Origin of the sequence: Vibrio sp. Isolate32, assembly GCF_022397955.1 — a bacterium.
Classification (GTDB): domain Bacteria; phylum Pseudomonadota; class Gammaproteobacteria; order Enterobacterales; family Vibrionaceae; genus Vibrio.
Map to the genome: position 1 here is coordinate 1 of NZ_JAKEUQ010000030.1, position 40,811 is coordinate 40,811.

The window sequence follows — 40,811 nt, forward strand, 5'->3', positions numbered from 1 at the left end:
TCTGGGAGGTGTGGTGGGCACAAGTACAGGAGAGTGGAATTAAGCCATTGCAAGAGTTCGCACGAAAACTGAGTCCTTATCTTCACGGCATTATCGCATCGGCAAGTTATCCGCTTAACACCTGCACATTGGAAGGGATAAACAACAAGATAAAACTAATCAAGCGAATGGGATATGGGTATCGAGATACAGACTACTTCTTCTTGAAGATAAAAGCGGCTTTCCCCGGAAAGCCGCGATGAACCTTTTATTTACCCAAAATATGGGAAAATTATAAATTCAAGCCAATTTATGTTTAAAAATGGCATATCATTTAAGTTCATATCTTTTCTCTAAGCTCCCTCCTCTATATAGAAAACAAAGTGCATAAAGGTAAAATTAATACATTTTTAATTTCACCTTAAAGTCCGAAACTTCTAATTCGTCAACTCATTGAAGCAATTACTAAAAGTAACAAATATGTGATTTAGTAAATTTTGCATTGTTTAGGTTGTTGTATTTTTGTGGTCTATTTTGTGAAATTACATTCAAGTAAATTTCCATCTTGTCGATATATATAAATACAAACACACGATTAACTTTAGTCTTCGCAAAGCCTGTGAGAAGGGGGAAACTCAATGAAATTTAGCCATAAGGTGGTTGCTGCATCATCAACTTTGCTGCTAGTGACAGTATCATTGCTTTCAATACAACAACTTTACACTGTGAGAAGTGCTGTACAAAACAACGTTAATGCGAGCCTAGAAGAAATGGTATCAGGTGTTAAAAACACCGTGGTATCAGAAATGAACGCTAAAAAAGCATTGGCGCAATCGACGACTGAAGTCATCGAGATAAATCCTCAAGATCGTACTTACGTTAAAACTATTCTAGAAAAACCAAAACTGAAAAACAGCTTTCTAGCGGTTGGTTTTGGCTATGAAGCGAACGGTTTCGTCATTGAGAATGATGATGGTTGGGAAGCGGGTCCTGATTACGACCCACGCATTCGCCCTTGGTATATTGATGCTAAATCCAAAAACAGTTTAGTTGTTACCGCTCCTTATGTGGACGCATCAAGCAAGAAGGTGATCATCTCGGTTGGTACTCCAGTTAAAGACAAAGGCCGCTTCACTGCAGGTATGTTCTACGATTTGGAATTAACCAAGCTGGCAACATTGGTCAACCAAGTAAACCTGTTTGATGCAGGCTACCTATTCCTTGTGACTGCTGATGGTACAACGATCGCTCACCCGAACGCGAAAAACAACGGTGAAATCCTTTCAAGCTACATGCCACAAGCAACCATTCGTGAAGGTTCTCAAGAGATCGAAGTCGACGGTAAGATGTTCCTAGTGAACTTCACTCATATCCCAACTGAAGATTGGTACATCGGTGCCATCCTTGATGAAGAGATCGCTTACCAAACGGTCGAAGACTTGAAAAACAACTCAATGATCTACTCTTTGATCGCTGTGATTCTTAGTATCGTTGCACTAACGGTTCTGATCCGTGTGCTAATCCGCCCACTGGATGCTCTTAACCAAGCTATTCAAGACGTGGCCAGTGGACAAGGAGACCTGACTAAGCGTCTAGATACCAACACAGACACAGAGTTCTCTGACTTAGCAAAGGGCTTCAATGCCTTTATGGAAAACCTACAAAATCAAATCATTCAATCGAAGGCGATTGGTGTGGAGATTAAACGCGGCACTGAAATCACAGTAAGAGGTGCTGGTAAATCAGCAAGCGCGATGAACACGCAACTGCAAGAGCTAGAGCAACTAGCAACCGCAATGAATGAGATGGCAGTAACCGCAACAGAAGTTGCCAACAATGCTCAAGTTGCAGCGGCTGCGGCTCGTGAAGCGGACGAGGCTACATTAGACGGCACATCGGTCGTAAGTGAAACGACTCAAGCGATTGATAACCTATCTGAGCGTATCGACCGAGCCGTTGCTGAAGTACAAGTTCTAGAATCAGCAACAGCTAACATCGAAATGATTCTTAAGGTCATTAACGATATCGCGGACCAAACCAACCTATTGGCACTAAACGCAGCGATCGAGGCAGCACGTGCGGGTGAATCTGGTCGTGGTTTTGCTGTCGTAGCAGATGAAGTTCGTACTCTGGCGCAGCGCACTCAAGAGTCGACCACTGAAATCCGCAACATGATTGAGCAACTTCAAGCCGGTGCAAGTTCAGTATCGAACGCGATGAACCAAAGTAAAGACACAGCTACTGACGCCGTTGAACGAGCTCAACAAGCCAACTCTTCGCTAGATCGTATCCGTGACGCCATTCAACGCATTTCTGATATGAACATTCAGATTTCATCAGCAGCAGAAGAGCAGAGCTTAGTGGCAGAAGAGATCAACAACAACACAGTTAAGATCAAGGACCTTTCAACACAAGTGTCTACTGCAGCTCAAGAAGCAAATGCCGCGATGCAAGTCCAAACCGACAACGTTCGCCAACAAGACGAACTACTGAACAAGTTCACGGTGTAATAGCTTTTAGCAACTAGATTCTTAGCTTCACATTAAAAAGGCCCGCTTACTCAAACGAGTAGGCGGGCCTTTCTTTTAATCTTTTTCTTAAAGTGGGTCGATTAACTGTTCGCAGGCTCGGGGTCATTGGTTGTCAGCATCATGCATTGGTTGGATTCAACCTTGATAGTTACTTTGTTATCAATGCAATCAATCACATTACCAGACAGCAAGTCCGTTACTGCCCCAGGCCAAGAGAGTGATGCCGTTTTACTTCTCTTAGACTTATTGATCACTACAATACCTTTGTCTCCACGAACAAACACCATCAAGTCATCATTTGCTTCAACCACACGCATCGCTTCACCATGAACATGGTTATGGAATTGAATCATGCTTTTCATGTAATGCGCTTGCCAATCATTGAGCCAACGAGGTTGGCCATGTTGATCCAGAATACCACTGGTGCCCAGCTCACTGTAAATAAGAGGCACACCACCATCACGACCAAGAATGAAAGCGTGAGCAAGGCGTTCATCAACTTCATCCATGATATGTTCCAAGAACACATCATTGTTTGGGATATCATGGGTCACAGCAAAGGTAATGGCTCTCATGTTCGATAGAGCTTGGCCAAAACAGTAAGGGTTGATCAAAGACTTAAAACTGCCCTGCTCTTCAAACGCCCTATAGATAGTATTAAACAGTGGAAAGTCATAAGCGCCTAAACGAGTATGCTTTAGGTAGGGCTCAAGGAATAGTTGGTACTCTTCCTCTGTCGCGCCACCATCAGTGATAATTTCACCAAAGATATGCATTTCTTCACAGATATCATCCGTCCACACTTTTCTCAGGTGTGACAGTGTCATGTGTTTTGCTGCATCGATACGAAAACCTTTCACACCAATCGCTTTTAGAGCCTTTAAATACGTTCGCTGCAGGGCGACCACATTGTCGTTGTCGAGCAGTGTTGGTAGGCCCGGATCACTGGCTCCCCCTGTGATGCGTCCGTTTTGAACTTCCCACGTGTCTTTCCAATTTTTGATGCCGAACGCTTCTACAAAGTCATTTTCATCAAAAAGTGGCTTAGACAGATCACCAAACAAACGTATTGATTCATAGTATTCAGGATCATTTTGATATGACGTCAGATCTTGTGCGTTTGGATACGTTAAATCGCTGCGGATACTAGATTCATTCGCCATATGGTTGAATACCACATCGACATAAGTTCGAAGGCCGTGCTGCTTTAGCGTCTTCACCATAGCGATAAAATCGAGCGTATCACCGAGCTGGTTATCAATCATACGATAGTCTTGTGGCTGATAACGTTGCCACCACTGAGTTCGAGATGCTCGACCGCTACCTTTAGGGGCGCGTAGTGATTTCATCGCTGGTGAAACTAAAACCGATTTATATCCCAACTCCCGAATCAGTGGGGCGTTCTTCATTACGTCAGCATAGCACCAGTCAAAAGCGTGCAAGATAACATCTGTCGCTGGGTTGCTTAACATAACTGAACTCTCCATGTTGTTCTCCTACCAAACTCGTTTACAGCTTTCTAGATAAGGCAAAGCTGTTTAAATGTCCTCAAGAATGGCATTTATTATATGAGTTACTCATTAAAACCCCTCCTCCTCCTACCAATTACTCGCGGTGGATGATGAAGGGCGTAGCATTAATTATCGCATAGCGTCTGGGATGAACACTCAGCCATAATCCAATTGAATTTATCAAAAAGTCACAAAAAAGGAGCGACTATACGCTCCTTTTATTCCATCTAATACATATCTTACACTAGGTTCTGTAAAGAACCTTAACCACGTGCCAACCAAATTTCGTTTTAACAAGATGCGGTACCAGCGTCTCGCCAGAGAAACAAACCTTATCAAACTGAGGCACCATCTGCCCTTTACGAAACTCACCTAAATCGCCGCCCTTTTTACCAGATGGACACGTTGAGTACTTCTTCGCTAGTGTCTGAAACTTAGCGCCTTTTTTAAGCTGCTTGATGATCTCTTCTGCTTGTTCTTTATGCTTCACCAAAATATGAAGCGCTGCTGCTGTTCTTGCCATGATAACTCTCAGTTTGTTGCAGTCTGCTTGCCGACTTACTTTCATCGACAGCGAGTATTTAGCGTGATTTTAACCCAAGCGCTACCATTCTTCACTCTATAACCGAAAACAGCCACCTTAAACCCCCTAAAAACCGTATAGTTACTTGCCGCGGCTTTTATTTACCTTTAAATTATTCTTTATAAATTAAGAGTGTAGTAAATAGGAGCCAATTATGGCCAAACCGATCAGTAAAGCGAGTCAGTCACAGGGAATGTTGATGTTCAAATTGTCCCTCACTCAAAGTTTTGCGATTGGCACGCTTAAAGTCAGGGAAATCGTTCCTTTTCAACCGATGACCCAAATCCCCTACTCTCACCACCATGTGATTGGCACCGTGACTATTCGCGAGCTTACGGTTCCAGTGATTGATATGTCTGCTGCGATTGGCTTTCGCCCGATCACTCCCGCTGAGTACAATGACTGTTTGCTCATCGTGACTGATTGTTTAAGAACGGTCGTGGCATTCTTGGTTCGCTCTATAGATAAAATCATTGAATGTGATTGGAAGAGTATTGAATCGCCGCCAGCGAGTGTAGGCCGCAATGTATTTGTGACAGGCATTACGCGCTTTGAAGATCGTATCGTGCAAATGCTCGATGTCGAACTACTGCTCTCTAAGATCTACCCTGATTACGAGAACGCGCATATTCCGATGCTGACCGATGTAGAAAGGGAACGCCTCAAAGCGCTGAACATCTTATTGGTGGATGACTCTTTGATTGCGCGTAAGCAGCTATCTGATGCTCTAGACAGCATCAACATTCCTTACAGTATTTGTAACAACGGATTGGATGCAATCGATCTGATGAGACGCCAAGCTAGCGCCGGCAATGCAGTCGACCTGTTAGTGAGCGATATTGAGATGCCAGGACTCGATGGCTACGAGCTTGCGTTTGAGGTTCAAAATGACAGCGCACTAAGCCATGCTTACTGTATTTTGCATACCTCACTATCAAGTGAGATATGTGTTGACCGTGCGAATCAGGTAGGTGCCCACGAAGCGCTTGAGAAATTCAATGCCGGTGAATTAATCGAAGCCATGCAGCGTGGCGCAAAAGTCTTAAACGACGCCTCGACGACCGCTTAAACTCTATCTTAGATAGCTAAACCACATGCTTAATGGTTTAGCTTGGAAACTTCTTAGACTTTCATCGATTAATCAGAACAGGACTAAACGTTAGTCTTTCTTTTTAGGCATCGAGCTTTTTGGCATAGAATAGCTCTTACTCACAAACTCCACTTCCTCAACCTCATTGATATGATTGGTATAAGACGCCAAGGCATACAGAGTGTTCGCGACTAAGTTAGCGTATTTAAAAAGAATCGGATCCGGTGACTTTTTGCTTTCATGGTGCTCAATGCTCACCAAAGCTCGCACCACTTTCTTAGCCTGACAACGACACATGTGAAGCTCGCTTGACACTCGATTCCCACCAGGTAATACGAAACCTTTAAAACCACCTTGTAGCTGCTCACGGATACGGTGGTAATCTTGCTTGAGCTCGATCAATTCAGATTCGGTGATGGCGAGCTTACCGCGCACAGAACCATTCAGGTGATAGATGTTTGGCTGCAAACGTTGCAGGATCTCACGCACCTGAGGCTCCAAATCTAAAGACAACACCAACCCAACTCGGCAACATAGTTCATCCGACAAAATCTCAAAATCACAAATAGGACTGTCTTCATAGATGAATGGGTAACAGAACTCGTCCCAATCTCGACTTACTGGTTTCACGCAACAACCCTTAAACTTGAAATAATCTGACATCAATATACCAAACTCTTTGGTTTAGTCTGTTTTTTCGCATATCAAACTCCCGTGTATCGACAAGGCTCTCCAACGTCACAACGACAATGTCTTGATACAAAAAAGTACATCTTAAAAACCGAACATGTAAAACATCAAAACCATCAATAACTTTTCTCTTAAATAAAATCGAAATGAATCTTTCACATCACTGAAACGGTTTAGCCACGTAAGTGAAATACGCACTATTCAAGATAGCTTCAAACGATACCCCTACCGTCTCGTTAACACTCTAATTCAAGACCTCGATATCGATTTCATCCAAAAGGAAACGAAGATGAATAAGCTAATTTTGGCAGGCGTTCTGTCAGCGACAGCGGCAATGCCCGCGTTCGCAACAACTCAAGTCACTTGGTGGCACGCAATGGGCGGTCAGCTTGGAGAAACAGTAAACAAAATTGCGACCGACTTTAATGCGTCACAAGATGATTACGAGATCACGCCAATCTACAAAGGTTCATACACCGAGACCTTAACAGCGGGTATCGCGGCATACCGCGCAGGTGAAGCACCCAATATTCTGCAAGTATTCGATGCTGGCGCGGCAACCATCATGAACGCGAAGGGCGTCGCGAAACCGGTACAGGATATTCTGGTGGAGTCGGGCTACAGCTTTAATTCGAACGACTACCTCGCGGGCGTTCGTAACTTCTATGCCGACAACCAAGGCAAGATGGTCGGTATGCCTTTCAACAGCTCGACACCGGTTCTTTACTACAACAAAGACCTTCTGGCGGAAGTGGGGGCAGAAGCACCTAAAACTTATGAAGAATTAGAAGTGGTGGCTAAGAAACTGAAGGCAGAAGACCACATCGCGTTTTCTCAATCTCTGACGCCGTGGATCATGTTCGAGAACTTTAAATCTCGCCACAACCTACCGGTCGCTGACCAAAACAACGGCTACGATGGCCTATCCACTAAGCTAATGTTCAACACCAAAGACATGATGATGCACGTTAGCAAGATGAAAGAGTGGTCCGATCTAGGTTACTACAAGTATTACGGCAGCGATTGGGATGCAAACCAAACACCGTTCGAGCGCCAAGAAGTGGCGATGTGGATGGGTTCTTCAGGTTCATTCGGTGGCTTACGTAACCGCGTACCTTTCGAACTCGGCACCACATACCTCCCATACTGGAAATCAGTTAACCCGGACGCAGGCTTAACCTTCATTGGTGGTGCAGCTCTGTTTGCACTCAATGGCCATGACCAACAACAAGACAAAGGTGTGGCAGCGTTCTTTGATTACCTGACTAAGCCTGAAACTCAAGTCTACTGGCATAAAACAACAGGTTATGTACCTGTAACGAACGCTGCATATGAACTAGCCAAAGAGTCTGGCTACTACAAAGAACAGCCAGACGCAGAAGTGGGCGTAAAGCAGCTAAGCCTCAAATCAGGCACGTGGACTAAAGGCTACCGCTTGGGTTACTACCCACAAATTCGTGAAGTGATGCATCGTGAGTTTGACAATATCTTCGCCGACCGCTCTAGCGTCGAGAACAGCCTAGACAAGGTTGAAGATGAAAGCAGCAAACTACTAAAACGTTTCGCTCGCACCATGAACTAATTCTGCTTTTTAGCTAAAGCATATAATTGAACTAAAGGCTTAACAAACCAAAGCAGTTCATCGCTCCTCACAACTTGTCAAAACCTCGATCAAAGAGCGTGATGGCAAAGTGTGAGGAGATTCTTCATTAGCGCCATTTCTTGCTCCAACAACGATAACTCAACGGGATGCATACCTTGATACCGCGCTAGGATTTAGGTCGCTAATAGTGGCCACTGTAACTATTTTTAGGGATTACCCTGTGGAACGACGTCAGCAATTCTTTCACTCTCCGCTGCCTTACCTATTTTTGGCGCCTCAGATACTCATCATTGCCGTTTTCTTTATCTACCCAGCGACAAAGGCAGTATACCTGTCTTTTATGTTAGAAGACCCTTGGGGCACCTCTTCCATCTTCGTGTGGTTTGAGAACTATCAAATGCTATTCGAATCGAGCGAGTATCTGAACTCGATTGGCTTCACCTTAATGTTCGCCATCGTAGTCTCTTTCTTATCGCTTGCCTTAGCGCTGCTGCTCGCAGTGAAAGCCGACAACATCATTCACGGACAAGGCGCTTACAAGGTTACTCTCACTTGGGTTTATGCGGTTGCACCCGCGATAGCAGGCGTTATCGGCGCTTTCTTGTTTAACCCGAACATTGGTGTATTTACCGAGTTGTTTGCCGTTGTGGGTTGGGACTTCAGCTTCCAAACCGATCCTGTAGATGCCACGTTTGCTCTGATTTTGGTTTCAGTGTGGAAACAAGTTTCGGTGAATTTCATCTACTTTCTGGCAGGGCTTCAATCTATCTCTTACGCGGTAAAAGAAGCGGCAATACTCGACTGTATCAGCGACTCGAAACGTTTTTGGACTATCACCTTCCCGTTACTCGCGCCCACTGGATTTTTCCTACTGGTCATCAACCTTACCTACTCGTTCTTTGAAACCTTTGGCGTGATAGACACCATGACTAATGGCGGCCCAGGTGGCGGCACGACTTCGTTAGTGTACAAGGTCTATCGAGATGGGTTTGTTGGCGCAGATTTAGGCGGCAGTTCTGCACAATCTGTTGTGTTGTTACTACTGGTACTCACTCTCACATTTATTCAGTTTCGCGTTGTAGAAAAGCGTGTTCACTACTAGCCCATCACTGTTAGAACTGAACGCGACAGGAGTTATTTATGAAAAGTAATAAGGTATCAGACCATCTAATTTTAATTGCTGGGATGCTGTTTATGTTGGTCCCTATCTGGCTGATCTTCGCCAGCTCGACGCATAACCCAAACACCATTGTCAGCGATGGCTTGCAATGGTTACCGGGCGATAACTTTACAGCCATTTATAGCGAAGCTTGGAACAAAAGCATGGGCTTCAGTGGTGAAGTCACCGCTAGCAAAATGATCGCCAATTCGATGATCATGGGACTAGGTTTTGCGATCGGTAAGATCATCATTTCGATGATGGCCGCGTTTGCTTTGGTCTACTTCAGGCTACCTTACGCCACAGCTTGGTTTTGGCTGATTTTCGTAACCCTGCTGTTGCCACTAGAGGTTCGTATTATCCCATCTTATGAAGTGGTTGCAGGGCTTGGCCTGCTTAATAGCTACACAGGTTTAATTCTCCCTCTGATCGCCTCAGCCACCGCAACCTTCTTTTTTAGACAGTTCTTCAAAACCATCCCCGATGAATTATTAGAAGCTGCACAGTTAGATAACGCAGGTCCGTTTCGATTCTTTGTCGACATCTTACTGCCACTGTCTAAAGCCATGATCGCCGCGATCTTCATCATCATGTTTGTGGTGGGTTGGAACCAATATCTGTGGCCAATCATGATGACCACGGACGAAGGCTACAACACCATCGTGATGGGCATCAAACACGTACTCAACAACATCAATGAAACAAGTTTACCTCGCTACGACTATGTTTTTGCCATGGTGATTTTAGCGATGTTACCGCCTGTTTTAGTAGTGGTGGTATTTCAGCGTTGGTTTGTAAAAGGGCTAGTAGAAAGTGAAAAATAATAACGACACAACTCAAATGAACAATAACCGCATTCAATCACTCAATGAGTGCAAGACATCTCACCTGCCTTCTCACCAAGCTACCCACGAAAATACAGAGGACACCCCGATGCCAAACCTAAAGCAGACGCTAGCGCACAACCAAGCCACTCACAATAATACGCGTAAAGCTCCCACCATGTTGGGTATCAAAAACTTGGTCAAGACGTATGAAAACGGCCATCAAGCCGTCAAAGGAGTCTCTCTTGATATCGATAAGGGTGAATTCTTAGTGTTAGTGGGCCCTTCTGGTTGTGGCAAGTCTTCTATTTTGCGTTCCATTGCGGGCTTAGAAAGCATCTCTGGTGGCGAAATACACTTAGGTGGTCGCCGTGTTGATAACGAAAAGCCAGCTCTACGTGATATCGCCATGGTCTTTCAAAATTACGCACTCTACCCTCACATGACGGCGTACAACAACCTGGCTTATGGGTTAAAAAACCGAGGTATCAGTCAGCACGTGATTGAAGAGAAAATAGAGAAAGTCGCCAAGACACTGAAAATCGAAGAATACCTAGACCGTAAGCCAGCCAAGCTTTCAGGTGGCCAGCGTCAGCGTGTTGCAATGGGTCGAGCGATCGTTCGCGACCCTCAACTTTTCCTGTTTGATGAGCCTTTATCTAACCTAGATGCCTCACTGCGTGCTCATATGAGATTGGAAATCAAAAAGCTGCAACGCGAACTCGGTGTAACCAGTGTTTACGTCACTCATGACCAAGTCGAAGCCATGACACTGGCAGATAGAATTGTGGTTCTCAACAAAGGCCAGATAGAACAGGTCGGGACGCCAAGAGAGGTTTACCACCAGCCTGCCAGTACCTTTGTGGCAAGCTTCATTGGCAGCCCAGCGATGAACTTCTTATCTGCCACGCTCGATGATGGCTACCTTGAAATCGGCGATCAACAAATGTACCTACCAGAATACGCGCACGTTAAGGACGCGACCATCACGCTTGGTATTCGCCCTGAGCACTCAGAAATTGGTTCGGAACTAATGATGAACATCTTGCCGCTGGAATTACGTATCAGCGTGGTTGAGCCGTTAGGCCCGAATCAATTAGTTCATGGCTTTGTGAACGAACAACCCTTTATTGCAGTCACACCCGAAACAACTTTGTGCCAAGCTGTCCCCCTCGGTCTAAGCATCGATAAATCCAACCTGCATATTTTTGACAGTCGTGGGAAGCGTATTCACCCAAATAACTTTACTTCACAAGAGTCACGCGAAGAGGTAACAAGCTTAACGACGGCTCTCGCTTAATCGAGTACACTGATATTTAATGCGTTTTTACGGTGCGTTTAAGAAGGATTAAGTTATGTCGTCTATCATCGTAGGTCACCGTGGTGTTGCAGGTACTCACCCAGAAAACACCAAAGCAAGTATTGAACAAGCGGCGAAACTCGGCTTGAAATGGATTGAAGTAGATATTCAGCCTACTCAGGATGATCAACTTGTGGTTTGCCACGACCATACGCTTGAGCGCTGCAGCGATGGCAAAGGTCGTGTCGACGAACATACCCTTGCAGAACTGCGTCAGCTTGATTTTGGCCGTTGGAAGTCTCAGCAGTTCGCTGGTGAAAGAATATTGACGTTAGAAGAGTTGCTCGCGCTTGTTGAGCAGCATGATCTCAGCGTCAACTTAGAGGTCAAAGTCGACAGTCGACATCAAGCGCCTCATGTCGTTGATTTGCTGCATACCGAGTTGATTCGCTCAAATCTAGACACCGATAAGGTCTTACTTTCGAGCTTCAGCCATAAGGTGGTTGCTGAAATGGCTCGTCATTTACCGAGATATCGAGTGGGAGTAATCACGGATCAACTGACTCAAGATGATCTTATGCTCATCAATGAAGTCAAAGCGTTCAGCTGTCACATGAACTATGAACACCTTGATCAGAGCGATCTTGACACACTCAACGAAGCGAACATTCAAACATGGTGCTACACCGTAAACGATCCGTCTCGCTTCGAATTTCTCTCAAATGTGGACGCGGTATTCACTGACTTCCCAAATAAATTCAGCTCGATAAATTGACTTAACAAATACTATAAAAGTCACCCTGAGAGACTTTAAAATTAACCTCTAGAAACCTCAAAATTAGGTAGCAAACACAAGTGAGTAGGAGTACATTCCGCTGCTCACTTGGTTTCATCAGCTCGCTCTATTTAGACAGCTTCATTGGTCACTTAATTTATGGATCTCATTTTTAGTCCAACTTTCCCAATTTTGGGTGCAATCTTCATTTTCGCCGCTATTGTTCGTGGCTTCTCAGGTTTCGGTTTCACTTTAGTGGCATTGCCATTAAGTGCTTTATTCGTGCCTGTTATCGAACTGGTACCCGTGTTTATGCTTATCGACCTACTCGGTAATGTTCAGTTGCTGCCCAAGGTAAGAAAACACGTTAATTGGCGCTGGGTTTCAAAGATATTGATCCCTTGCCTTACCTTCACTCCGGTCGGCTTACTTCTGCTCAAGTCTGTTAGCCAAGACACAATAATTTTGATCATCAGTGCCTTCATTTTTACGTCTGCACTTGTGATCTACAAAGGGTTCCAGTACAAAAGCGAACCTAGAGTTGCTCCTTATATTCTGGGCAGTCTTGCAGGGATAATGAACGGCGCGGCTTCAATGTCAGGGCCTCCAATTGGCACTCATGCATTGGCAAGCCCTGTCGCTCCGCACATTGCCAGAGCAGGCCTGATAGCATTCTTTGTATTGGCGGATTCCACTGCGTTTGTTTCGGCATCTATCGCTGGGTTAGTCGACCGTGATGTAGTGTGGCTGACTCTCGCGCTCCTACCAAGTAGCATGTTTGGCGGTTATGTCGGTTCTAAACTGTTCGAAAACTTTGGCGGGGCGAAGTTTAAGCCAGTCACCATTGCACTGCTCATCGTAATTGCGATATTCAGTGCAGGTCGAGTCTTACTGTAACTGGCTTTAGTGGTTGACTTTGGAAGTTGCTTTTACGCATTAACTGCGTGAATTGATTCCGGAAAGTGATTAAGAAAATTGGGTGCCCATCACTACCATTCAATATGGATAGGGGTACCCATTTTTACGAGTTGAATGAACTCATCCATATCTTGATTGGTTAATGCAATACAACCATCCGTCCAATCAAAGCTTTGAATAAAGCTCGGTGAACGGCGCTCACCATTTTTAATACCGTGGATCTTTATGTTCCCTCCAGGGTCGACACCATTTTCTTCAGCCCACTGCATATCCGAAAGTTGCGGGTAGCTGATATGCACCGAACGGTGAAAATCCGATTGTTCCATCACATAATCGAGTTGGTATTTCCCTTCAGGTGTTCGGTTGTCTCCTTCAAAACGTTTATGCCCTTTCGGTTGTTTGCCTAACGCAATACGAAACTCCTGAATCACCTCATCCCCTTTAAGTAGATACATTCTGCGTTTCGATTTATCGACTTTCACTAAAGTGACCACTTGAAGCTGAGGACCAATTTCAGAAAAGGAATCTGGCGCCATATAAGGTTCTAATAATGAGGTTTGAACAGAAGCTTTAGGTAAACGTTGCGATGAGCCTTGCGCCATCTGAGTCATTTGAATGGATATATCCTCACCCAGAGCGTCAGAGCCTATTTTATCAACGACGACCATCTCTGCGTGTGCGAGCGTAACCATCAAAAATAAACACAGTGATAAAGGTAAAAACGGACGCACCCTTACATCTCCATAAAACGCATCGACATGATTCGAGACTGAGTTTCCATTCCTAGAGACTCATAAAAGCTCTGAGCTTGTTGATTGAACTCCATCACTTCTAATCTTAATTCAATCGCGCCCTGAGCTTGCGCCCATTGATTAAATGACTTCATCAGTGCTCGGCCAACACCCTTACACTGAATTTGGTCACTCACCACAATCGTATTCACTCTTGCCACCTTGTGAGACTGGATAAAGCTCACACCTTTGTTCTGCGTTACCTTACCCGCAAGAAAGCCAATCACTTCATCCTGTTCAACAACGACAAAGAAGGCCCCTGCCGGGTCAATCATTAAGCCCAACCAGTACTCCTCACTGTCTGCATTGCTCTGTGATGGAGGCGCGAAAACCATAGGCGCACCAAGATGATGTTGACGATTTATCTGATCAGAGAGCGCTAAAATCGCGTTAATGTCAGTTACCTTCGCAGTCCGAATTTGCATATCATCACCTAGTTTGAATTCAATAACACCTTAGCAAAAATGCCTTAAATATGCACCGTCCCTCGGGGCGACTCAGCCCTTCGATGGAAGATTACCTTTAATATTAGGCACTAAGTTTAAGGAAATTGTTTCGCAAATCTCGAACACAACACCCACCTTAGAGTGCTACTATCTTCGCAGACCCTAAGTATCGGATGCCACTATGATTAAGTTCGCTGTAATTGGAACCAATTGGATTACACAAAAGTTTGTTCAAGCTGCTCACGAATCTCAATCGATGCAACTTGCTGCGGTTTACTCTCGAAACCTAGACAGCGCGGTACAGTTCGCTCAAGAATTTGACGTTGAAACAACTTATGATTCACTCGACGCATTGGCAAATGACAAAACTGTTGAAGCCGTGTACATCGCTTCACCAAACTCGCTGCATTGCGAGCAATCTATCTTCATGATGGAAAACGGCAAGCATGTCATCTGTGAGAAGCCTGTCGCATCGAATATTGATGAAGCAACCCGAATGTTTGAGGTTGCTCAGCAAAACGGTGTAGTGTTGTTTGAGGCGTATAAATCTCAATTCCTACCGAACTTTAAGCAAGTTCAACTTGGGTTAGAAAAGATTGGCAAGGTACATAAGGCACACATCAATTACTGCCAATATTCATCGCGCTACCAAAAATACCTAAACGGTGAGAACCCAAACACCTTCAATCCTGCTTTTTCTAACGGCTCATTAGTCGATATTGGCTTCTACTGTGTTGCCGCGACAGTCGCGCTATTTGGCAAACCCAAAAATGCACAGGCTTCTGCAAAGCTACTTGATTCCGGTGTGGATGCGCATGGTTGTGCGATCTTCCAGTATCCTGAGTTTGACGTGACGCTTGCTCACTCCAAAGTCAGCGACTCTTACGCACCAAGCGAGATCCAAGGCGAGCAAGGAGCAATCATCATCGATCACATCGCTGAATGTACTGATGTTAAGATCCGCTACCGTGATGGCAGCATTGAAAACCTCACTCAAGCACAAAGCGAGAACTCAATGAGTTATGAGGCACAAGGCTTTGTAAGCTGCATTGAGGGTGATAAAGAAACTCAAGCTCACGCCCAACAACGCGCTTTAACTGTTGCCAAGTTAATTACAGAGATGCGTCAGCAAGTCGGTGTCGTTTATCCAGCCGATAAATAACATCACTGCTAGGGTAACCAGCTGATTTTTAATAAATACCGATTTATGCATAACTAAATTTAATCTTTACGACAAACAACCGGATTAGTCGATTGGGGTACCATCTGTTTAAATCCGCGTTCGATATCTATCGTATTAATTTAATTTATTGAAGGTGTGTAAAGTGTTTTCAGTTGATGATCGCGTTGTAGCAACAAAAGGTGTTGAGCTAGGTGAAATGGTAGTAATTGGCCTAAGTGCTGGTGGCGGCTACGTTCACGTTACAACAGTAGAAGGCGCAATAATGACGCTTACTTACCCTGCAAAAGACCTTAAAAAAGCATAGTCTAACCGCTCCGCTCTTTTAGTAGTCACTCTGCTAAAGGTAACAAAATTGAGGCCTTGGCTGATTTCACTCTTCTGCATTAGAGTGAACAGCCAGAGCCTTTTTTATACCTACAATCCCTTACCAGCCTCCCATTAGTTTACTCATTGCAGTAAAACTAGCTCCAACAGACAATTGAATGAATCAAAGACTATTTGCATCAAGTACTTGTTGTTAATGCCTACAGTTTATTGGTGCTTAACGTTTATTGAGACTTAGCGTCTATTGAAGCTTAGTATTTGCAAGACTTTCTGGTACATTAGCATCATCTTATATTTGTAATTACCTGAACTAAAGGAAGCTATGAAGCTTTATATTTACGACCACTGCCCTTTCTGCGCACGAGTAGCCTACATCGCTCAATCTCTAGGCTTAAACATCGAACTTGTTTCTGTGGATTATGATGATGCCCAAACCCTTATCGATTTGATCGGCAAAAAGATGGTGCCTGTGTTACAAAAAGACGACGGTTCTATCATGGCAGAAAGCTTAGATATCATCGCGTACTTCTTGGATTTGAAATCAAGCGATGAGCAGCGTGTGCCATCAGAGCAAGTCACTCTGTTCCAAGCTCGCGCATTCCCGCTAACTCAACAGATTGGACGCCCACGCTGGTGTAACCTCGACTTGGCTGAATATCGCTCTCCAGGAGCCAAAGAAGCTTGGCGTGCCAGTAAAGAGACTGAAGGTTTTAACTTTCAAGAGCTCTTAGAAAAGACACCTCAGTTCGTTCAACTGATTAACCCATTACTGAAAGATGCCGAGCTCTTACTGGATCTAGAGAATGGTGAGTCATCACAGCCTCTTATCGACCAAGCAGTGTATTTCTCGATGCTTCGTGGCTTCTACGCAGAGGCGACAATAGAGTGGCCACATGACTTGAACCGCTGGATGGAGAACAAAAGCAAAGTGCTCGATATCAGCTTACTGCGTTAGTCGTCTCAGCTAAAGTGACATAGTAGCTTAGAGACTAAAGTACACGCTAGAAACAAGGCAGCCTCGATACAAACATGCATCAAGGCTGCTTTTTCCTTTCTGAAAGTGAGTGAAGTGAAGTCACCTCATATCATTGAGTAAATGCTGGATATTTCACTTCTTGTGCTGGTTTAAACACTCTAGCTCCTTCACGGTTTTCTCAGCTGACATTCTTCACTTTAAATTGACCAACAATGTTCTGAAGTTGTTCCGATAAGTTCACTAGTTCGTGGCTCGACTCTACCGTTTGTTCAGCACCCACAACGCTCTCTTTAGTAATACGGCTAACATTCACTACATTCTGATTAATCTGTTCTACCGTGACACTCTGCTCTTCTGAGGCACTGGCACTCTGCGTACTCATATCAGAGATACTATTAATGGAACGAGTAATAACATCAAAAGCTTGCCCTGATTTCTCAGCATTCTCTACACTCTTCTTGGCAATATCACTGCTTTTCTGCATGCTGTTCACTACATCTTTCGTCCCAAGCTGTAAGCGCTCAATTAAGCCTTGTATCTCAGAGGTCGAATCTTGTGTTCGTTGAGCAAGACTTCGCACTTCATCAGCGACAACAGCAAAGCCTTTTCCTTGCTCTCCCGCTCTCGCAGCCTCAATAGCTGCATTTAATGCAAGCAAGTTAGTTTGAGCGGCAATATCTAATATCACATCAAGAATACCGCCAATATTGGTGGCTTCACGGGAAAGATCTTCAAGACGATCCATCGTGCTTTCGATCTCAGACTCCAAAGAATTAATGCTCATCGTTGTCTCTTGCACTACGGTCAAACCTTGCATCGCTTCCTCACTCGCTTCACTTGCTGATTGAGCAGTATCAACAGCATTTCTTGCGACTTCTTGAACGGATATAGACATCTGGTTCATCGCAACAGCAACTTGATCTGTCATCAACATTTGCTCATTTGCACCGCTATTCGTAGTCACCGTAATATTGGTGAGCTGAGTTGATGAACTACTCAATCGTTCACTTGCAACCATCATGTTGCCAATGATTGTTTTTAAGCTTTCTGCGGTTGCTTTCAACGCGTTGGTTAACTCTCCAATTTCATTCTTCGCACCTTTTTCAATATTTACGGTGAGATCCCCTTTCGCTAGTTGCTTAGCGACACCGATAACGTAGTTTATCTGTGAGGTGATATTTCGAGAGATCAAAGCACCGAAACCGAAACAGAATACGACTGAAGATACACCACCAACAACGAGTACCATCAGAGCTAAATCGGAGGCTGAGCTTGCTGCCTCTTTTCTTTCAACCATGAGTACTTGCTCGACGTTAATGATTTCAGACACTTTATTACGCAAGCCATCCATATATTGCTTGCCCTGCTTTTTGGCAAGCTTAACGTAAAGTTCATCAATGGAACTAAATCGGTTGGATTCACGCACCAATGTAATCGCCCTCGATGCATAATCGTCAATCCATGATTGAATATCACGCGATAGTTGGCTATTCCCCATAGACGCTAGCTGCTTATCAACTTTCGATTTGCCTTGATGGTAAGGTTCTAAAAAAGCTTCTTCACGATTTAGCATAAATCCACGTAAACCTGTTTCCATGTTTACCATGTGATTAATAAGAGCCTCGCCATTTAGGTAACGCCCTGTAGCAATCTCAGCTCGCAGGTTATCCATTTTCTCTTTACCGACACCACTCGCGATCAATGCTTGGAGTTGGTTAACGTAAGCCTGTCCATCATGGATACTCTTACGTAAAACAATAACTTCTTGAGCATACTTCTGCCACTCCATAGCTGCTCGATTTACTTCATCAAATCGTTGTTGTTGAGCAGGATTGTCACTAGTGAGCATTTTTACTGTCGATAAGCTCTCTTCAAAAGCCTGCTTACCTGCATGGTAAGGTTCTAGATACTCTTCCTGGCCACCGATCGCATAACCTCGCAAGCCTGTCTCTTGGTCGACCATCGAATTAACTAAGCGATTGGATTGATCAATCACCTGGTAGGTATGCGTAACCATTGCATCGGTACTATTCAACGTTTTAATCGAATTCCACACGACGACGCACAGCGTAACTAAAATGCTGACCGTGATGACATTACCGAAAAGTAACCTACTGCGAATAGTAAGCTCTGATATATTCATAAACTGTTTTCCCTAACCTGTTGATGAACTGACGTATGTATTTGTAATAATTATCGGTTATTTAGTTAACCGTTCTCTAAACAATAGGTACACATCCGGTAAATAGGCAAAGAAATAAGCTATTTTTTCATAAGTATTTTAGGGGAAAGAGCTAACAACGAGAGAGGGAAGGTTGGATATAGCAGATATGAATAACAGAAAAAGCGACTTCACTGCTCCTTGTAACAGGCGCAATGAAATCACAATTTAGGTATCGTCGATAACACGCTAAAGCAGCCGGCGTCTCAAGCCAGTTCGCTCTAAGATTCGCGTTGAAATTTCTTCAACCGATAATGAAGACGTGTTGATGTAAGGTATCGCTTCTCGGCGGAACATCGCCTCTACTGTTTGTAGCTCATACAAACATTGCGAATCACTCGCGTATTCACTGCCCGCTAAACGGTTCTCACGGATCTCAGTCAGCCTTTCGGCATCAATGGTTAAACCGAACAGCTTGTGTCGGTAAATCTCAAACTCAGGCAGTAGCTTCAAGCGCGCTAAATCATCATGGATGAATGGGTAGTTCGCTACACGTAGACCAAACTGCATCGCCATATACAAGCTTGTCGGCGTCTTACCGCTTCGAGAAACACCCAACAAGATGATGTCGGCTTCTTCCAACCCTTTCAGCGTGATGCCATCATCGTGGGCAAGTGTGTACTCAATCGCAGCAATACGGTCGAAATACTTCACCGAGTCCTTATTTACACTGCGTGAGCGTTGCAGTTTAGGCACCGGAGCCATCTGAATGTCATCCTGTACTTTCTGCACGATGCTTTCCAACACGTCATAACAGTGCGCTGGCGCTTGAAGCAATTTCGCTTTGATGTCAGGTATCACAATCGAAAAGAACACTAACGGTTCTAACCCGGTATCACGATACGAAATTTCAATCTCTTTTAATAAATCAGAAAGTTTGTCCTCACTTTCCACAAACGGGAAGGTTTTTTCATTGGCTTTGAAAGGGAATTGACCTAGAACAACATGCCCTAAAGTCTCACATGTTATGGCCGTTCCATCAGAAACATAGAATACATCACGACTTTGAATATCAATTTGCATTTTTTATTTAATGTTTAAAATTATTTTGAGTAGGATGGGAACCATAATATATATAACGAAACCCTGCTGACTATTACGTCCCCCACAGCTTTTAAAAATAATTTACATTTTTTTAAACTGACACGTAATCGTTTGCCTTTAAATCCCTACAATGCTTGCTATGTTTCTGGAGAAATAAATGCAAAATAATACCCTATGGTTCAATGGCCTATCCATGGAAGATGTCGACAAAGTCGGCGGTAAGAACGCCTCACTGGGCGAGATGGTTTCTAACCTGTCCAATGCTGGTGTTTCTGTACCTAATGGTTTTGCTACCACTTCGTATGCGTTTAACGACTTTCTTGATTACAAAGGTCTAGATGAGCGCATCCACCAACTACTTGATGAACTTGATGTTGAAGACGTTGACGCACTGCGTAAGACAGGTGCAACGATTCGACAATGGGTTCTAGATGCCCCCTTCCCAGAATCACTAGAGCAAGACATCCGTGATAACTACCGCGAGCTGATTGAAGACAACGAAGAATTGTCTGTAGCTGTGCGTTCATCTGCAACCGCAGAAGACCTTCCAGACGCTTCTTTCGCAGGCCAGCAAGAGACCTTCCTTAACGTGAAAGGCATCGACGCTGTACTAGAAGCAACCAAGCACGTTTATGCGTCGCTATTTAACGACCGCGCTATCTCTTACCGCGTACACCAAGGCTTTGATCACCGCGGCATTTCATTGTCTGCAGGTATCCAACGCATGGTTCGCTCAGACAAAGCCTCTTCTGGTGTGATGTTTACGCTTGATACTGAGTCTGGCTTCGACCAAGTAGTGTTCATCACTTCTTCTTGGGGTCTAGGTGAAATGGTTGTACAGGGCGCTGTGAACCCAGATGAGTTCTACGTTCATAAGCCAATGCTAGAAGCGGGTCACTACCCTATCGTTAAGAAGACGTTTGGTTCTAAGTTGATCAAGATGATCTACTCAACCAACCAAGAGATCGGCAAGCAAGTTGATATTATCGACACCGATACTCAAGAGCGTAACGAGTTCTCGCTGAACGATGAAGAGATCAAAGAACTAGCAAAACAAGCGATGATCATCGAGAAGCACTACCAACGTCCGATGGATATTGAGTGGGCAAAAGATGGTATCGACGGCAAGCTTTACATCGTTCAAGCTCGCCCAGAGACGGTATGTTCTCAAAGCGACCAAAACGTTATCGAGCGTTACGAGCTAAACAACAAGGCCGATGTCTTAGTTGAAGGCCGTGCTATCGGTCAACGTATCGGTTCTGGCCCTGTTCGTTTGGTTGACTCACTGGACCAAATGTCACTGGTTCAAGAAGGCGATGTGCTGGTAACAGACATGACAGACCCAGACTGGGAACCTGTAATGAAGAAAGCCTCTGCGATTGTCACTAACCGTGGCGGCCGTACTTGTCACGCAGCAATCATCGCGCGTGAGCTCGGTATTCCTGCAATCGTTGGCTGTGGTACAGCGACAAGCAACCTAAACGATGGTGACACCGTGACAGTGTCATGTTCTGAAGGTGAAACTGGCTACGTTTACCAAGGTGAACTCGACTTTGAAATCAAGCGTTCTGAGGTTGATGAGCTACCAATGCTGCCAACCAAAGTAATGATGAACGTGGGTAACCCAGATCGCGCCTTCGACTTCGCACAGATTCCAAACGAAGGTGTTGGCCTTGCTCGATTAGAGTTCATCATCAACAAGATGATCGGTATTCACCCGAAAGCCCTATTAAACTTCGATGCACAAACTGACGAGCTAAAAGCGGAAATCAGCGAACGTATTCGTGGGTACAAAGATCCTATCGACTTCTACGTAAGCAAACTGACCGAAGGCATCGCGACTATCGCTTCTGCATTCTGGCCTAAACGTGTGATCGTACGTATGTCTGACTTTAAGTCGAACGAGTACAGCAACCTAGTCGGTGGCAAAACGTTTGAACCGCATGAAGAGAACCCAATGCTGGGCTTCCGTGGCGCATCTCGTTACATCTCACCAGTATTCGAAGACTGTTTCGAGCTAGAGACTCAAGCGATCAAACGTGTTCGCAACGAAATGGGTCTTAAGAACGTTGAAATCATGATTCCATTCGTGCGCACACCAAGTGAAGCAGCTTCGGTTATCGACATTCTGGCTAAGTTCGATCTTCGCCGTGGTGACCAAGGTCTGAAAGTCATCATGATGTGCGAGCTGCCATCAAATGCGATTTTGGCTGAAGAGTTCTTGAAGTACTTCGATGGATTCTCTATCGGCTCGAACGATATGACTCAGCTAACGCTTGGTCTAGACCGTGACTCTGGTGATGTTGCTCACCTATTCGATGAGCGTAACCCAGCTGTGAAAGCGATGCTGAAAATGGCGATCGATGCTGCAACCAAAGCAGGTAAGTACGTGGGCATTTGTGGTCAAGGCCCATCTGACCATGATGACCTAGCAGAGTGGTTAATGGAACAAGGCATCAGCTCTGTATCCCTAAACCCAGACACGGTTATCGATACATGGTTGAAGCTAGGTAACGTTGCGAATAAGTAACGCTTAGTGCTCAAAATCTATTTAACGAAAAATAGAATCAACAAAGCCAGTCATTGCGACTGGCTTTTTGTTAACCGAAAGCCAACAAAGATAATCTACCTATCACATCAAACATTGGTATCGAGCTAACCTTACGCTATGCTTTACGCAATTCTTCATTGAGATAATTGTCACCACGACAAACCTACCTTCAAGAACAATATGAGTGTTATGAATTCTACGACCGCAACTCCCTCGCCTTCGCTTGGCCGACAACTCTATACCATGACGTGGCCAATGCTGTTTGGGGTGCTTTCTCTCATGAGCTTCCAACTTGTAGACAGTGCCTTCATTGGTCAGCTAGGTGTACTACCGCTCGCTGTTCAAGGTTTCACGCTACCTATTCAGATGATAATCATCGGAATTCAGGTCGGGTTAGGCATCGCGACCACAGCAGTCATTGCGCGTGCAATTGGTGCTAACGAAATACGCTACGCTAAGCAGCTAGGTGGGCTTGTGATCGCAATGGGAAGTGTAAGTGTCGCACTTTTTTCGGTCATCATTTATCTGCTTCGCGGCCCAATTTTAGAACTACTCGATGCTCCAGCAAGCGTATTGCCGATCATCGACTCTTACTGGATCTATTGGTTGGTGAGCTCTTGGACCGGAGCTCTGCTCTACTTTTTCTACAGTGTGTGCCGCGCCAATGGCAATACCATGCTGCCCGGTTCGATGATGATCGCCACCAGCATCATCAACTTGATATTGGACCCGATTTTCATCTTCACGCTAGACATGGGCATCAACGGAGCCGCTATTGCGACCATCTTGGCGTTCGGTGCGGGTACCTTTATCGTTGCTCCTAAGGTGACTAAGAAGCATTGGATGACGTTCGATTGGCACGATCTTGATATCGGCAAGAGCGTTTGCTCCATCGGTAACATCATGGGGCCAGCAATGATCAGTCAACTGCTACCGCCAGTCTCTTCGATGCTCGCCACCAAACTGCTTGCTGGCTACGGCACAGCAGCCGTTGCGGCTTGGGCGCTAGGTTCACGTTTTGAATTCTTCTCTATTGTGGCTGTACTAGCACTGACGATGTCGATGCCACCTATGATTGGTCGAATGTTAGGAGAGAAAAACCTAGAAAACATGCGCAAGCTCGTCAAGATTGCCGTGATGTTCGTATTAGGGTTCCAATTAGTGATCGCACTAGTAACTTGGGTATTCTCTGGCGGGTTGGCAAATCTCATGACTAGCGAAGACGAAGTCTCAACCATATTGAACTATCACTTGCTTATCGTTCCTATTAGCTTAGGGCCTTTGGGTATCTGTATGTTGATGGTTTCTATATCTAATGCTCTTGGCAAGTCTTATACTGCCTTGACGATATCAGCACTGCGCCTTTTTGCTTTCTTCTTACCATGTTTATGGGTTGGTTCGCAGCTTGCTGGCATTGAAGGCCTATTCTGGGGTGCCATGGTAGGCAATATACTTGCCGGCACCTGTGCATGGTTTATGTACCAGCGAGCACTTGGACAAGTCGAGGCTAAGCTAGCCAAATAGGTAATTTAACAGCTAAAGCGTTACGAACGAAAAAGCAGCCAATTTTTAAGTGCCCTCTAAAACTTATCCTAGATCATAAAAACATTCAATAACGCAACCTTTGGTTTTAAATATGTAAACCTTGATGAAGTTTGGGAAATTAAACCTGATTTACCTATTTTGAGTGATCATGTTCAAATGTCATTCGTGATTTACATCTAAAACTTACGATTTGTGGATATTTTGATCGCCAACCTCAGGTTTACAGAAGTTTACCGCACATTGCAAATATACCACCAAAGGAGTAGATTCCAGTCGTAAAGTTTAAAAATGTAAACCAAAATCATGAATGTAAAACAAGTTCGATTCACCGATGAAGACAGAGAATGTTTAAGCAATTACTTCCGCTTGGCGGATACGATTGCCGACTTGATTGGCCCTTACTGTGAGGTGGTCATCCATTCCTTTGAAAGCTTAGACAACTCTGTAGTGAAGATCGTCAATGGTCATCATACCGGTCGTGAAATCGGCTCACCTATCACAGATTTAGGTTTACGTATGTGGAGCACATTCGAGAAAACTGGCGAAGTTTCTCCAAAAAGCTACTTCACCAATGCAGCAGACGGTTCCCTACTGAAATCGACCACCTGTGTACTAGCTGGTCCACAAAAAAAGCCGATCGGCATGCTGTGTATCAACATGAACTTGTCTTTCCCATTCCCAGAAATCGTCAAAACACTGATGCCGCAGTGCAATGTACCTCAGACCATTGTCAGCGAGACATTCAGCAACAATGCGAATGACGTCATTCAACAAGCATTGAGCTCAGCCATTAACGAGGTTGACCAAGATGAGTCGGTTTCCTGCAAAGGTCGCAATAAAGCCATCACCCGTTACTTATTTGATAACGGAGTCTTTGAGCTAAAAGAGACGACGACACAAGTATCAGAACAACTTGGGATCAGCCGTCAGGCGGTTTACAAGTTTATCCGTGAATTTAAATCAGAATAAAACCAATAATTTAGGAGTTACATCGTGAAAAAAATCATTGTTACTAAACAAGCACCAGCAGCTATCGGGCCCTACTCACAAGGTACGTCTTACGGCGAAATGGTTTATACCTCAGGTCAACTACCTCTTATTCCAGAAACCATGCAGTTTGTTGAGGGCGGTATTAAAGAGCAAGCTCGCCAGTCTCTTGAAAATTTGAGAGCTGTTTTAGAAGCAAGCGGAGCTGGGCTAGACACTGTATTGAAGACAACCTGCTTCCTTTCAGACATGGAGAACTTCATTGCGTTTAACGAAGTGTACACGGAAGTATTTCGCACGGAGAACGCACCTGCTCGTTCGTGTGTAGAAGCAGCAAGACTACCAAAAGACGCACTGGTTGAAGTTGAAGCCATCGCATACAAAAAATAACCGACTTAGGTATTAATGGGTATCATAGGAGATTCTCATGAGCGTTTCATTTATTGGATTAAGCATACTGTTCTTTGTGTTCTACGCACTGTTGTCGAACTTCAAAAAACAAAAGAAAAGTTTTAACTTCCGCGTACTAAGTGCGCTTGCAGCCGGCTTGCTGTTCGGTGGTGCAATTCAACTGGTTTTCGGTGTCGGCAACGCGGCAACAGCAGGCTTCGCTGAGCTAATTTCAGTGTTCGGTAAAGGTTACATCAAACTTCTACAAATGATCGTTATCCCGCTAGTATTCGTGGCGATGATCTCTTCGATCATGAACGTTGAAGGGGGCGGCGCACTATCTCGTATCGCACCAAAAATCATCGGTATTCTACTTTTCACTTGTGCAATCTCAGCAGCCGTTGGTATCGCGAGTATTTACCTATTTGGTATCGATGCAAACGCGCTAGTCAGCACAATCGGCACAAACAGTGCAATTGAAGCACGCGGTGATTCATTGGTAGCAACACAAGATGCAATGGCGAGTAGTGGTCTGTCTGGTATGGCACTGTCTATCATCCCAACCAACATCTTTGACATGCTAACAGGCTCTCAACGTACCTCGACACTATCGACAGTATTGTTCGGTATGTTCCTTGGTTACTGCATCCTACAAGTGAAAAACCGTAAGCCTGAGAAAGTTCAAAACTTCGTTGATTTCATCAACTCTGCAAAAGAAGTTGTACTGTCAATGGTACGTGAAATCTTGAAGCTAACGCCTTATGGTGTATTTGCTCTGATGACAACGTTCATGATGACCAACGACCTTTTCGCACTCGCTGAAATGGGCCGCTTCTTGCTAGCGAGCTACGTGGCAATCGGCGTTATGTTTGGCATCCACTTCGTGATGGTGTCAATGTTTGGCCTGTCTCCTGCTAAGTTCATGAAGAAAATCTGGCCTGTATTGGTATTCGGCTTTGGCTCTCGCTCAAGTATGGCGGCTATCCCACTAAACGTTGAAACACAAACTCAACGCCTAGGTGTAGACGAAGAAACAGCAAACATGTCAGCGACATTCGGTACCAGTATTGGTCAGAACGGTTGTGCGGGCATCTACCCAGCAATGTTAGCCATCATGGCGGCACAAGTAATGGGTATGCCAGTTGACCTAGGCTTCATCCTACAACTGATTGCTGTTATCGCGATTGCTTCATTCGGTATCGCTGGTGTTGGTGGCGGTGCAACATTCGCAGCGGTAGCTGTACTAACCATCATGGGTCTAGACATCACAGTAGTAGCAATTCTAGTGTCTATCGAAGCTCTGATTGACATGGCGCGTACCGCGCTCAACATCTCAGGCTCAATGTTGTCTGGTGTTCTAACAGCTAAGAAGAACGGCTCACTGAACACAGAACAATACAATGCTGATGTAGCTGAGACAGTTTCAAAAGAAGCAGCAGTATAATCCCCACGTTTAATTAAGAGCACTCCCATGGGTGCTCTTCTGTTTTTCCTGAGTTCAGGTTATTTAGGTAATAAATATGAAAGTTGTTGTTATAGGCGGTAGCGCCGCTGGTATGAGTTTCGCAGCCAAGTACAAACGTAATCAGCCATCAGACGAAGTCATTGTTCTAGATAAGCGCAGTTACATCTCATTTGGAGCATGTGGTTTACCCTACTTTGCGGGTGGCATGTTTGACGACACGGAACGCATGATTTCTCGTACGCCAGAACAAGCGATTAAATCTGGCTTAGACGTTCGTGTTGAAACAGAGATGGTCGCACTAGACCGCATTCAAAAGCAGATTAAAGTCCGTCATAAAGGCAAAGAGAGCATCATCGATTACGATATGATGGTTATTGCTACAGGCGCGCGTCCAATCGTTCCTTCGTTCGGTGAATACAACTTAGAACACGTATATACACTGACAAGCATGGAAGATGGCTTAGCAGTAAAAGAAGCTTTGAAAGACAGTGACAAACAACGAGTGTGCGTAATTGGCGCTGGTTTTATAGGTCTAGAAGTATTTGACGCAGCACATGGCCTTGGTAAACACGTAACCATCATAGAACGTGAACAGCACATAATGAGCCGCCAGTTCAGCCCAGAGATCATTGAAGTAGTTGAAGGGGCAATTAGAGAGTCAGGTGCAGACCTTAATACAGGGTGCAGCGTTTCTACAATTCGCGATGCAGAGCAAGGCGGTTACATCGTAGAAACCGATAACGGCAACGTAGAAGCTGATGTCGTGATCCTGTCACTCGGCTTCAAACCAAACACAGAAGTATTCGAACTACCAAAAGCTTCAAATGGTGCATTGCTAGTGAATGAATATGGCGCAACTGAAGATGCTTACATCCATGCAGTAGGTGACTGTTCCGTTGTCCATCATATGGCACTAGGCAAATCCGTTTATGTTCCTCTTGCAACCACAGCCAACAAGCAAGCGCGTATGATGGCGGACAAGCTAGCAGGTAAAGATACTTACATGTCAGGCTTCTTAGGTTCATCTTGCTTGAAAGTGCTCGATTACGAACTGGCATGTACTGGCGTGAATGAACTTCTGGCGAAAGAACATAACTTAGATGTGAAAGTATCAACAATTTCAGACAAGAACCAAACCGACTACTATCCAGGTCAAGAAGACATAAAAGTGAAGCTGGTTTACCACCCAGAAACCAATGTACTGCTTGGTGGAGAAATCGTTGGTAAGAAAGGAGCTGTGGGCAGAATCAACGCATTAGCTGTTGCCATCACGGCGAAAATGACCACTCAGCAGTTAGGCTATATGGACTTCTGCTACGCCCCACCATTCGCTCGTACGTGGGATGCTTTAAACGTAGCCGGCAACGTAGCAAAATAAGCAATGTCTAATTAGCTACATTCAAAAATACTAAAGCAGAACCTAAACACTCTGCTTTTGAATACCTAAACTCTATGGAAGCAAAAGTAGAATCAGATAACGACGTATCTAATGTATTTGAGCTTTCTTTTACCAAATTCAAAACGAAAAAAAGCCCGCTGATTTCTCAGCGGGGCTTTCTAATGGTGGTGGAGGGATAGGGATTTGAACCCTAGAAACTCCGATATTCATTCGTTAAATAACCTGATATCAATAACTTAATCATAACGCAGACTAAACTTGCTAATGATTGACTAACTAAATTGACTATAGTTAGCGATTCGTAAATCCGTCAAGTAACGCTTCTAAAATATCCTATATACGTTCACTTTAGACTAAAATCACTCCCCCTCACAGGCTGCGTTTTCACTAACCAAAACCTGAGAAAATTCCCCCAAAATTCTCAACTATTCCATCAAGTTAATCAAAGCAATTCTCGATATTTTGTTTCTAGTCAGCAGTCTTCCCCATAGCTACTCCTGTACGTCATACAATCACATATAACCGCACATATAACCGCAAGCCAGCGTAACAAATTTTTGTCGGATAGGCGGCACCTGTTGCCAGGTGCCTCCCTCCTCAGAACCGTACGTGCAACTTTCACTGCATACGGCTCAAGCCTCCACAAAGGCACCGTTAAGCACCCAGTAAATAAATTACCTTTGCGATACACACTTAAAGCTTTAAAACTACCCAATGGTCACTCAGTGAATAAGAAACCACGGTTCGTTGTCAGAAGACGCACTAATTTCATTCGAAATCATCATTTGCTTTTCTTCTTTAATAAAGTTCTTCAAGCTATCTCGCAACGGGAGACCAGCTAGAAGTCAGCTCGCTTTCGCGCCAGATATAAACCTGTATCCCCTTCATTAAAAAGGGACATTCGCTTTCTCTAGCCTCCTTTACCTGCATACCTATCGGCAACCCTCACAGGTCGCTTTCCCATAGGGAGGTATACAGGCTTACCCTGTTCCGTATGTTGCGTAAAAATGTCAACTTAGATGCCCACTATAGTGCGAAGAGTACGCTGATCACGAAAGAGTAATGTCCAATCTCTTTCCGACTCTCATTGCCATTTTGGCTACAGCGTATTAACCACTTCCGCTGCTTCATCGTATAACGCACCTTACATGGATTCACATTACATTCATCATATTGACTCCCTAGCACTCACTCGAGCTGTGGTTTTCAGGAGGAACATCTTCTCACGATTCCGTTCCCACTCAGCTAACGACTGAGTTTCGTTACATTGTCGGTTCCGCTGCTTTATTCAGGAACCTAGGGTCATCTGGTGATACAGATGGTTCACTCTTGTCGTGGTGAACAACGCTTCATACGACTTCAGGTCGCACGGACATTTCCAAGTTAGCGAACCTGCTAATTTAGCAAATTATGAATTACTTCATGTACGGCAAAGTTGGCTCTTAGATATTCAATATTAATAGTGAATCTTACTTAGACTGTTGAGCTTTACTTTTACGGTATTCACTTGGGGTCATTCCCACGACTCTTGAAAACTCACGATTAAAGTTAGACTTGGTCTGAAAACCAGAATTCATGAATATTTGCGTAATAGTATCTTGTGACAAATCCAAGGAGTGCTTGGCATGTTCTATGCGATACCCATTTATGATCTTAGAAATATTCTTTTCGTGTACCTGATTAACTGCAATTGAAATTTGTTTTGCTGGTATGCCTAACTTTCGTGTCAGTTTTGAAAGGGTTAGCTCAGGGTCTAAGTAAAGTCTGTCTTGTCGGATTTTGGAGTCTAACAGAGAAGTGATCTCGTGAGCCCTCTCACTGGTCATTACCTGGGAACTGCTTGTCTCGTCATTGTGACTGATTTGTTTAGATTTTAACTCATCTGAAACAGGCGTATTAATACCCACGACAACTACAGCTATCGATAACACGGGTAGAAGAGTCAAATGTGCCGCAGTAATGATGTACAGTGAAAATCCACCTTGATTAAAAGTAAAATCTAACGACATGAGCGTGTCTACACACGCTGAAAATATCAGCATCCATCCCGCAATATTCTCCGCTTTCTTTACTCCTTCCCAATTCCCTAACGAGACATTAATCAGTGCTGTTTCTCTTGACGAAAAGCGAATTAGTGCCACTCCATAGCAAGCGTAAATTAAAGTAAGTAGTACATCTAATGGAAGTGCCAACCAAGGTTGAGATACAGCGCTAATTACGACGAATAATGGCGCAACAAAATGCTTAATAGGCAAGGTGCCTAAATCACGATTGGCATGTGCAAACGCATACCACGCAGCAACAGGAATTATGGAGGCCAGAATAGGTTGCGCGATGCTGAAAATGCTAAATCCAAATGTCCAGCGTAAACCAACCATTGCGGTCGTCATAGCACATAATCCTAAAAACATGCTAGCGACTTTACCCTGCTGGGAAAGCTTGGCATAAAGTGATATCGCTAGTAGTCCAAGTAACATGGAAACAACGAACGGGACGGGTATCGCAAGCATAGCAAGTCCTAGATGGATAAATGAGTTCTCACTTTCAGTGAATATCAAGGATAACTCTATGAAATACAATTGAAAACGCAATATAGACCAAAACAGGTTTAAGAACGACCTAAAACCTGTTTTGAGACGTACACACCACTTGTTCCGAGGCAAAATATCACCATCAGTCAAATATTGAGGTGGCATTTATGAAATACTATTTTTTAGCTTGGAAGCGAAGTTTAGACTTTTCTGGTTGTTCGTCCCGTAAAGAATGTTGGATGTTTCTTTTAGTACACACATTAGTAGCGATGGGATGCATTGCGGCAGATATTGCTATGAATATGACAACATGGTTCGACACGATTTATAGCGTTGTAAGTTTCATCCCTATGCTTTCAGTAATTGTTCGTAGACTGCACGATATCAACAAATCAAGTTATTGGGTACTGGTCTTTTTCATACCGATAGTAGGACCGTTTTGGTTAATATCTTTGTTAGCTCAATCGACCAATACTAACTTCGACGTGGAGGCTTCAGCATGAAAAAAGTAGCCATTCTACATCTGTTTTTATCGGTCTTTGTTTCAACATCTAGCTGGGCCGAAACTATATCTCCCACAGGTGGTTTTGGAACTCTGTCTGTCGACAACATGACTCAAGGACAACTCCTTTGGCTTAACGGTCGAATAGGAGATGCAATCTACTCATTTACTCTTCAAGATGGAAAGGAGTGCACTTTAAAGGTACCAGTTGCTGTCGGTCGTATCTCTGAGCCAGATTTTGGTATCAGTGAAACTGAAGGTCTAGCCATCGTCGTTATGAGCCAACGCCTCAATGACGCTCTTCTTCAAGGAAAGCGAATAAATAGTGAAGAATGGCGTTTCACCACTAAAGCGTATGATGAAAATATCGACGGGTTGATTATCAATGGAATTAGCTTTGAGGAGGGCTTCGTTTTAAACTCGAAGCGAAAATGGATTTCTTGGTTTCTAAGAGATGAGCAAAACGTTGTTTGTCATTCATCTAAATCGAGTGACTTAATAGGAGAGCCTTTCGCGAGTCAATGAAGGAAATGGGGTCATTGCCACACATTATTTTTTGTAAATCAAAACTAGCTAATTATCTGTGACGTGTTTGGAAGCGTAACAAACTTCGTGGCATTTTCGAGCTAGAAAATGCCACGGGTAAAAACTCAACCAGTGAAGGTTTTGGACATAAATAACTTAGATTAATAGCTCTAATTCATTCCCTTTTGATTACTATTTTGACCGAAAAGAGCAACTAGTTGATCTTTAATCAAATAAAAATGCATAGCAATTCAAAAGGCAGGTATAAACCTTGCCTTTGTTATTTACTTATAACAGCCGTCAGCTAGAACCTCTGCTTGTTCTAACACAAGCTTGATGGCTTCCTCTGTAACTCCAAGTTATGAAAAGTACAGGTCGCATTTACGATAAAACTGAACATCGAATGACATTTGAAGGAATACTTTATCGAATGAGAACAGGTATTCCTTGGCGAGATCTACCCTCTGAGTTCGGATCACCGTTTACAGACGATTTAATCTTTGGTCAAAGAAAGGGGTTTTAGGTAATATTTTCAGTAGGTTATCTAGAGTGGCTGATTTTGAATGGGTCTTTCTTGATGGCTCTATAGTTCGAGCGCATCAGCATAGTATAGGTGCAGCCACTGAAAGCTAAGAGCAAATAGGAAAAAGTCGCGGGGGCAACTCAACCAAAATTCACTTAGCTGTTGATAGTGGTGGCCTACCGATTTGCTTTGATTTATCAGAAGGCCAACGCCACGATATAGTGCATGCCAAAAGCTTAGTTGAACAACTCGATGAAGTTAATACCATCGTTTGTGATAAAGGATATGACAGCGAACCTTTCCGTACTTTTGTTAAGGAACGCGGGGGAGAAACGGTAATTGCTAAACGCAATTACGTGCAAGATATAGACAAAATCAGTATGGATTGGTGCCTATACAAGTATCGTCACCTGGTTGAAAATGCCTTTGCGAGAATTAATAGTTATCGAGCTATTTCAAGTAGATATGACAAGCTAGAAAGAAATTATGCCAGCATGTTAGCGCTGGCATTCATGTTAATGTGGCTACCGATGTATTGTTGAATATGAAATGTACAGCAAAGATCAACACGCCCTAGCAACTAAGCAAACGCAACTATCAAGACCTGACCCTCGGGCATTGCTTTATTTTGGCATTAGAAATTTGGCTTATACTCGAAGCTCTCTTCTGCCGCACTATCTTTGAAGCTTGCAACAATGGCCTTGTTAGCGGTACAGCCATTAACCACGTTGGTTGGGAAGCTTTCGATCGTAGTGTTGAAGATGCTTACGTTTTGGTTAAATACGCGTAGCGCGGCACCTACGTGCTCTTCTTGGTTGACGATTTCATCCATCATCTTTGAGAAGCTCTCAGAAGAACGCATTTCAGGGTAGCTCTCTGAAACCACTTGTAGGTTTTTAATCAGCGCGCTTGATGCCTTAGAAAGCTCTTCACATTGACTTGGGTCGATGTTGTCGCTGCTGATCTTGGCAACGGATGATCTTAGCTCGGTGATCTTGCTCAGTAGGCTAGACTCATGGATTTTGTGTTCCTCCAGCATTTTTTGTAGCTCTGGCAGGATCTTAAGCTTCTGGCGCTCGGTTACTGTGACATCATCCCAAGACTGGATCACAGTGCGGTGATGGCTGATGATTTTATTATACGAAGAGACAATAAAAGCAATGATAAAAATAACAGCGAAAATGATAAAAAACTGTTCCATGATGGTTCCTTATTTATACAGTGGGGTAATTTGGTCAAGCAAAGTAAAGAATGATGAAAACTCAGTCTTTTCAATCAGCTCTTTTTTAAATTTGTTAGTGTCTCTTAGGTTTGATCCCATTTCATCGATCATCTTGTGTCGCGATTGATGGATGAGCAACATATTCTTTTTGTTTATTTCAAAGGTTAGGTTACCTAAGTCGTCAGCCAGCTCTTCAATAAACAGCATTAGCTTCGGAGTCAGTACCCGAGCGATGGCAATTTTATCTACCCCTTCGGTATAGAAGCATTTTTCAAAGTTAATGGACGATGTTTTATATTCGATATATTCATTGCGTGCAGATTGGTCAGCATTCGAGCTGCGGCTTTGACTGATGATCATTGGGCTGGCATCAGTAAAGCAAGGCACGATAATCCCCCAGCGGTAACCAGTTGAGTAGGTTCGCTCGATGGTTTGTTTTTTACCGTGGCCTTTTTTACGCACCGTCTCTTTGGTGTGGGCTGTTCGAATGATTTTGCAATCGCTAAGGTTGGTGTCTTTGTACTTTTCGAGCGAGAAACAATCATCCACATAGTTGCGATAATTACAGCGCTTAAAATCTAAGAAGCCCTGGTTCGCACTGGTTTTTTGCATGCCATGGCGAAGCTCAATGGTGCGAACGTAGACCTTGCGGCTCAGCTTAGCTTGCAGCTGGTTAATGTTTTTGATTAACCCTTCGAAAATTTCCCTGCGCTTAGATTGGTACAGCTTACCAATGGCAAACAGCACAATCGACGCGATCATAACTACAGTATTAAGGGTTTCGGTGTCTTGGTACCGACGGAACACCTCAATCTTGGCGTAAAAGTAGCTGGCTAAGATCACGACTAATAAGCCCCAAGAAACCAGCATCACCTTTTTAAGGATATTGACCGAGGCCGACATATCGCTCGACCAAAATAGGTTGGTGTGATTGTCGTTAATGCAGTCAACTTCAGCGTAGACCTCATCCGTACTTTGCGCGTTGTCGAGTTTTTCCATGGACTCTTCCATAAAACTCACCTTGCTGTGGTAAAGGTCATCCTTTAGCTTTGCTTTGGCTTCTTCTGTTCTTACGAAGGGATACAGCAATATTGTCTCTAACTTTATTTGAGACGCGTCTTTTTCGCTCATTATTATTCTCGGGCGTGGTTATTGTGCCTTCCCAATAGGAAGGTGGCAGATTATAGCGCACACTAGCATAATTGTAAGTGTTTGTTAAGGCTCTGGATTTTTTAATCCGAACCAGCAGTTTTGGACACTGAGTTAAGTGAGTACAGTCATTAATGAGGTGAACCATGACAAGCAAGAAGAAACGTATTATCCATTCTCCTGAATTTAAAGCAGTGTAGTGGTCAACTAAAATTGGCCACGGTTTTAGAGTTTTCCCAATATAATCGTTCTGATTCATTGGGAGTAGACCTCCGTTATACTGATGTGGCCTGAGTTGGCAGTAATATCCAATGATGTAGCGAGTGATCTCTTGTTGAGCCTCAGCAAAGCTACGATAACCCACCGTTGGCACCCATTCCGTTTTCAGACTTCTAAAGAAGCTCTCCATTGGCGCATTATCCCAGCAGTTTCCTCGACGAGATAAACTCTGTTTGATTTGAAAGCGCCACAGTAGTTGGCGGTATTTAAGACTGGTATAGTGACTACCTTGATCGCTATGGAACATGACACCTTTTGGCTTGCCGCGAGACTCATAAGCCATCGACAAAGCTTTGCCTGTTAACCGACTATCAGGTGATAAAGACATCGACCAACCAATCGCTTTACGAGCAAAAATATCGATAACAACCGCTAAATACATCCACCGATTACCCGTCCAAATATACGTCACATCGCCAACCCATACTTCATTTGGGGCGGTAACAGCAAACTGACGACCTAAGTGATTTGGAACTTCAATATGCTCTTGTGAAGCTTTTCGGTAACGATGTTTGGGCTCTTGGCAACTCACTAAACCAAGCGTTCTCATCAGTTTTTTCGCTCGGTAACGACTCAGTTTTACGCCCTGATTTGTGACTATATCTGCAATGGTTCTCGCTCCCGCAGAGCCATTACTTGCAGCGTGAGCCTCACTGACCAAGCTGCGCAATTTTACTATTTCAGCATTAATTACCGTTGTGCGTTTAAGCCAATAGTGATAACTACTTCGATGAACATTGAAGACTTCGCATAATGTTTTTACGCTGTAGCTCTGCTTGAGTTTCTTGATTATCAAGAATTGTTCAGTGAGTCCGACATCAACAGAGCCGTGGCTTTTTTTAATATTTCATTATGCTCTTCAAGGCGAGCCAGCTTCTTTTTTAATTCCCGAATTTCTCTTTGCTCAGGAGTCATAGGTGAAGCTTTCGGTGCTTTCCCTTAGCGTTCTTCTCTAAGCTGGCGAACCCATTTATCCATCGTAGATTTACCTACATTCATGGCTTGAGCAGCTTCAGCTACGGAGTAGTTTTGATCTAGCACTAACTGTGCCGCTTCCAGTTTGAATTCGGCACTAAACAGTCGTCTTGTACGTTTTGTCATAATGTCACCTATTAACTTATGAGGTGATGATATCACCTCTAACTAAGTGACCAAATTCACTATGCCACTACAACGACAGAACCGCTTGGTGATCACAGTTTGCCAAGAACGGCGTCAACACGCCTTTAGACAATTATCATTTTCGGAAAGTAGAACATTAGTAAATCATGAATAACTAAAAGTATGGCAAATAGATCGACCTACCCCAGGAAGTTACTGGTTGAACAATGCAATCTTACAACTTGCTGTCAGCATGACATGGCGTGCGTGTGAATGAGTTGACCGATCTAGCTGAGAGGCATTTGACAATAAGGATAATGGCAAAGGTAAATCAGAGGATAAGTGACGGTAGAAGAGAGAGAAAATAGCTAACTGATAGATAAGGTTACTATGGTAATCTGGGAACCATTCGTGGTTCCCATTTTTACTTAAAGCGTCTTATATTGATTAATTTGGAATCACTGCCCCTAATGTTTCTAAGTAAGGGGAGGCTATATCTAAAGCTGGTGCAAACAGGTAAACCTCCTCGCCAGCCAATGAGTTTGAATATTCAACAGTATAAGTAATCGCTGAGTCATCTGTAGACTCGCAATACTCAGTTATGGGATCACTTTCTTGACCATTAGCGACAAGAGTAAAAGGTTTATAATAAGCCATAAAACTACAATCTAAATAAGATGACTCACCGACAACCTCAAAGCTAACAGCAACTTTTTCTCCTTCTACAACTTTAGAGACGTGGATCTCTCCCTTCACATAACCTTTATTTTCAGGATCTGCGACAAAAGACTCGAATATTGAACTTTCCTGTTTAGCAATTCTATTATTTGCTTGTTGCGCAGTTTTATAGATTGTAGCTGTATCGAAGTAGTTAACGTTGCTAAGTAGGTGCTGAGTAGCCATCGCCGAGTCGCTCTCTTCATTTTTTGCGCGTAATGTCCATACTTCTTCTGCTCCGAGACCCATATATGGATATTCGATATGTACTTCCCCATCAATAAATGAGTAAGTTCCCACTTCTGTGTAAACGCTATTTGCTAGATTCTCTTCGCAGTACTTGCTTCCACTTCTTGGCATGTATATAGAATAAACTCCATCTGCAAATTGGTAAGCTAGGCATGTGTAAGACGGCGGCACATAAACAATTCCATCATCAAAAGCATCCATGTACGCTACGGCATAAAATACATCATTATCAAACCACTCTGTCGCATCAATTTTTCCGATATCTTCCAACTCCGGTAACGGTTTATCTGCTTCTAATAAGTTGAATTCATATCGCTCATCAACCCAACGAAGAACATTACTACCATATAAGGAGTCGTTCGCTGATATAAAAATTGAGCGAGGACCTATAGCATTTACCTCGCTTGGTGTTCCTTCAATTCTCAGCTGTTTACTCGAATCAATAGTTATAGATAAACCCTCAACTTGAGTCGAGGCTTTATAAGTTACTGGTGTACCTTCTGGGTCAATAAATAAGTTATTCAAGTCAACACTATCAACAAAATAACTGCCTTGCTTAATCACCCAATTACTTATTTCTTGAGTTACTAAACTATCAACTGACGGATTTAAAACTGGCTTCAGATCTACCGCCTTTTTAACATTCACATCGAAACTAAGATCTGAACGAGACCCAACACGGTCTTCTGCAGCCAAGGTTACAACAAACACTCCCTTGCTCGAAGGTGCTCCTTTTACGGTTAACTCACCCTGTGAACTACTTATTTCTAAGCCTTTATGTTCAGAAGATGTAACCCAAACTTGACTCAAGTCTTCATCGATAAATAAGTCCTCAATATTTGTATTAGCTAATGTATATTCACCTTTCTGTAATGATAATCTAGCAAACCACTTTTTGAGTTGAGTCACTTTATGAGGAACAACTACAGGAGGTTTGTTCACCAGCGTTTCAGAAATAGAAAAACCTACTAACGCAGGGAGGCTATCATCAAAGCTATCGTTTGCAACTATTGAGATAGTCTGCGCACCGGCATTGGCAGGAACGCCTTTAATTGTAAGGATCTTATTACGAATATTCGCTACCAAATTAGGATCTAATGTACCTGTACTTACTCTAAAACTGAGCAAATCACCATCATCGTCTCCGAATAACTCATTTACATCATAAGTAAAGTCAATCGTTTCATTTACTGAAAAATGTTGACCCTCTAAAAGCAAGTTCAATGCTGTTAAAGACTCTTCTCTTACCACTGGAATTGCGTTTGCTTGCCTATCTCGTACTTCCCAGTCAAACTGAATAGGGTAAGACTTTGCTCCTTTAGAGTCTTGAGCATAAACTAGCACAGAGTAGCGGCCCGTAGATGCCGGAGTGCCAGTAAGCATGTAACCCTGAGTTATTTCTAAACCATTCGTACCATTATGTTCCAACAACTCAACAGTATAGATTAGATCTGCGGAGTCATCGTCTGGGTCAGAGAATAGGTTACTGAGGTCAATTTCATGAAACTCATCGCCGAGCAAAGTTGTAATACTTGCAATATTACTCTCTTCGCTAATAGCTGGGCGGTAGTTTAAGACAGGATCAACAAGCACTTCTCCGTTATTATTTAACGTAATATGAGGGGCCGTACTTGGAAGAAAATCTACGTTGTTATCAAGAACAAGATCAGAGATAGTTTCACTAATGCCCGCTATTAATTGCTGCTTTTGACTATAAGTATATTCATGATTGTCAATTAGGGCTTCTCCAATCACCAAGAGTGCATCAGCGACATCGTTCGTCTGTTGAAGGTAGTCCCCCAGTAATAAAGACTCTTTAACCTCGATCGCCCCTAAATGACTTTTTAGCTCCAATAACGCCTGGTCGCGTTCTAAACCGTTTTCAACAGCTATTTCCACAAAATCTGTAAACGGTGAAACAACGCTGCTATTATTTGCTCTAAGAGTAAATGCCTCTGTAACAACACCTCGGCTCATGTCCTGAGTCATCTGTGGAATAGTCTTCACACACAATGGTCCAGCTACATCCTGATACGAAGATGCGAGAAATTCACCATGCTCATTTGTTTCGCCAAGAAACGTTTCACAACCTAAACCCTTGTAAATATATGCTTTATTTAGATAGCCATCCAATGCTGTCACTTTTGTGTGGGGGGTGTCAGGAGTGGTTTGAGAACTAGGGGTGTCGGGAGTGGTTGGAGAACTAGGGGAGTCAGAACCACCACATGCCGTTAAAGCAAGGCTTAAACTGAAAGCTAATACTGTGCGTTTATACATTAATATTCCTTTGAATATCACATTAATTTATACAAACGCAAAAAAATAACACTCCGCATATGAAATAGCAATAATATGTAGAGCATTTGATCTAAACGATTTTGGGGCGTGCGACATGAGGACGTATGCAGCGCTGTCCATCGCGTTAAGAATGGACCATCTGTATCACCAGGTGAACCTAGGAGTCTGAATTAAGTAGCGGCTCTGAGTGTTGAAAGCTGACTCTCTGACCACCTTGAGCGCTGCTTATCAGCTTTTATAGACTTCTTGAAAGTCGCTTTGATATCTGCAGACACGTTTCTTTCAATCAAAGACATGGTCGCACACCAACGTATAAATTGACTCAGCGCGGCGTAGTAATCTTTACAGCTTTTTGCTGAAAGACTAGAGCTATTGAGAGTCTTAATGTACTCCATCAGTGCCATCGCAGTTATTGTTGATAAACCAGATGGCGTAGTGCTCTCAAAGAAAAAGGTAATGCGCTGTTTCAACTGATGGACAGTCAATGCACTGACCCCTTGAACCCCTTTGAACTCTAGAAAGTGTTCTAACGCTTCACTCCAATGCTTTTCTTCACTCAAACGCTTAGAAGTATGACTTATGGAAGTTATACAACCTAAATGTAAGCGATCGTCCTGCTTTTGTGATTGTAAGTTCAGGTGGTGGGACAAAATGCCTTTTAGATGCAACTGAAACTCTGAAAAGCACAGAGAATCTGTAGTACGAAAGGCCTCTTTGACAGCACTGACAAGGCTTAAGCCAATGACTTTAGCTAGCTTAGGGTCTTTTGTTCGAAGGCTAATTTTCAGATCGAATGGGAATCCCAACGCTTTCAACTGTGCTGGAGTACAAATCCGTGCGTAATAGACGCCGTGGGGAGATTTTTGTATATACATTGACTTACCTCGTTGTTTCGAAGCAAATTCAAGTCTTACAGATACAAAAAAAGCCTTTGATAATCAAAGGCTTTTTTTGATGAATAGTGGTGGAGGGATAGGGATTTGAACCCTAGAACCGCTATTAACGGTTGCCGGTTTTCAAGACCGGTGCTTTCGACCACTCAGCCATCCCTCCAACAAATTGTTACTAAAATCAGTCTTACTTGTGTGCTGTTTCTAGTTTTGCTTTCAGTTTTTAAAACTGAAAACGTAAGGTAAGCCTGGCGATGTCCTACTCTCACATGGGGAAGCCCCACACTACCATCGGCGCTATTGTGTTTCACTTCTGAGTTCGGCATGGAATCAGGTGGGTCCACAATGCTATGGTCGCCAAGCAAAATTTTGCTTTTACTTCCAGTTTTAAACACTGAAGGCAAAATAATCTGGAAAGCTGTTTTTCGTTCTCTTCAAACGCATTCAAGGTCTGTCTTTCTATTGAGTCCACAAAACCCCTTGGGTGTTGTATGGTTAAGCCTCACGGGCAATTAGTACAGGTTAGCTCAATGCCTCGCA

32 protein-coding genes, 1 tRNA gene, 1 rRNA gene and 2 pseudogenes are annotated in these 40,811 nt (G+C 43.6%); 21 read left to right on the plus strand and 15 right to left on the minus strand.

Going from position 1 to position 40,811, the window contains the following annotated elements; translation table 11 throughout:
• Positions 1-242 (plus strand): transposase (locus L1D11_RS18765; RefSeq protein ID WP_239834706.1); only part of this gene is annotated, 242 nt, incomplete at its 5' end.
• A 375-nt stretch (positions 243-617) separates the two neighbouring features.
• Positions 618-2,489, plus strand: coding sequence for a methyl-accepting chemotaxis protein (locus tag L1D11_RS18770; protein ID WP_239834716.1), 1,872 nt, complete (start codon positions 618-620; stop codon positions 2,487-2,489).
• Positions 2,490-2,590: 101 nt separating this feature from the next.
• Here the strand turns inward: L1D11_RS18770 and L1D11_RS18775 are convergent, their stop codons facing one another.
• Complete coding sequence (locus L1D11_RS18775; protein WP_239834717.1) at positions 2,591-3,997, minus strand: alpha-amylase family glycosyl hydrolase; 1,407 nt, start codon at positions 3,995-3,997, stop codon at positions 2,591-2,593.
• Positions 3,998-4,265: 268 nt separating this feature from the next.
• Complete coding sequence (gene ppiC / locus L1D11_RS18780; RefSeq protein WP_275666018.1) at positions 4,266-4,589, minus strand: peptidylprolyl isomerase PpiC; 324 nt, start codon at positions 4,587-4,589, stop codon at positions 4,266-4,268.
• Between the two features lie 169 nt (positions 4,590-4,758).
• Here ppiC and L1D11_RS18785 point away from each other — a divergent pair, with 169 nt between their 5' ends.
• Positions 4,759-5,673 (plus strand): chemotaxis protein, encoded by a 915-nt coding sequence (locus tag L1D11_RS18785; RefSeq protein WP_239833999.1) that lies wholly within the window; start codon positions 4,759-4,761, stop codon positions 5,671-5,673.
• A gap of 90 nt (positions 5,674-5,763) precedes the next feature.
• Here L1D11_RS18785 and L1D11_RS18790 read toward each other — a convergent pair whose 3' ends face one another.
• On the minus strand, positions 5,764-6,324 hold the full coding sequence (locus L1D11_RS18790; protein WP_239833998.1) for an ATP:cob(I)alamin adenosyltransferase: 561 nt from the start codon (positions 6,322-6,324) through the stop codon (positions 5,764-5,766).
• A 349-nt stretch (positions 6,325-6,673) separates the two neighbouring features.
• Here L1D11_RS18790 and L1D11_RS18795 point away from each other — a divergent pair, with 349 nt between their 5' ends.
• From L1D11_RS18795 to L1D11_RS18820, 6 genes are all read left to right on the plus strand, one after another.
• The gene (locus L1D11_RS18795; protein ID WP_239833997.1) at positions 6,674-7,966 is read left to right on the plus strand and encodes an extracellular solute-binding protein; all 1,293 of its coding nucleotides are present in this window, start codon (positions 6,674-6,676) and stop codon (positions 7,964-7,966) included.
• A 241-nt stretch (positions 7,967-8,207) separates the two neighbouring features.
• Positions 8,208-9,089, plus strand: coding sequence for an ABC transporter permease subunit (locus L1D11_RS18800; RefSeq protein WP_239833996.1), 882 nt, complete (start codon positions 8,208-8,210; stop codon positions 9,087-9,089).
• A gap of 38 nt (positions 9,090-9,127) precedes the next feature.
• Positions 9,128-9,970: a sn-glycerol-3-phosphate ABC transporter permease UgpE gene (gene ugpE, locus L1D11_RS18805; protein WP_239833995.1), complete on the plus strand. Its 843-nt coding sequence runs from the start codon at positions 9,128-9,130 to the stop codon at positions 9,968-9,970.
• Positions 9,960-11,270: a sn-glycerol-3-phosphate ABC transporter ATP-binding protein UgpC gene (gene ugpC, locus L1D11_RS18810; protein WP_239833994.1), complete on the plus strand. Its 1,311-nt coding sequence runs from the start codon at positions 9,960-9,962 to the stop codon at positions 11,268-11,270. Before ugpE ends, ugpC begins: the two co-directional genes overlap by 11 nt.
• 55 nt (positions 11,271-11,325) lie before the next feature.
• Entirely contained in the window at positions 11,326-12,045 is a 720-nt protein-coding gene (locus L1D11_RS18815; protein ID WP_239833993.1) for a glycerophosphodiester phosphodiesterase family protein, read from the plus strand.
• Positions 12,046-12,204: 159 nt separating this feature from the next.
• Positions 12,205-12,942 (plus strand): sulfite exporter TauE/SafE family protein, encoded by a 738-nt coding sequence (locus tag L1D11_RS18820; RefSeq protein WP_239833992.1) that lies wholly within the window; start codon positions 12,205-12,207, stop codon positions 12,940-12,942.
• A 92-nt stretch (positions 12,943-13,034) separates the two neighbouring features.
• Here L1D11_RS18820 and L1D11_RS18825 read toward each other — a convergent pair whose 3' ends face one another.
• Entirely contained in the window at positions 13,035-13,694 is a 660-nt protein-coding gene (locus L1D11_RS18825; RefSeq protein ID WP_239833991.1) for a L,D-transpeptidase family protein, read from the minus strand.
• A gap of 2 nt (positions 13,695-13,696) precedes the next feature.
• A complete protein-coding gene (locus L1D11_RS18830; protein ID WP_239833990.1) occupies positions 13,697-14,179 on the minus strand; it encodes a GNAT family N-acetyltransferase in 483 nt (160 codons plus the stop codon).
• Positions 14,180-14,381: 202 nt separating this feature from the next.
• On the opposite strand from L1D11_RS18830, the gene L1D11_RS18835 reads away from it, so the two are divergent.
• From L1D11_RS18835 to grxB, 3 genes are all read left to right on the plus strand, one after another.
• Positions 14,382-15,362, plus strand: coding sequence for a Gfo/Idh/MocA family oxidoreductase (locus L1D11_RS18835; protein ID WP_239833989.1), 981 nt, complete (start codon positions 14,382-14,384; stop codon positions 15,360-15,362).
• A 163-nt stretch (positions 15,363-15,525) separates the two neighbouring features.
• Entirely contained in the window at positions 15,526-15,687 is a 162-nt protein-coding gene (locus L1D11_RS18840; protein WP_009846296.1) for a hypothetical protein, read from the plus strand.
• A gap of 342 nt (positions 15,688-16,029) precedes the next feature.
• On the plus strand, positions 16,030-16,662 hold the full coding sequence (gene grxB, locus L1D11_RS18845; protein ID WP_146492704.1) for a glutaredoxin 2: 633 nt from the start codon (positions 16,030-16,032) through the stop codon (positions 16,660-16,662).
• Between the two features lie 199 nt (positions 16,663-16,861).
• Here grxB and L1D11_RS18850 read toward each other — a convergent pair whose 3' ends face one another.
• Both L1D11_RS18850 and L1D11_RS18855 read right to left on the minus strand, forming a co-directional pair.
• Positions 16,862-18,826 (minus strand): CHASE3 domain-containing protein, encoded by a 1,965-nt coding sequence (locus L1D11_RS18850; RefSeq protein WP_239833988.1) that lies wholly within the window; start codon positions 18,824-18,826, stop codon positions 16,862-16,864.
• Between the two features lie 267 nt (positions 18,827-19,093).
• Positions 19,094-19,927, minus strand: coding sequence for a pyruvate, water dikinase regulatory protein (locus L1D11_RS18855; RefSeq protein WP_086712509.1), 834 nt, complete (start codon positions 19,925-19,927; stop codon positions 19,094-19,096).
• A gap of 178 nt (positions 19,928-20,105) precedes the next feature.
• On the opposite strand from L1D11_RS18855, the gene ppsA reads away from it, so the two are divergent.
• The 6 genes from ppsA to L1D11_RS18885 all read left to right on the plus strand — a co-directional run bounded on the left by ppsA (position 20,106) and on the right by L1D11_RS18885 (position 28,264).
• A complete protein-coding gene (gene ppsA, locus L1D11_RS18860) occupies positions 20,106-22,478 on the plus strand; it encodes a phosphoenolpyruvate synthase (RefSeq protein ID WP_048661621.1) in 2,373 nt (790 codons plus the stop codon).
• 210 nt (positions 22,479-22,688) lie between these two features.
• Positions 22,689-24,023, plus strand: a complete 1,335-nt coding sequence (locus L1D11_RS18865) for an MATE family efflux transporter (protein WP_239833649.1) — start codon at positions 22,689-22,691, stop codon at positions 24,021-24,023.
• Positions 24,024-24,347: 324 nt separating this feature from the next.
• Positions 24,348-25,013: a PAS domain-containing protein gene (locus tag L1D11_RS18870; RefSeq protein ID WP_239833650.1), complete on the plus strand. Its 666-nt coding sequence runs from the start codon at positions 24,348-24,350 to the stop codon at positions 25,011-25,013.
• A 24-nt stretch (positions 25,014-25,037) separates the two neighbouring features.
• Complete coding sequence (locus tag L1D11_RS18875) at positions 25,038-25,421, plus strand: RidA family protein (protein ID WP_239833651.1); 384 nt, start codon at positions 25,038-25,040, stop codon at positions 25,419-25,421.
• A 37-nt stretch (positions 25,422-25,458) separates the two neighbouring features.
• Entirely contained in the window at positions 25,459-26,865 is a 1,407-nt protein-coding gene (locus L1D11_RS18880; RefSeq protein ID WP_239833652.1) for a cation:dicarboxylase symporter family transporter, read from the plus strand.
• A gap of 76 nt (positions 26,866-26,941) precedes the next feature.
• A complete protein-coding gene (locus L1D11_RS18885) occupies positions 26,942-28,264 on the plus strand; it encodes a CoA-disulfide reductase (protein WP_239833653.1) in 1,323 nt (440 codons plus the stop codon).
• A gap of 1,490 nt (positions 28,265-29,754) precedes the next feature.
• On the opposite strand, the gene L1D11_RS18890 is transcribed toward L1D11_RS18885, so the two are convergent.
• Positions 29,755-30,795: an AraC family transcriptional regulator gene (locus L1D11_RS18890; RefSeq protein WP_065584846.1), complete on the minus strand. Its 1,041-nt coding sequence runs from the start codon at positions 30,793-30,795 to the stop codon at positions 29,755-29,757.
• A 188-nt stretch (positions 30,796-30,983) separates the two neighbouring features.
• Here L1D11_RS18890 and L1D11_RS18895 point away from each other — a divergent pair, with 188 nt between their 5' ends.
• The 3 genes and pseudogenes from L1D11_RS18895 (at position 30,984) to L1D11_RS18905 (ending at position 32,908) form a co-directional block, all read left to right on the plus strand.
• Entirely contained in the window at positions 30,984-31,319 is a 336-nt protein-coding gene (locus L1D11_RS18895; protein ID WP_065584845.1) for a DUF805 domain-containing protein, read from the plus strand.
• Positions 31,316-31,843 carry a hypothetical protein gene (locus L1D11_RS18900; protein WP_065584844.1) on the plus strand — a complete coding sequence of 176 codons (528 nt, stop codon included), beginning with the start codon at positions 31,316-31,318 and terminating at the stop codon, positions 31,841-31,843. The genes L1D11_RS18895 and L1D11_RS18900 overlap by 4 nt, the downstream gene beginning before the upstream one ends.
• Positions 31,844-32,204: 361 nt before the next feature.
• Positions 32,205-32,908: pseudogene (locus tag L1D11_RS18905) on the plus strand (IS5 family transposase).
• Positions 32,909-33,000: 92 nt separating this feature from the next.
• Here L1D11_RS18905 and L1D11_RS18910 read toward each other — a convergent pair.
• The 7 genes and pseudogenes from L1D11_RS18910 to rrf form a co-directional block, all read right to left on the minus strand.
• Positions 33,001-33,567: a LemA family protein gene (locus tag L1D11_RS18910; protein WP_239833654.1), complete on the minus strand. Its 567-nt coding sequence runs from the start codon at positions 33,565-33,567 to the stop codon at positions 33,001-33,003.
• A gap of 9 nt (positions 33,568-33,576) precedes the next feature.
• Positions 33,577-34,719: a DUF3137 domain-containing protein gene (locus L1D11_RS18915; RefSeq protein ID WP_239833655.1), complete on the minus strand. Its 1,143-nt coding sequence runs from the start codon at positions 34,717-34,719 to the stop codon at positions 33,577-33,579.
• A 221-nt stretch (positions 34,720-34,940) separates the two neighbouring features.
• Positions 34,941-36,117, minus strand: a pseudogene (locus L1D11_RS18920) (IS3 family transposase).
• 447 nt (positions 36,118-36,564) lie between these two features.
• Positions 36,565-39,360, minus strand: coding sequence for a hypothetical protein (locus L1D11_RS18925; protein ID WP_239833656.1), 2,796 nt, complete (start codon positions 39,358-39,360; stop codon positions 36,565-36,567).
• Between the two features lie 191 nt (positions 39,361-39,551).
• Positions 39,552-40,256, minus strand: a complete 705-nt coding sequence (locus L1D11_RS18930; RefSeq protein ID WP_239833657.1) for a DUF6538 domain-containing protein — start codon at positions 40,254-40,256, stop codon at positions 39,552-39,554.
• Between the two features lie 87 nt (positions 40,257-40,343).
• A tRNA-Ser gene (locus tag L1D11_RS18935) sits at positions 40,344-40,434 on the minus strand.
• Between the two features lie 83 nt (positions 40,435-40,517).
• Positions 40,518-40,633: ribosomal RNA gene (gene rrf, locus L1D11_RS18940) — 5S ribosomal RNA — on the minus strand.
• Positions 40,634-40,811 lie beyond the last annotated feature (178 nt).

What these genes read in the sequence shown, in the direction of transcription:
- L1D11_RS18770 (WP_239834716.1), top strand. Translation starts at nt 618, where the DNA reads ATGAAATTTAGCCATAAGGTGGTTGCTGCATCATCAACTTTGCTGCTA.
- L1D11_RS18775 (WP_239834717.1), bottom strand. Translation starts at nt 3,997, where the DNA reads ATGGAGAGTTCAGTTATGTTAAGCAACCCAGCGACAGATGTTATCTTG.
- ppiC (WP_275666018.1), bottom strand. Translation starts at nt 4,589, where the DNA reads ATGAAAGTAAGTCGGCAAGCAGACTGCAACAAACTGAGAGTTATCATG.
- L1D11_RS18785 (WP_239833999.1), top strand. Translation starts at nt 4,759, where the DNA reads ATGGCCAAACCGATCAGTAAAGCGAGTCAGTCACAGGGAATGTTGATG.
- L1D11_RS18795 (WP_239833997.1), top strand. Translation starts at nt 6,674, where the DNA reads ATGAATAAGCTAATTTTGGCAGGCGTTCTGTCAGCGACAGCGGCAATG.
- ugpE (WP_239833995.1), top strand. Translation starts at nt 9,128, where the DNA reads ATGAAAAGTAATAAGGTATCAGACCATCTAATTTTAATTGCTGGGATG.
- L1D11_RS18815 (WP_239833993.1), top strand. Translation starts at nt 11,326, where the DNA reads ATGTCGTCTATCATCGTAGGTCACCGTGGTGTTGCAGGTACTCACCCA.
- L1D11_RS18820 (WP_239833992.1), top strand. Translation starts at nt 12,205, where the DNA reads ATGGATCTCATTTTTAGTCCAACTTTCCCAATTTTGGGTGCAATCTTC.
- L1D11_RS18830 (WP_239833990.1), bottom strand. Translation starts at nt 14,179, where the DNA reads ATGCAAATTCGGACTGCGAAGGTAACTGACATTAACGCGATTTTAGCG.
- L1D11_RS18835 (WP_239833989.1), top strand. Translation starts at nt 14,382, where the DNA reads ATGATTAAGTTCGCTGTAATTGGAACCAATTGGATTACACAAAAGTTT.
- grxB (WP_146492704.1), top strand. Translation starts at nt 16,030, where the DNA reads ATGAAGCTTTATATTTACGACCACTGCCCTTTCTGCGCACGAGTAGCC.
- L1D11_RS18850 (WP_239833988.1), bottom strand. Translation starts at nt 18,826, where the DNA reads ATGAATATATCAGAGCTTACTATTCGCAGTAGGTTACTTTTCGGTAAT.
- L1D11_RS18855 (WP_086712509.1), bottom strand. Translation starts at nt 19,927, where the DNA reads ATGCAAATTGATATTCAAAGTCGTGATGTATTCTATGTTTCTGATGGA.
- ppsA (WP_048661621.1), top strand. Translation starts at nt 20,106, where the DNA reads ATGCAAAATAATACCCTATGGTTCAATGGCCTATCCATGGAAGATGTC.
- L1D11_RS18865 (WP_239833649.1), top strand. Translation starts at nt 22,689, where the DNA reads ATGAATTCTACGACCGCAACTCCCTCGCCTTCGCTTGGCCGACAACTC.
- L1D11_RS18870 (WP_239833650.1), top strand. Translation starts at nt 24,348, where the DNA reads ATGAATGTAAAACAAGTTCGATTCACCGATGAAGACAGAGAATGTTTA.
- L1D11_RS18880 (WP_239833652.1), top strand. Translation starts at nt 25,459, where the DNA reads ATGAGCGTTTCATTTATTGGATTAAGCATACTGTTCTTTGTGTTCTAC.
- L1D11_RS18885 (WP_239833653.1), top strand. Translation starts at nt 26,942, where the DNA reads ATGAAAGTTGTTGTTATAGGCGGTAGCGCCGCTGGTATGAGTTTCGCA.
- L1D11_RS18890 (WP_065584846.1), bottom strand. Translation starts at nt 30,795, where the DNA reads ATGCTTGCGATACCCGTCCCGTTCGTTGTTTCCATGTTACTTGGACTA.
- L1D11_RS18895 (WP_065584845.1), top strand. Translation starts at nt 30,984, where the DNA reads ATGAAATACTATTTTTTAGCTTGGAAGCGAAGTTTAGACTTTTCTGGT.
- L1D11_RS18900 (WP_065584844.1), top strand. Translation starts at nt 31,316, where the DNA reads ATGAAAAAAGTAGCCATTCTACATCTGTTTTTATCGGTCTTTGTTTCA.
- L1D11_RS18910 (WP_239833654.1), bottom strand. Translation starts at nt 33,567, where the DNA reads ATGGAACAGTTTTTTATCATTTTCGCTGTTATTTTTATCATTGCTTTT.
- L1D11_RS18915 (WP_239833655.1), bottom strand. Translation starts at nt 34,719, where the DNA reads ATGAGCGAAAAAGACGCGTCTCAAATAAAGTTAGAGACAATATTGCTG.
- L1D11_RS18925 (WP_239833656.1), bottom strand. Translation starts at nt 39,360, where the DNA reads ATGTATAAACGCACAGTATTAGCTTTCAGTTTAAGCCTTGCTTTAACG.
- L1D11_RS18930 (WP_239833657.1), bottom strand. Translation starts at nt 40,256, where the DNA reads ATGTATATACAAAAATCTCCCCACGGCGTCTATTACGCACGGATTTGT.